This is a genomic window from Rhodococcus sp. P4_C10, assembly GCF_056402135.1.
On the sequence record NZ_JBFUHZ010000049.1, the window covers coordinates 1 to 57,671 of the forward strand.

Consider the following 57,671-nt stretch of genomic DNA (forward strand, 5'->3'; position numbering starts at 1 on the left):
CGCGCACACCGCGGTGCTGGCCGGCGCCGTGGTCGCGGCGGGGGCGGTGTCCGCGCGGGCGGCCGGTCGGCTCGGCTGGCTGGGGGAGACCGCGGTGACGGCCGCCGCCACCTGGACCGCGCTGGGCGGGACCTCGCTGACCCGGGTGGGCGCCGACATGGCGACCCGGCTCGAGGACGGCGACCTCGGCGCCGCCCGCCTGCTGGTGCCGTCGCTGTGCGGGCGCGACCCCGACTCCCTCGACGCGGCCGGGGTCACCCGGGCAACGGTCGAGTCCGTGGCGGAGAACACCTCCGACGCCACCGTCGGCCCGCTCTGGTGGGCGGCCGTCGCGGGCGTTCCCGGCGTGCTCGGGTACCGCGCCGTCAACACCCTCGACGCGATGATCGGGTACCGCTCGCCGCGCTACCTGCGGTTCGGCTGGGCCGCGGCCCGGCTCGACGACGTGGTGAACCTGCCGCCGGCCCGGGTCACCGGGGTGCTGGCGGTGCTGGCCGCGCCGGTGGTCGGCGGGGCGCCGTCGGACGCGGTGCGGGCCTGGCGACGCGACGCGCGCTCACACCCGAGCCCCAACGCCGGCGTCGCGGAGGCGTCGATGGCCGGGGCCCTGGGGGTGCGCCTCGGCGGGCGCACCGAATACCCGCACGGCGTCGAGCAGCGCCCGACGCTCGGCGACGGACCGGCCCCGGCGATCGCCGACGTGCGCCGGGTCGCGCGGCTGTCCGCGGCGGTGCAACTGGGCGCCGCCCTCGGCTCAGCGGCTCTTGCCGTAGCGGTCGGCGAGCTTCGCTTCCGTCGCGGTCAGCGTCGTCGGCTCGGCGGGCTGTGACCGGCCGAACCGACGGCGCGGCAGCACGAAGTCGTCGGGGGCCGCGGCGTCGTCGGTGACCGTCGCCGCGGGGGCGGCCGGTGCGTCGGTTGCCTCGGGAACAGTGGGAACGGCAGGTGCCTCGGCGGGCTCGCCGGTCCCGGCGGCCGATCGCGCCTTGGACCGTCGGCGTTCCTTGATCTCGGCGCGCGCGAAGTAGAGCAGGCCGAGCGGGGCCATGATGCCGAACGCCAGCCACTGCAGCCCGTACGAGAGGTACGGCCCGGCGTCGAGCTGCGGCAGCGGGATCGGGTTCAGCGAGCCGGGCTGGTCGCCGGCCAGCTGGAGGTACAGGTCCGCCGGGGCCAGGCCCAGCGTCGCACCGATCTGCGGCGCGTCGATGAAGTAGACCTGACGCAGGCCGTCCTCGACGAGCGGGTCCTTGCCGGGCACGGTGCCCTCGGACTGGCGGGTGCGGGCGGTGATGGTGACCGGTCCGGTCGGGGCGGGCTCGATCTGCGGCGCGCGGGTGCCCTCGATCGGTCGCTCGTAGCCGCGGTTGACCAGCACGACGCGGCCGTCGGTCAGCTCGAAGGCGGTGAGCACCTCGTAGGCCGGGGCCGCCTCGACCGACCGCAGCCGGATCAGCACGTCGGTGTCGGGCACGTACCTGCCGCTCGCGGTGACCTGACGCCACTCGTCGTCGTCGGCGAGGGGGCCGGCCGTCGGCAGGATCGACTCGACGGGCACCGGGTCCGCGGACACCGACTGCTCGATCAGCTGGTTGCGGTGCTCGGTGCTGGTGTTCTTCCCCAGCTGCCACGGCGCGAGCACGGTGAAGCACATGTAGGCGAAGCCGGCGACGATCACTGCCAGTACCAACCAGCCCGGACGCAGCAGAAACTTCAACCTTTGCACGTCTCCACGGTAGCCGTTGACGGCCGCGGCCCGACCGGCCGGTGTCGCGGTCAGGGCTGGGCGCGCACCCAGTCCAGCAGGCCGGGCAGGGCGGCCTCGATCTGTTCACGCACCAGTTCGAAGCCCGTGAAGTCGCCGTAGTACGGGTCGGGCACGGAGTCGCCGTCCGCGTCCGGGTCGAAGCTGCGCAGCAGACGACGGCGCTCGGTGGGCACGCCGAGCTGGGCCAGCGCGCGGTCGTGTCCGGTGTCCAGCGCGACCACCAGGTCGGCGCCCAGGTGGTCCGCGCCGAGGTGCGCGGCGCTGTGTCCCGTCGGGTAGCCGTGGCCGACCAGCACCCGGTTGGTGCGCTCGTCGGCCTCCTTGCCGACGTGCCAGTCCTCGGTGCCGGCGCTCGTCACCCGGACCCGTGCGTCGAGGCCCTCCGCGGCGAGGCGGCCGAGCAGGATCTTCTCGGCCATCGGTGACCGGCAGATGTTTCCGGTACAGACGAAGGTGATGTGCAGCCGGGCGGAGTCAGGGCGTGACATCGAGAATCCTTCCGAGTTGCGCGACGGTGGCCGCGCTCCAGCGGGCGTCGGCGGCCTCCTCGGCGGAACCGTATCCCCAGCCCACGAAGACGGTGGGGATGCCCCAGTGCGCGGCGCCGTGCACGTCGTGCTCGCGGTCGCCGACCATCACCACCCCGGCCGTCCCGCCGKCGGCGGCGGCCGTGGGAGCGAGGCCGAGCCCGCGCAGCGCGTGCTCGATCACGTCGACCTTGGCGCGCCGGGTGCCGTCGGCGCTGGCCCCGGCGATCACCTCGAAGTGGTGCGCGAGCCCGAAGTGCTCGAGGATCCGGCGGGCGAACCGCTCCGACTTCGAGGTGGCGACGGCCAGGCGCGTGCCGTCTCGACCGGCCGCGTCGAGCAGGTCCCCGATGCCGTCGAACACCGCGTTCTCGGCCCAGCCGATCTCGTCGTACCGGGCGAAGTACGCGGCCAGGGCGGTCGCCACGGCCGGCTCGTCCAGGCCGAGGGTGCGCAGCGTGTCCGCCATCGGCGGGCCGACGATCAGTTCCTCCAGGTCGCCGTCGGGTGCCTCGGCGCCGACCACGGCCAGCGCGTGCCGGAAGCCGGCGACGATGCCGGGTGCGGAGTCGGTCAGGGTGCCGTCGAGGTCGAACAGGGTCACCGCGGCGGTGGAAGGGCTGGTGCTCACCCCTCCATCCTGCCCGGCAGCCGGACGCGGCCGGCCGCCGCCATAAGCTCACCTCGTGCACACCCGCCCCGCCGACCTGACCGACCTGCGCCATCACGGCGACGTCGACGCCGAGCCCGGACTGCTCGACTTCGCCGTGAACGTCCGCGGCGACGGCCCGCCGCAGTGGCTGCGCGACCGACTGGCGGCGGCCCTGACGACCCTCGGCCGGTACCCGTCCGCCGCCGATGACGACGCGGCCCGGGACCAGGTCGCGGCCCGGCACGGCCGCCGTCGCGAGGAGGTGCTGCTGCTCTCCGGCGGCGCCGAGGGCTTCGCGATGCTGCCGCGGCTGACGCCCTCGCTGGCGGCGGTGCTGCACCCCTCGTTCACCGAGCCGGAGTGGGCGCTGCGCCAGGCCGGGGTGCCGACGACGCAGGTGCGGCTCACCCCGCCGTACCGGCTGGCCGACGCCGCGGTCCCGGCGGACGCCGACCTGGTGGTCCTGGGCAACCCCACCAACCCGACCTCGGTGCTGCACCCGGCCACGGACGTGCTGGCGCTGCGCCGGCCCGGCCGGATCCTGGTGGTGGACGAGGCGTTCGGCGACGCGGTGCCCGGCGAATCGGAGTCGCTGGCGGGAATGTCGCTGCCGGACGTGCTGGTGCTGCGCAGCCTCACCAAGACCTTCGCGCTGGCCGGGCTGCGCTGCGGCTACCTCCTCGGCCCGCCGGAGTTGCTGGCTCGGCTGCAGGTCGGACGCGCGCACTGGCCGCTGGGCAGCCTGCAGGTCGAGGCGATCCGGGCCTGCTGCGAGCCCGCGGCGGTGGCGTGGGCGCAGCGCGAGGCCGACGTGATCGACGCCGAACGCGCCGAGATGGTGGCGCTGCTCGCGGGGGCGGGCATCTCGGTGCACGAACCGGCCCGCGGGCCGTTCCTGCTGCTGCACGTCCCGGACGGCGAGCGGGTCCGGCAGGGTCTGCGGGAGCGGGGCGTCGCGGTCCGGCGCGGCGAGACCTTCCCCGGGCTGGGCCCGGACCACCTGCGCGTCGCGGTCCGCGCGGCCCCGCAGGCGCGGCGGCTGGTGGCGGCGCTCGCGGAGGTACTGGGATGACGGTGTTTCTCGAGAGGAACGGGGTTCTGGCATGAGTGTGCTTCTGTCCGAGGTGATCTCGGTGCTCGAGGCGGCCTACCCGCCGGCGCTGGCGGAGTCCTGGGACTCGGTGGGCCTGGTGTGCGGGGACCCCGCCGACGAGGTGACGCGGGTGCTGATCGCGGTCGACGCGACCGCGGCGGTGGTGGACGAGGCGATCGCCGGGGGCGCGCAGCTGCTGCTGGTGCACCACCCGCTGCTGCTGCGCGGGGTGGACACCGTCGGCGCGCACACCCCCAAGGGGGCGCTGCTGCACCGGCTGATCCGGTCCGGCTGCGCGCTGTACACCGCGCACACCAACGCGGACCGGGCCGACCCCGGCGTCTCCGACGCGCTGGCCGCGGCGCTCGGCCTGACGGTGACGGGCCCGCTGCAGCCGGCGCCGTCCGAGCGGCTGGACAAGTGGGTGGTGATGGTGCCCGCGGCCGACACCGAGGCGGTGTGCGACGCGCTGTTCGTGGCCGGCGCCGGCGAGATCGGGGAGTACCGGAACTGCAGCTGGACCGTCGCCGGGACCGGGCAGTTCCTGCCGTCCGCTGCCGCCAACCCCACGCTCGGCGAGGCCGGCCGCCTCGAACACGTCGCGGAGGACCGCGTCGAGGTGGTGGCCCGGCGGTCGCTGCGCGGCCGGGTGCTGGCGGCGTTGCGGGCCGCCCACCCCTACGAGGAGCCGGCATTCGACGTGTTCGAGCTCGCCGACCTGGGGTCCTCGCTGGGCATCGGGCGGGTGGGCGAGCTGCCCGAGCCCGAGACGCTGCGCGAGTTCGCCGAGCGGGTGCACCGGGCGTTGCCCGTCACCGAGTGGGGGGTGCGGGCGGCCGGCGACCCCGACGCCCCGATCCGCACCGTCGCGGTCTGCGGCGGCTCCGGAGACTCGATGCTCGGCGCCGCCAGGTCGCTCGGGGTCGACGCCTACGTCACCGCGGACCTGCGTCACCACCCCGCCGACGAACACCTGCGCGGGGGCGGCCCGGCGCTGGTGGACGTGGCGCACTGGGCGAGCGAACAGCCCTGGTGCGCGCAGGCCGCCGCGGTGCTCGACGCCCGGTTCGCGGGCACGCCGGAGTGGTCGGCGGCGGTGTCCACCACGCGCACCGACCCGTGGACGGTCGGCTGCCACTGACCGGTCCGACGCGGCGGTACTGGGCACCGGTCGGCGGGCGGTACGGTTAGCGACACCCCCCCGTACATCCGCACCACAGCAGGAGCCCGCACGCGTGAACGTCGAACCCCGGATTCAGGCAAAGTTGCTCGCCCTCGCCGCATTGGACACCGAGCTGACGCGGGTCGCGCACCGGCGCAAGACGCTGCCCGAGGCAGAAGAGGTGCAGCGCCTCGAGTCCGACCGCGTGCAGCGCAGGGACGCCGCGGTTGCGGTGCAGATCGTCCTCGACGACCTGGACCGGGACATCAAGAAGCTCGAGGGCGAGGTCGACGCGGTCCGTCAGCGCGGCGACCGTGACCGCACCATGCTGCAGAGCGGCACCATCGCCGCCAAACAGCTCTCGGAACTGCAGCACGAGCTCGGCAGCCTCGAACGCCGTCAGGGCGTCCTCGAGGACGAGCTGCTCGAGGTGATGGAGCGTCGCGAGGCGACCCAGGCCGACTACGAGCACGCCGGCGGACAGCTCAGCCAGATCGAGGACGCGATGATCGACGCGACCCGCCGCCGCGACGACGCGCTCGCGGACCTCGACAGCGTCGAACAGCGCCACCTGGGGGAGCGGGCCGCCCTGGTCAACGAGTTCCCCGAGGAGCTGCTGGCGGTGTACGAGCGCCAGCGCGGCACCGGCGGCGTCGGCGCCGCACTGCTGCAGGCCCGCCGCTGCGGCGCGTGCCGCATCGAGATCGACCGCGGCGAGATCGCCCGGATCGCCGCCACGGACCCGCAGGTCGTCGTCCGTTGCCCCGAGTGCAGCGCGATCATGGTGCGCACCAAGGAATCCGGTCTGTGAGTTCGGCTGGACAAGGGGCTCGCTCCGCGGGCTCCGCTCCGGACCGCGTCGTCGTCGAGGCCGACGGCGGCTCGCGCGGCAACCCGGGCACGGCCGGCTACGGCGCCGTGGTGTTCGACGGTGACAGCCGCCGGGTGCTCGCCGAACGCAACGAGGCCATCGGCTTCGCGACCAACAACGTCGCCGAGTACCGGGGCCTGATCGCCGGACTCACCGCGGCCGCCGAGGTCGGCGCGCGCAAGGTGGACGTCCGGATGGACTCCAAGCTGGTGGTCGAGCAGATGTCCGGGCGCTGGAAGGTCAAGCACCCGGACATGATTCCGCTCGCGCGGCGGGCCGGCGAGCTGGCCGAGCAGTTCGACTCCGTCCGGTACACCTGGATCCCACGGGCGGAGAACTCGCACGCCGACCGGCTCGCGAACGAGGCGATGGACGGCAACGCCGGCCAGTCCCCGGCGCCCGCGACCCAGGTCGTCTCGGCGCCGGCGGGCGGGGCGGCGGCCACCAAGGCCCCGACCGCACCGGGCTGGACCGGCGCCATCGGCAAGCCGACCCGGCTGCTGCTGCTGCGGCACGGGCAGACCCCGCTGTCGGTGGAGCGGCGCTACTCCGGCCGCGGCAACCCGGCGCTGTCCGAGGTCGGACAGGCGCAGGCGGACGCCGCCGCCGCCCGCCTCGCCGCCCGCGGCGGCATCACGGCCGTGGTGTCGTCCCCGCTGGGTCGCACCCGGCAGACCGCGGAGGCCGTGGCCGCCGCACTCTCCCTGCCCGTGCAGGTGCACGACGGGCTGATCGAGGCCGACTTCGGCGAGTGGGAGGGACTGACCTTCTCGGAGGCGTCGAAGCGGGACCCGGAACTGCACCGGGCCTGGCTGGGCGACACCTCGGTCCACCCGCCCGGCGGGGAGAGCTTCGAGGAGGTCCGCACCCGGGTCACCGCGGCGCGCGACGACCTGCTCGCCGAGTACCCCGGGGCGAACGTGCTGGTCGTCTCGCACGTCACCCCGATCAAGACGCTGCTGCAGCTGGCGCTGGACGTCGGGCCGTCGCTGCTCTACCGGCTGCACCTGGACCTCGCGTCGCTGTCCGTCGCCGAGTTCTACCCCGACGGCGGCGCCTCGGTGCGCCTCGTCAACGACACCTCGCACCTCTAGCCGGCCGCCACCGGTGCGGGCCCTCGGGCCGTCGGACCCGCACCGGTGCCTCGCAGGTTTTTAGCTGAGGTAACATTGCCCGCGTGAACTCACTGCTGACCAGTCGACGGTACGTCGACAACTGTCTGCAGCAGAGCGCTGTCTGTCCGCGCTGACGCCTGGCCCTGCCCCGATCCCTGGTTGACGAACACGTCCCGGGACTGCTGTTGCGGCCGCGAGTTGCATTCACCCTCCGCACGCTCTTCCTGCGCGCCCCTGACCGCCGTGCCCCTGTGGCCGGTTGGTACGGCGCTGCGCATCCTTGACGAAAGGCCCGTCGAATGTCGGCCCCCACCCGCGCCCCCGGTGCCCAGCCAGCCGCCGCCCGCCCCCGCCGCCTGCCCAGCTGGGCCACCGCCTTCGGCCCGCAGATCGTCGCCGGCCTGCTCGCCGGCGTCCTGATCGGCCTGCTGGCCCGCTCGATGCCCAAGGCCGACGACGGCAGCGCGAACTGGCTGACCGGCACGGTCACCACGATCGGCTCCAGCTACGTCGCACTGCTGACGGTCGCGGTGATCCCGCTGATCTTCACCGCCATCGTCAGCTCCATCGCCAACCTGCGTCAGGTCGCGAACGCCGCCCGCCTCGCCGTGCAGACGCTGCTGTGGTTCGCGATCACCGCGCTGATCGCGGTGATCATCGGGATCGCGGTCGGGTTGATCACCCACCCGGGCTCGAACACCACGGTCAACCCCGACGACGCCGCTGTGCCGAAGGGCTCCGGTTCGTGGTGGGCCTTCCTCACCGGGCTGGTCCCGCAGAACTTCCTCGCCCTCGGCGCGAAGACGACGGCGACCGGCGGACAGGTCGCCGCGGACGGTTCGATCAGCGGCGTCACCGCGACCACCTCGCTCAGCTTCAACGTGCTGCAGCTGCTGGTCATCGCCGTCGCGGTCGGTGTGGCCGCGCTGAAGGTCGGGGAGAAGGCGGAGCCGTTCCTCGAGCTCAACGCCTCGTTGCTCGCCATCGTGCAGAAGGTGCTGTGGTGGATCATCCGCCTCGCCCCGATCGGCACGGCGGCGCTGATCGCCAAGGCCGTCGCCACGTACGGCTGGGATGCGATCGGTCAGCTCGGCGTGTTCACGGTCGCCATCTACATCGGCCTGGCTCTGGTGTTCTTCGTCGTGTACCCGGTTCTCATTCGCGTGCACGGGCTCTCGGTCCGCCGCTTCTTCTCCGGCGTGTGGCCCGCCACCCAGCTGGGCTTCGTGTCGCGTTCGTCGATCGGCACCCTGCCGCTGACGGAGCGCGTCACCGAACGCAACCTGGGCGTGCCGCGTGAGTACGCGTCCTTCGCGGTGCCGCTCGGCGCGACCACCAAGATGGACGGCTGCGCCGCGATCTACCCGGCCATCGCCGCGATCTTCGTGGCCCAGTTCTACGGCATCGACCTGAGCCTGACGGACTACCTGCTGATCGTCGTGGTCTCGGTGATCGGTTCGGCCGCCACCGCGGGCACCACCGGTGCCACCGTGATGCTCACGCTGACCCTGTCCACCCTGGGTCTGCCGCTCGCGGGTGTCGGGTTGTTGCTGGCCGTCGAGCCGATCGTCGACATGGGCCGCACCGCGCTCAACGTCACCGGGCAGGCGCTGGTCCCGACCATCGTCGCCAAGCGGGAGGGGATCCTCGACGAGGAGCTCTACAACGCGCCCCGCAACGGCGACCCGTTCGCCGACGAGGACCTGCTCGAGCAGCGGGCCGCGGCGGAGGTCACGGCCGAGAACGACGGCACGGACGCAGCCGGTGAGAATGCCGACGGCAAGAACGCCGACGGCAAGGACGCGGCGGAGAAGGTGCCCGCCCTCGTCTGACCCGACGCGCACGCCCACGCGGGGCCGGACCGGTTACCTCGGTCCGGCCCCGCGTCGCGTCCGGGGGCAGCCACCACGTCGACCGTCCCGGTGGGTGTCCGGATGTGGTCGGTCGGCGCCTCGGTCAGAGCAGTTTGCGCAGTGTCCGCAGGTTCCGGTTGGTGGTGGTCGACTTGTACTTCGCCTTGCCGGTGAGCTTCCCGAACGGGCTGTCCAGTGTCCGGCCGCGTTCGACGTGCCAGTAGAGCACCCCGTCGCCCATCTGGATGCCCTCGTCGGCGGTGTCGAGGCCGTCGGCCGAGGCGAGCAGGTCCCGCAGCGACGCGGGGTCGGAGGACAGCAGGACGTAGGGGTGCCAGCCCTCGCGGTCGGCCTCGAACGGGAAGTCCTCGACGATCCGGGCGAGGGTCGGCTGATCCAGCAGCACGATCCACGCCTCGTAGCCGAACCGGTTGCGCAGGCCGGTCTCGATCTCTGCCTTCAGCGCCGCCAGATCGGTTCGCTCGCTGTCGAACAGGACGTTCCCGGACGCCAGCACCGTCTTGACGTTCGTCAGCCCCAGTGCCTCGACCGCGGCCTTCAGGTCGGCCATCTTGATGTTGATGCCGCCGACGTTGACGCCCCGGAGCAACGCTATGAATCGTGCCATGGGCCGACAGTAGCGCCGTCGCCGGAATGGCACAAGTGTTCGAATGTGCAGAGGGGTGCCGAGAACCCAGTAGTCTGTACCGGCGGACGAGTTGGCCGGGCGACCGCGGCGAGGGGAACCGTGCGCATCTGCGCGCAGGCCCACCGCCGAGGAAAGTCCGGACTCCACAGAGCAGGGCGGTTGCTAACGGCAACCCGGGGTGACCCGCGGGACAGTGCCACAGAGAACAGACCGCCGGCGCGCAAGCGTCGGTAAGGGTGAAACGGTGCGGTAAGAGCGCACCAGCACCCCAGGTGACTGGGGTGGCTAGGTAAACCCCGCCCGGAGCAAGGTCAAAGGCCGCACCCCTCGGGGTGCGGCTGCGCAGGTGTTCGAGGGCTGCTCGCCCGAGCCTGCGGGTGGACCGCTCGAGGTACCCGGCAACGGTGTGCCCAGATGGATGGTCGTCGCCCGACGCCTCGGCGTCGGGAACAGGATCCGGCTTACAGGCCGACTCGTCCGCCCCATTCTTCGGCCCTACTTCAGGGCGCCGCTTTCTCGGCAGGATCGGCCCCGAAATCCGGGGCAGATCCTGCCGAACCCTGTGCGATGGGAGGCGGCGGAGGCGTCGCCCGTTCGCGTACCACCAGGGTCTGGGTGGCCACGCCGATCGGCCCGCGGACGTCGTACAGGCGCGACAGCGTGGTGCCCGCTCCGCCGCCGTCGGCCTGGGTTTCCGACATCAGACCGATCCACTCGCCCTCGGGTTGGCGGTGCAGGTGCAGGCTGAGGTCGGCGTTTGCAAAGAGGTAACGGTCGAGCGGCAGAACCCAGCTCAGCCCGTTGCCGAAGTCGGCGGCGGCCGCCGCACGCATGGCGGGCGAGGTGGGCTGGTCCTGCACCAGCGGGACAGTCAGGCGGAACCAGGCGGCGGCCGGACCCGGGCTTGCCGGTCCGCCCTGTGCCACGAGGATCTCCATCGCGGACTCGTAGAACGAGGTCCCGCCGGGCATGCCGGGAATTCGAAGCCGCTCCCGGCAGTCGGCGGGTGGAGGCAGCAACTCGGCTGGCGACCAGCCGGGCAACCCCGGAGGCAGCGTCAGTGGTTTGCCCCGCACGAGGAGTGCGTGTGCACGAGCCACCAGTGCATCGTCCGCATAAAGGTCGATGGTCATCCGCGTGGTGGAGCGTCCCGGCCAGGTCTCCTGGCGCACCGTCAGCGGGGCCACCGGCACTGGCTTGACCAGTTCGATGCTCAGGCGGGCGAGTCGCCAGCCGGGTTCGGGCAGGGCGGCCTCGGCCAGGTGCGCGAACAGGGCACTGGGCGCGCCGCCGTGCTGCGCCCGCGCATCCCACGGGCCGCGCGCGAGCACGCTGGGCAGCCAGGCCTCGTTCTGGTGAGAGAACACGGCGAGGGGCGGGGCGCTCTCGGCATCCGGGGGTGTACGGGTCACGGCGTTCCTTGTCGAGAAATCTGCACGGCATCGAAGGTGGCTACTTGCGCGCGACCAGCCCCGTGTTCTCTCGTCGTGCCCGACGCTGGCGCCATCCGATTCTGAACCTAGTCAAGGTAACCGCCCGCTGCCGGCGTTTGCGTCAGGCGGACGGCCGGACCCACCTCGGGCCCGCAGCCGACTTCAGCTGCGGGCCCGAGATGGCCGTGGGGTGATTGCTGTTATGAAGACAGGGCCGCGACGCCCGCCACGCCCGCGACGAGTGCGACGACTGCGGACAGCAGGGTTGCGCCTGCCGCTATCTGGCCGAGCTGTTCTCCTGAGGAACCCATGATCTACTCCTTGTCGGCCGTGAAGCGTTGCTTCGCTGTGGCGCCGCCTTCGGTCGCCTGCCGCATTTGTATCCCACCGAGGGATGCATCTCGATCATTAATCACCTTGCGGCGCAATGTATTACATGAACGACATGGATCCGCGGCCGGCCGTAACATGAGATAACGGGCAGGTAACATTTGCGGCCCGGGTTTCCCGATCGCCCCGGCGGTGCGCTCACCCGGCGGGCGACCGCGCTGGTCGGCGCAAGTTCTTAGCAACTTCTTAGAGCGCACTCCGGCCTCGGGAGTGGGAGTCCTGCGTACGGTGGTCAGCGCAGCGCTCGGCTGGTCGAGGGCCCCGGCGGGACAACGGCATCGGCATGTTCGACGAGGCACGCCGGGCTCCGGGTCCGACCTGGGCAACTGCACCACGAGGGGGGAGTGCAGCAGGTGTTCGCTACCTGGGGGAGGCTGGCCTACCGGCTGCGGTTCGCCGTGATCGCGGTGATGGTTGCGCTGTTGCTCGGCCTCGCGGCGTACGGCCTCGGAGTCGAGAAGCACCTGAGCCAAAGCGGATTGGTCGACCCGGGCTCGGAGTCCGTGGCCGCCGCGGAGTTGGCCGACGGCACCTTCGGACGCGACACCAAGGCCGACGTGGTGATCCTCTACACCGCGCCCGACGGCAAGACGGTCGACGATCCGGCGTTCGCCGCCACGATCACCCAGAGCCTCGAGGACCTTGCCGCGAACAACCCCGACGAGATTCTCCGGGTCAACGGCAGCTACTGGTCCACCAGGCTCGCCCTGATGGCCGACCCGAGCAAGCAACACGCCATCGCCGGCGTGGCCGTCAAGGGCGACAACGACACCGAGGTCGCAGCCAACTTCAAGAAGGTCCGGGACCAGTTCGCGATACCCGGCGTCGATGCCCAGCTCACCGGGCTGCAGCCGGTGACCGGCACGATCAGCGACACGATGGCCGACGACCTGCACCGGATGGAGATCCTGGCCATCCCGGCCGTCGGGGTGCTGCTGTTCTTCATCTTCGGCGGCGTCGTGGCCGCCGCCCTGCCGCTGATCGTCGGCGGCCTGACGATCGTCGCCGCCAACGGCGTGGTCAAGGCGCTGGCCCAGTTCACCGAGGTCAACGGGTTCGTCCTGTCCGTGGTCTCGCTGATCGGTCTGGGCCTGGCGATCGACTACGGCCTGTTCATGGTGAGTCGGTTCAGGGAGGAGATCGCGGAGGGCTACGGCACCGCCGATGCCGTGCGACGGACCGTCACGACCGCCGGCAGGACCGTGGTCTTCTCCGCGACGATGATCGTCGCCAGCCTCGGTGGCCTGCTCATCTTCCCGCAGGGCTTCCTCAAGTCCATGGCGTACGGCGCGATCGCCGCGGTCGTCCTGGCCGCACTCGTCTCGATCACCGTGCTGCCGGCGATCCTGGGGATCCTCGGCCGCCGGGTGGACGCGCTCGGCCTGAAGGCGATGCGTAAGACCAGGACTGCCGACGAGATCGAGAACGACATCTGGGGTCGGCTGACGCAGTGGGTGATGAAGCATCCGGTCAAGGTCGTGGTGCCGATCGTGGTCGGGCTGCTGCTGCTCACCCTTCCGATCGCGGGCATCAAGCTGGGCGGGATCAACGAGACCTACCTGCCCCCGGACAATCCCACCCGAGTCGCCCAGGAGCAGTTCGACGACCTGTTCCCGAGTTTCCGCTCCGAGCCGATCAAGCTGGTGGTCGACGGGGCCCAGGGTGCGGAGATCGCCCGGATCGTCAAGGAGGCGAGCGCGGCGCCGGGGCTGGTCGAGAAGTTCACGATCGACAACCCGACCAAGGACGGGGTGACGGTCTTCAAGGCCGGCCTGGTGGACCGCAACGACTCCGATGCGACGATCGGCTACCTGCGGGCGATGGACGTCCCCGACGGAGTCACCGTGCTGGTCGGTGGCACCCCCGCGATCGAGCACGACTCGATCGCGGCGCTGCTCGACAATCTGCCGCTGATGGTGACGATGGTGGTGCTGCTGACCACGCTGCTGATGTTCCTGGCGTTCGGGTCGCTGGTGCTGCCGATCAAGGCCGTGCTGATGACCGCCCTCGGCCTCGGCGCCACCCTCGGCATCCTGACGTGGATCTTCATCGACGGCAACGGTGCCAGTTTCATGAACTTCTCTCCCGGCCCGATCATGTCGCCGGTGCTGGTGCTGATCATGGCGATCGTCTACGGCCTGTCCACCGACTACGAGGTGTTCCTGCTGTCCCGGGTGGTCGAGGCGCGGGCTCAGGGAGCGAGCACCGCCGAGTCGGTGCGGGTGGGCACCGCGCACACCGGCCGGATCATCACCGCGGCCGCGTTGATCCTGATCGTGGTCACCGGCGTGTTCGCGTTCTCCGAACTGGTGATGATGAAGTACATCGCGTACGGCATGATCGCGGCGCTGATCATCGACGCCACCCTGATCCGGATGTTCCTGGTCCCGGCGACCATGAAGCTGCTCGGCGACGACTGCTGGTGGGCGCCGGCGTGGATGAAGCGCTTCCAGGAGAAGCTCGGCCTGGGCGAGCCGATCCTCGACGACGAGCGGATGCCGGCGGACATCCCGGATCTTGCGGCCGTGGACCGCTCGACACCCGCGGCGGAGGTCGGCGAGGACACCGAGATCCTGCGGCAAATCCCTGGTGGCGAAGCGATTACGATGCCGATTGCCACCGGGGCAGGGCCGACCGCAGGCGGTCGGCCGAGGCCGGGTCGCCCGGCCGATCCGCTGACCGAGCCGATGCCCCGGCTGGCCACGCCGACAAATCCGGTCGGCCCGCGCCCGGGTGGGTGACGCGGCTCACAGGACTGTTCATGTCGGCGTTACCCCGTGTCGGCGTCGGCCTGCCTACCGTTGGGTTGTGACCTTCCGGTGGGCAGACCGGACCGACCGGCCACCCCCGGACCAGCATCAGCCCGTGGGAGGTACCTGTGGAACTTCTCTTCGTCCTGGCCCCGGTCGTCGCCGTGCTGGGAGTGCTCGGTGTCTACGGCACGGTGTGCGCCACGTTTCTGCTCGAGCTTCGTCGGCTCGGCCCGGAGGGCACGGACGGCGACACCGACTCAGGCGGTACAGGTTAGGTCGACGAACGCAGCGATTCGCATGTGTCCGGTGCGGCCCGACAGTAGGCATGTCCGAACGGGCGACACAGGGGTCGGTCTCATTCGGCGGGCGCGGAGCTGACCTGGTCGCCCCACACGGCCCGCGACCCGGATTCCCCGATCCGGTAGACCTGCACCATCGTCGAGGCCCCCACGATCACCGCGACTGCCACGACCACGGCCGTCAGTACCCGGCTCGGCGCGACGGAGCGTTGCTCGCGCATGTGCACCGCCGTGATTACGAGGGCCACCGCCAGCAGTGCGACCGAGAAGTAGATCATGGTGTCACCGAGTTCGGTGTGTCGATGCACCGCCGAGGTCCGGTCGACGTGCCGCTCGAGCCACTCGCCGGCTTCGGTCGTCAGGGGGGTCAGTGCGGTGATTCCGGCCGCGAGGACCAGGGTCGGCCAGACCAGCCGCCGCCGCGCCGCGGGCCAGGTGCTGCACAGGATCACCAGCAGGGCCGTCAACGGCGCGAGCACCACGATGGAGTGAACAAGCAGGACGTGCGCGGGCAGTCCGTTGAGGGTAGACACCGGGTGGTCCTCCAATGGTCGAGACGATCCTTGTCCTCAGTATCGGCAGTCGGGGTTGAGTACACGCTGAGAATTCGTGGAGCGGATCCGGCCGGTCCCGGACACGACAATGCCCCCACCCGAAGTGGGGTGGGGGCATTGTCGCGTCCAGGCCGGGTTCGGTCAGACCGGGTTGATCACGAACGTCGTCGCCCAGTGGGTGGCGGCCTCGGGTCCGAGATGGGGGACGAGTGCGTCGAACAGGATGTAGGACATGGGGGACATGCTGGCGTTTCTCCGTTTCATACTGTGGTGATGCGGTCCGACGTCGATCCACGAAGATCGTTGTCCCGGGCGCGATCTTGAATCGCCACGCGAGCGTTGGCCGCGCGTAAGAATCTCATGCTTGTGAGTCGTCAACAAGCGGTCTCCCAGAAATGTCTTTCGCGGACCGATACACGTGACCTGAGAGGCTCCGGGCGGGCACACTGAGAGCCATGAGCGACGACGAGAACCTCTGGTACTACTGCGTGTCCGACGGCTCCGTTCGCCAGGGCAAGGACGCCCGCGGACTCGATCGGATGGGGCCCTATCCGGACCGTGAGACCGCGGCCCGTGCGCTCGAGATCGCCGCGCAGCGGAACAAGGCCGCCGACGACGCCGACGACGACTGGAACAAGTAACCGCCGTCGTCACCACCGGCGCACCGCTCGTGGCGCGCCGGGATTCGGACGTGGCCCGGGGCTAGGCTCGGCACTTGTGATGACGCGCATTTCCGCCCGGGGCATCGACTTCGGGGCGATCAGGACCGACTTCGCGGTGTCGGCCGACTTTCCCGCGGGGGCGCTGGCGGAGGCCGAGGCCGCCGTCGACCGCCACGCGGCCGGACGCGTCGACCGGACCGACCTGCCGCTGGTCACCATCGACCCGCCCACCTCGATGGACCTCGACCAGGCGCTGCACCTCGAGCGCACCGAAACCGGCTTCGTGCTGCACTACGCGATCGCCGACGTCGCGGCGGTGGTGGTCCCCGGCGGGCGCCTCGACGAGGAGACCCGGCGCCGCGGCCAGACCTTCTACCTGCCCGACGGCTCGGTGCCCCTGCACCCGCGGGTGCTCTCGGAGGCCGCGGCGAGCCTGCTGCCGGACCAGGCGCGCCCCGCCGCCCTGTGGCGGATCGAACTGGACCAGCGGGCCGAACCGGTCTCGTTCGGCGTCACCCGTGCGCTGGTGCGGTCGGTGGCACGTTTCGACTACGCCGGCGTGCAGGCCGATTCGGAGTCCGGGTCCCTGCACCCGTCGATCGCCGCACTGCCCGAGTTCGGGAAGCTGCGCCTGGCGTCGGCGCTCGACCGTGGCGCGATCGAGCTCAAGCTGCCCGAGCAGGAGGTGGTGGCCGACGGTGACGGCTGGCGGCTCGACCTCCAGCCCCGGACCGAGGCCGACGACTGGAACGCCGAGGTGTCGCTGCTGACCGGGATGTGTGCGGCCCGACTGATGATCGACGGCGGGGTCGGGCTGGTGCGAACCCTCCCGAAACCCGCGTCGGACGCCGTGCGTGCGTTGCGCCGGACCGCCCGCGCCCTGGGAATCGAATGGCCGCAGGACGTTTCGGTCGGTGAATTGCTGGCAGGCCTGGAGCCGAGCACCCCCGACACGTTGGTGATGATGAGCGACGCCACCGCCCTGCTGCGGGGTGCCGGCTACGCGGCCTTCGACGGCACGCTGCCGGAACTGCTCGAGCACTCCGGCATCGGCGCGCCCTACGCCCACGTCACCGCGCCGCTGCGCCGCCTCTCCGACCGGTTCAGCACCGAGGTCTGCCTGGCGTTGACCGCGGGAACGGCGGTGCCGCAGTGGGTTCGCGAGGCGTTGCCGGCACTGCCCGACCTGATGAAGGGGTCGGACTCGCTGGCAGCCAAGGTGGACCGCGCGTGCGTGGACCTGACCGAGGCCACGCTGCTGTCCGGTCGCGAGGGCGAGCGCTTCGATGCCGTGGTCCTGCGCGCCTCGGAGAGCAAGCGGGACGCCGAGATCTTCGTGCCCGAGCCGGCGGTGATCGCCAAGTGCGCGGGCACCCCACCGGAGGGCGTGCCGGTGTCGGTTCGCCTGGTGCAGGCCGACATCGACACCCGCGCAGTGAAGTTCGAGTTCTACCTCAGAGCTTCCGAGCCCGCGACCTGAGGTCCCGCAGGCGGCCGTGGGCGTCGCGGCGGGCCTGGTCCGCACACGCCGACTCGGCCGCGACCAGCACGCCGTAGGTGAAGGTGTCCTCGCCCGCGGCGCGGGCCCTGTCCGCCGCCGTCAGCAGCTGCCGACCCGCGACCACCGCGTCCTGGTGCTCACCCAGCGTGGTCTGCAGCTTCTTCGCGGCCTTGGCGAGCGCGGACCGTCGACGCCCCGAACCGGCCGCGGCCTCGGCCGCGTAGCGCAGGGCCTTGGCTCGTTTGCGAGCCGTGTGCAGCAACTCCGGCGGGGCGTCGTCCCCGGCCCCGCCCGGACCCCGGAGCCCGGCCTTCCGTCCGGTCTTGCGGACCTCGCGTACGGCCCCGTGCAGCGACTCCTCGACCGAGAGGTCGCCCGGGGGTCGTGGGTGGGCGAGCAGGCCGTCGAGGTCGGCGAGCAGGCGTCGGTACCGGTCGCCGTCGAGGGTGGCGACCGCGTCGCGGTGCGCCGCCGCGTACCCGGCGGCGTGGGAGGTCACCAACCGGTAGCGCACCGGACCGCGGACCAGCGCCGGCGGCTGGGCGTCGAGCAGCGCCAGGAACCGGGCAGCCAGTACCTCCTCGTCCCGAGCCTGTCCGAGAACGGTCCCCAGCCAACGCAACTCGGACCGGATCGGCTTCACCGACTCTCGGCCGAACCCGTCGCGGAAGGTGCCGAGCAGGCTGCGGAGCTGCCGGGTGCACACCCTCATCTGGTGGACGGCGTCCTCGTCGTCCCGGCGGACCGTGTCGGCGAGGGAGTCCAGCCGCTCGCGGTGCCCGCGCACCGCGGCGATCACCCGCTCGGCGTCTGCCTTGTCCCGTTTGCTCCCCATGCCGTCAGGTCTACCGCACCCGCCCGGTCCCGTCGAGGCGGTGCGGCGCCGGCGTCAGCGGAACCCGTCGGTGGCCTCGACCAGGTGGTGGGTGATGCCGGGTTCGCTCGCCGCGTGACCGGCGTCGTCGACGATCACCAGCCGCGACGACGGCCACGCCCGGTGCAGCGCCCACGCGCTGGTCGCCGGGCACACCACGTCGTAGCGGCCCTGCACCAGGACGGCCGGAATCGACGCGACCGCGGCGATGTCGCGCAGCAGTTGGTTCTCGTCGAGGAACCCGTGGTGGCGGAAGTAGTGGTTCTCGATCCGGGCGAACGCCAAGGCGAAGCGCGGCTCCGCGTTCCGCTCGACGTGTTCGGGCGTGGGCAGCAGCGTGCTGGTGGCGCCCTCCCACGACGACCAGGCGACCGCTGCGGCCAGCGCCACCTCGGAGTCGTCCGAGTGCAGCAGCCGGTGGTAGGCCTCGACGAGGTCGCCGTCGCGTTCCGACTCCGGGACCGGCGCCAGGAACTGCTCCCAGAGGTCGGGGTAGAGCGCGCTGGCGCCGCCGTTGTAGTACCAGTCGATCTCGCTGCGCCGCAACAGGAAGATGCCGCGCAGGACCATCTCGGTGACCCGGTCGGGGTGGGTCTGCGCGTAGGCCAGTGCCAGTGTCGAACCCCACGATCCGCCGAAGACCTGCCAGCGCTGCACCCCGAGATGGGTGCGCAGCAACTCGATGTCCGCGACCAGGTGTGCGGTGGTGTTCACCGAGAGGTCGGCGCCGTCGGCGACGTGCGGGATCGAACGCCCGCAGCCGCGCTGGTCGAAGAGCACGATCCGGTACGCGGCCGGGTCGAAGAAGCGGCGGTGGTCCGCGGTGGTGCCGCCGCCGGGCCCGCCGTGCAGGAACACCACCGGCTTGCCGTCGGGGTTCCCACTGGCCTCCCAGTGGATCCGCTGGCCGTCGCCGACGTCGAGCAGACCGGACTGGTGCGGTTCCAGCTCCGGGTACAGCGTGCGCACGCCGGTCAGAACCCGATCAGGCCCGACGCCAGGTCCGGAATCTCGAGCGCCTCGATCGCGCCCTGGCGCACCTCGGGGCAGTACTGCTGGGTGATCGCGTCCACCCGCGCCTTGTGCGCGATCAGGTCGATCATGTTGATGCCGTTCTGGGCGGCCCACGACCCGACGACGGTGTTCAGGCCACCCTTGCCGATGGTCGGGGTGTAGGTGCGCCAGCTCTGCAGCTGCGCCTGCATGTCCGAGCACAGCTTGGCCGCCTGGTCGGCGGTCACGCCCCCGGTCGCGGCGTCGGCGCCGGGTGCCGGGGCGGGGGCGACGGTGCTCGAGGGCAGCGCGTGGTCGCCGGCGCTGGGAGTGGTCGGGGTGTTCTCGGTCGCGCAGCCCGCGGTGAGGGCGAGGGCGGCGAGGGCTCCGGCGGCCACGACTGTGAAACGGCGGTAGGACATGTAGGCAGCCTGTCTGTCGAAGGACGTGTCTGGCGAAGGACGAGTCGGTCGGGTGGAGCGGCCCTGTCGGAAGACGTTCCCCTGGCGGGTGAGCACAACCGAGTGTGCCACCCGGCCGGGGAACGGGGTGCGAGCGTGAGGGGTCAGAAGCTGTGTTCCTGGGCGGGGAAGGTCCCGGCGGCGACCTCGGCGGCGTATGCCGCTGCGGCGCCACGCAACTCGTCGCCGACGGACGCGAACTTCTTGACGAACTTCGCGGTGTGGCCGCTGGTGTAGCCGGCCATGTCCTGCCACACGAGCACCTGGGCGTCGCACTCGACGCCGGCTCCGATGCCGATCGTCGGGATCGTCAGCTTGCCGGTGACCTGAGCGGCGACCTCGGCCGGGACCATCTCCATGACGACGGAGAAGGCGCCCGCCTCCTGGACCGCGATGGCGTCGGCGATCAACTGCTCGGCGCCGTCGCCACGACCCTGGACGCGGAAGCCGCCCAGGCTGTTCACGGACTGCGGGGTGAACCCGACGTGGGCCATCACGGGGATGCCGGCCGCGGTGATCGCCGCGATCTGGTCGACCATCCGCTCGCCGCCCTCGAGCTTCACGGCGTGCGCGAGGCCCTCCTTCATGAACCGGGTGGCGGTGGCCAGGGCCTGCGCGGGGGAGGACTCGTAGCTGCCGAACGGCAGGTCCGCCACCACCAGGGCGTGCGGGGCGCCGCGCACCACGCCGCGGACCAGCGGGATCAGTTCGTCGATGGTGATCGGGACGGTGGTGTCGTAGCCGTAGACCACGTTCGCGGCGGAGTCGCCGACCAGGAGTACCGGGATGCCGGCCTCCTCGAAGATCCGCGCGGTGGAGTAGTCGTACGCGGTGAGCATGGCCCAGCGCTGACCCTCGGCCTTCATGGTCTGCAGGTGGTGGGTGCGGATCTTGGTTCGCTTCGGCGCCGATGCGGCGGTCGCGGATCCGTAGACAGAGTTCTCGGACATCAGCGTCCCTTTCGTGCCTCGAGGCCCAGTGCGGGTCCCCGGGTTGTGGGTGATGACACGTTCAGTCTGCCATCGAGGGCCGCGTCGGCGAACGGCCCGGCCGCGTGCAATCGGTCACATCGGGTTGTCGGGACATTCGGCAGGATCGGCCCCGGAATGCGGGGCGGATCCTGCCGAGAACGCGTCGACCAGCGGGTTCCGGCGGCCGTGGCACCATCGAGCCATGCCGCCTCGCCGTACCGTCCCCGTTTTCCTGGCCGCGGCCGCACTCGTGGCCACCCTGGCCGCCGGCTGCAGCGTGCCCGTCGACGGCGCGGCGACCGCCGCGGTAGGCGAGTCCGCGTCGGCTCAGGACGGGTCGTTCCGCCCGGGCGCCGGGGTGGTGCCGGCCGGGCTGGAGAAGTTCTACACGCAGGACCCGCAGTGGGGGTCGTGCGACGACTTCGTCACCGACGGTGCGCCGTTGGCGAGCCGGGTCGAGTGCACCCGGATCACCGTCCCGGTGAACTACGACGATCCCGCCGGGGCGGCCCCGGCTTCGACGTGGTCGGCTTCGACCCCCGCGGCATCGGCGCGTCCACCCCGCAGGTGCAGTGCCTGACCCCGGCCGAGGCGGACGCCGAGCGCGCCGAGTCGCAGGTGGACATGAGTCCCGCCGGCATCGCCGCGATCGAGGACACCAACCGCGACTACGCGGACAAGTGCGCCCAGCGGTCCGGCACCAACCTGCTCGCCCACGTCGGCACCCGCGAGGTGGTCCGGGACATGGACGTGATCCGGTCCGTGCTCGGCGACGAGAAGCTCAGCTACCTCGGCTTCTCGTACGGCACCCGGCTCGGGACGACCTACGCGGAGACCTTCCCGGGCAACGTCCGGGCCATGGTCCTCGACGGCGCGATCGACCCGGCGCAGGACCCGGTCGACTCGACGGTGCTCCAGGCCGCCGGGTTCCAGCAGGCGTTCGACGCGTTCGCCGCGGACTGCGTCGCCACCTCGCCGGACTGCCCGCTCGGCGCCGACCCGGCCCAGTCGGTCGCGCGGTTCCGGGCACTGGTCGACCCGCTCGTCGACCGGCCCGCGCAGACCACCGACCCGCGCGGGCTGAGCTACCCCGACGCGATCACCGGAGTACAGCAGGCGCTGTACTCGCCGAACCTCTGGGGCTCGCTGCGCTCGGGCCTGTCCGCGCTGGGCGAAGGCCGCGGCGACACCCTGCTGCTGCTCGCCGACCTCTACGAGGGCAGGCAGGACGACGGCAGCTACAGCAACATCAACGACGCCTTCAACGCGGTCCGCTGCGTCGACGACCCGCCGGTGACCGACCGAGCGCAGAACGGCGCCGCGGACACCGCGTTCCGTCGGGCGGCCCCGTTCCTCGACGACGGCCGCGGCGCCGGCAGCGCCCCGCTCGACATCTGCGCGTTCTGGCCGGTGCCGCACACCGCGACCCCGCACCCGGTCGACGCCAAGGACCTGCCGCTGGTCGTGGTGGTCTCGACCACCGAGGACCCGGCCACGCCGTACCAGGCCGGGGTGGAGCTGGCCAAGCAGGTCGGTGGCGCGCTGATCACCTTCCGGGGCACCCAACACACCGTTGCGATGAGCGGTGTTTCGTGCGTCGACGACGCCGTCGTGGCGTACCTGACCGGGCTCGATGCACCCGCGTCGGACCTAACGTGTTCGTAACCGATTTCACGATGTAACACAGATTTAACGGGCCTTGCCTACTCTCGCGGACATGGATCGCCAGAAGGAATTCGTGCTTCGTACCCTCGAAGAACGCGACATCCGTTTCGTTCGACTGTGGTTCACCGACGTGCTCGGCTACCTCAAGTCGGTGGCGATCGCCCCCGCCGAACTCGAGGGCGCCTTCAGCGAGGGCATCGGTTTCGACGGTTCCGCCATCGAGGGCTTCTCCCGGGTGTCGGAGGCGGACACCGTCGCGATGCCGGACCCGTCGACGTTCCAGGTGCTGCCGTGGGCGCACAAGGACGGGGCCCAGCACTCGGCGCGGATGTTCTGCGACATCGCGAACCCCGACGGCTCCCCGAACTGGGCGGACTCGCGGCACGTGCTGCGCCGTCAGCTGAGCAAGGCCAGCGACGTCGGCTTCAGCTGCTACGTGCACCCCGAGATCGAGTTCTTCCTGCTCGAGAACGGGCCGATCGACGGCACCACGCCGATCCCGGCGGACAACGGCGGCTACTTCGACCAGGCCGTGCACGACTCGGCGCCGAACTTCCGCCGCCATGCCATCGACGCACTCGAGTCGATGGGCATCTCGGTGGAGTTCAGCCACCACGAGACCGCGCCCGGCCAGCAGGAGATCGACCTGCGCTACGCCGACGCGCTGTCGATGGCGGACAACGTGATGACCTTCCGGTACGTGGTCAAGGAGGTCGCGCGGGCGGAGAACGTGCGCGCGACGTTCATGCCGAAGCCCTTCACCGAGCACGCCGGCTCCGCCATGCACACCCACATGAGCCTGTTCGAGGGCGAGAACAACGCCTTCCACAACCCCGACGACCCGATGCAGCTCTCGGACACCGGCAAGGCGTTCATCGCCGGCATCCTCGAGCACGCCAACGAGATCAGCGCCGTCACCAACCAGTGGGTGAACTCCTACAAGCGGCTGATCCACGGCGGCGAGGCGCCGACCGCGGCGTCCTGGGGTCCGTCGAACCGGTCCGCGCTGGTGCGGGTGCCGATGTACACCCCGAACAAGGCGTCGTCGCGACGCGTCGAGATCCGCAGCCCAGACTCGGCCTGCAACCCGTACCTCACCTTCGCGGTGCTGCTGGCCGCCGGCCTGCGCGGCATCGAGAAGGGGTACGAGCTGCCGCCCGAGGCCGAGGACGACGTCTGGTCGCTGACGTCCGCGGAACGCCGGGCCATGGGTTACAAGGAGCTGCCGGGCAGCCTCGACGAGGCGCTGCGGGAGATGGAGCGCTCCGAGCTGGTCGCCGAGGCCCTCGGTGAGCACGTCTTCGACTTCTTCCTGCGGAACAAGCGCCGGGAGTGGGCGGAGTACCGGACCCAGGTGACGCCGTTCGAACTCAAGACCTACCTGGGCCTGTAGACGGATGGTCAAGCCTCCTACCGCACGGTCCGCGATTCCCGGCCCGGGCCGGCTCGGGCTGGTCGAACCGACGGCGCCGACGGACCTCGCCACCCTCGGCTGGGTGAACCTCGACAGCGTCGAGCTGCTGTGGGCGCTCTCGCGGGCCGCCAACGCAGACCTGGCGCTGCGGTCGCTGGTCCGGATGCACGAGGGTCTCGGTGCCGGCTGGGCGGAACTCGACGCCGGGCTCCGCACCGACACCGGCCTGCGCGGACGCCTGTTCGGGGTGATCGGTGCGTCCAGCGCCTTCGGTGACCACCTGGCGGCCAACCCGGACGGCTGGCAGCTGCTGCGCGGGGACCTCGATCTGCCCTCGCACGCGGACCTGACGGACGAGCTGCTCGCGGCGGTCGGTGCGACGCCGGACGGGAGCGCCTCGGAACTCAACCTCGTCTACCGGTCGACCATCATCGGTCCGGATGCCGTTGCGGCGCTGCGGAAGACGTACCGCGACCAGTTGATGGTGCTGGCCGCCGTCGACCTGGCGGCGACCGTGGAGAACGAGCGGGTGCTGCCGTACCAGACGGTGGGCCGGCAGCTCTCCGACATGGCGGACGCCGCGCTGACCGCGGCGCTCGCGGTCGCCGTCGCCACCATCTACCCGGACGGACCCTGCACCGCCCGGCTCGCGGTGATCGCGATGGGCAAGTGCGGTGCGCGGGAACTGAACTACGTCAGCGACGTGGACGTGGTGTTCGTGGCGGAGCCGTCCGACGCGTCCACCAGCCGGCTCGCCGGCGAGCTGATGCGGGTCGGGTCCTCGGCCTTCTTCGAGGTGGACGCCGCGCTGCGGCCGGAGGGCAAGCGCGGCGAGCTGGTGCGCACCCTCGACTCGCACGTCGCCTACTACCAGCGCTGGGCCAAGACCTGGGAGTTCCAGGCACTGCTCAAGGCCCGTCCGGCGACCGGCGACCTGGCGCTGGGGCAGCGGTACGTCGACGCGCTCAGCCCGATGGTGTGGGGCGCGTCCGAGCGCGACGACTTCGTCACCGACCTGCAGGCGATGCGTCGCCGGGTGGAGTCGATGGTGCCCCCGGAACTGCGCGAGCGGGAGATCAAGCTCGGTCGTGGCAGCCTGCGCGACGTCGAGTTCGCCGTCCAGCTGCTGCAGTTGGTGCACGGCCGCGCCGACGAGTCGCTGCACGTCAAGAGCACCGTGGAGGCGCTGACCGCGCTCGCGGCCGGCGGCTACGTGGGCCGCGACGACGCCGCGAACCTCACCGCCTCCTACGAGTTCCTGCGGCTGATCGAGCACCGGCTGCAGCTGCAGCGGCTCAAGCGCACGCACACCCTGCCGCCGGCGGACGACGAGGAGGCGCTGCGCTGGCTGGCCCGTGCGGCGCACATGCGTCCCGACGGTCGCACCGACGCGCTCGGGGTGCTGGCCGCGGAGGTCAAGCGCAATTCGCACCGGATCCGCCGGTTGCACGCCAAGCTGTTCTACCGTCCGCTGCTGGAATCGGTTGCGCGCCTGGACAAGGACGCGATCCGGCTGAGCCCGGACGCGGCGATCCGGCAGCTGGCGGCGCTGGGCTACACCGCCCCGGAGAATGCGCTCGGACACCTCAAGGCGTTGACGGTCGGGGCCTCCCGCAAGGGTCGCATCCAGGCGTTGCTGCTGCCGACCCTGCTCGAATGGCTCAGTGACACACCGGATCCCGACGGCGGTCTGCTGGCCTACCGGCGACTGTCCGAGGCGATGACGGATCAGGACTGGTACCTGCGGGTGCTGCGCGACGAGGGCGCGGTGGCGCAGCGGCTGATGATCGTGCTGGGCTCCTCGGCCTACATCCCGGACCTGCTGATCAAGGCCCCGGACGTGCTGCGGCAGTTCGCGGACGGCCCGAACGGTCCGCGTCTGCTCGACAGCGACCCGGACGAGGTGGCCCGGGGAATCCTGTCCTCGTCCGCCCGTTACGACGACCCGGGGCGGGCCGTGGCCGCGGCCCGGTCGCTGCGCCGGCACGAGCTGGCACGGGTGGCCTCCGCCGACGTGCTGGGGATGCTCGACGTGCCGCAGGTGTGCCGGGCGCTGTCCTCGGTGTGGTCCGCGGTGTTCGGCGCGGCGCTGGCCGCGGTGGTCCGGGCCAGCGAGGCCGAGCGCGGCGCCCCGGCTCCGGCGTCGTTCGCGGTGATCGGGATGGGCCGGCTCGGCGGCGGCGAACTCGGCTACGGCTCCGACGCCGACGTGCTGTTCGTCTGCGATCCGAACCCCGGCGAGGACGAGATGCTCGCGGTCAAGTGGGCCAACGGCATCGCCGACCGGGTGCGCAAGCTGCTCGGCGCACCCAGCACCGACCCGCCGCTCGAGGTGGACACCGGGCTCCGGCCGGAGGGCCGCAACGGCCCGATGGTGCGGACCCTCGCCTCGTACGAGGCGTACTACCGGCAGTGGGCGCAGGCCTGGGAGATTCAGGCGCTGCTGCGCGCGCACACGGTCGCCGGCGACGCCGACCTGGGGCTGCGGTTCCTGCGGATGATCGACGCGACCCGGTACCCCGAGGGCGGCGTCTCGGAGACCGCGGTCCGGGAGATCCGCCGGATCAAGGCCCGGGTGGACTCGGAGCGACTGCCCCGCGGCGCCGACCCGGCCACCCACACCAAGCTCGGCCGCGGCGGTCTGGCCGACGTCGAGTGGACCGTCCAGCTGATCCAGCTCCGGCACGCCCACGACGTGCCGTCGCTGCACAACACCTCGACCCTCGAGACGTTGGACGCGATCGGTGCCGCCGAGTTGATGAGCGAGTCCGACGTGGAGTTGCTCCGCGAGGCCTGGCTGACCGCCACCAAGGCGCGCAACGCGCTCGTGCTGGTGCGCGGAAAGCCGTCCGATCAGCTGCCGGGCCACGGCCGGCTGCTGTCCGCGGTCGCGCAGGTGGCCGGCTGGGACGGCGACGACGCGGGGGAGTTCCTCGACAACTACCTGCGCGTCACGCGTCGGGCGAAGGCCGTGGTGGAGCGCACCTTCGGCGCCTGACCTGCGTAAACGGTGCTGCCGCGGTCCCGGGGTCGACGACCTCCGGGGCCGCGGCGCGTTTCGTCGAACACCAGAAACAGGTATGCCCCCGGGTAGTTCGACCGTGCCGGGTAACTGCACCCACCAGGCAATCTGTCATTCATCACAGCGGCCCCCGCAGAAGCGTTGGCCGAACCGGATGAATGGAGAACGGTTTCGTGGCAAATCACAAGTCTGCGCGGGGTAGTCGGTTGGCCGGATCGGTCCGAGGTGTTCTGGTCGCCGGAGCGGTCGCCGCGGGAGCGGTGGTCCTGACCGCCACCCCCGCCCTGGCGCAGCCGATCAACATCCCCGGTATCGGCGCCATCGAGATTCCGGGCCAGCTGCCCGCCGCGCCGCAGTCGCCCTCGGCGCCGTCCGTGGCCCCCGCGCCGCTCGCGTCCTCGCACGGCACCCAGGCGTTGCGGGCAGCCGAGTCCAAGCTCGGGTCCCCGTATGTGTGGGGCGCGACCGGACCGAACTCGTTCGACTGCTCGGGGCTGGTCCAGTGGGCGTACAAGCAGGTGGGCATCTCGGTTCCGCGGACCACCTACGACCAGGCGAACGCCGGGTCCCCGGTGTCCAAGAATGCCCTGCAGCCCGGTGACGTCGTGCTCTTCAACGGCGCGGAGCACGTCGGGATCTACCAGGGCAACGGCCGGGTGGTGCACGCCCCCACCGAGGGCCAGCCGGTCAAGAGCACGCCGGTGGACGCGATGCCGTTCTACTCGGCGCGCCGGTTCTGAGACCTGCTCAGTTCGAGATCGCGAGCTGAGGTGTTGTCCCACCTCGGCAGCGCGCAGAGGAACCCGGTGTTCACCGGTGCCGGTTCGTTCTGGGCTGCAGGCAGATTGGACAGGTGGACCCGCTCGGACGCGGGCCGCACGATCGCGCCGGAGGCCACCGGCCCGCACGGCCGCCGCGACGGCACCGACCCGCCGGTCGAACTGCGGTCGCGACCGGCCACGCGGCAGCGGGACTCGACCCGCCGATCAGCGCTCCTCAGGGGGGAGCCAGGACTTCCCGATGATGCCGGCCGCCGATGATGTCACCGATCCCGTGCCAAACCTCAACAGGAGGTCGAGGACGTTCCCCGGGCTGCCCAGGCTGCCGATCCTGCTGCTCGAGAACGCCGGGTCCGCGTCCAGATCCACGATTTCGTCAAACGGGGCGATGAGGTCAGTCCGTCCGTCGGCGTCATCGCACCAGACCACGACCATGTAGCTGCCGTTCGGCATCCGCGGCGTGGAATATTGGCCATCGCCCGGATTTGTCCGGAGGTAAATGAGGCCGCCGGTATCCGACTCTGCTCCGGGGACCATGTTCGGGACGATGTTCGTCACGCCGACTCCACAGCTGGCCAGGGTCGGCGAGCCCACTCCCGAGACCTTGACGGTGATCACGTTGTCGTTGGTCGTCACGGCGGCGGTGCCGGTGACGGCGGCCGAACCGATGGCGGGGGTCGCGAGCACCGCCAGGGCGGCCAGGCCGGCGACGGCGCCCATACGGGCGATGCTCTTACTGAATCTCAACACGTGTGCCCATTTCTTCGATGACGGTGTTCGTTCGGGACGGTGCGCGTACGCGCAGGCCATCAGCCACAACCGGGTGACCCGGAACCAAAGTTGTTGTGGTGGTGATACCAGCCCGCGGCCTTCGTGGTGCGGAACTTCCATGAAAGGCGCTGGGGGATCAGGGTTCTGATCAGCGGGTCCTCGTCGCGGGGGTCTACCCGGGACCTGAGCCTGCGACGACCCGGACACGTCGAAGCGAATGTTCCCGCCGAACAACTTTGTGCGACAGCCGAGTTGACCATCGGCACGGGGCTGGCGACACGGGTCTGGTTTCGGGCACGAGAGTGATCACACCGCACCCCGCTGCGGTTGTCCCCGGTGAGAACTACCGGGATCCGGCGGGTCGGTACCCGGTGGTCTTCACTGATTCGTCGCGTTTGTCCGGGCGTCGGCGGATAACATCTGCCGCTATGGGCAGTGCCACCCGGATTCGCGGTGAGGTTCGGCGCGACGCTGTGATCGTCGGCAGGGCGCGTCACCTCGCCGATCTCGCCGCGTGTGCTCGCCGAGCGCGCGCCGGCGAGGGCCAGGTGGTGGTGCTCGAGGGGGAGTCCGGCTTCGGAAAGACCGCGCTTGTGCATGCGTTTCTCGCCGGCGAGTCCGGCTGGATCACCGCGGCCGCGGTGGCAGACGACGGCGAGTGTGCGGTCACCTACGGGGTGATCGAGCAGATCGCCGACGAACTCGCGCACGCGGGCGCCGCCGACGCCGCCGATGTCGACGTGCGGGACATCGGGATTCGCCAGGTCGCGGCGTCCGTGGTCGCCGCTCTGGACGCGGCCGGCGGCCCGGTGTGCATCGTCGTCGACGACGCGCAGTGGGTGGACGATGACTCGGCCGGCGTGCTCATGCTGATGGCGCACGCCGTTCGGCACCGCGCCGTGCTGCTGGTGATCTCTGCACGACGCGACGCATCCCCGCTGCTCAACCGGGTGCGCCGCCTTGCGTCCGGTCCGGGTCGCGGGGCCGTCGTACAGGTCGGCGCGCTGTCGCCCCACGAGGTGCGGGAACTGGTGGAGGTCTCGCTCGACACGGACTACTCGCTGCGCTCGGCGACCACGTTGGCGGCATACACCCAGGGCTGTCCGCTGGACATCCATGCCGCTGTCAAGGCGTGTGGTGGAGATCCGGCACGCGCACACGATCAGCTGATGCGATACGTACCCGACTTGGTCGAATCGCTGAGGGCGGTCTTGTCGCAGGTCACGGACTCCTGCCGTCGGGGAGTCGAGGTGATGGCGGTGCTCGACGCGCCGACGTCGGTCGCCGATCTCGACGCCGTGGCGGTGCGGCTCGGTGGCCTCGTCGACGTGCCCGCCGCGATGGAAGTCCACCTGCTGGAGATCGAGAACGCGCGGGGCGCGCTGACCGTGCGGCCCCTGCACGCCAGAGTGCGCGACGCGGTACTGGCATCGATGGACCGCGATGCGATCCGGAGGGTGCACGCGTCGATCGCCGACGTCGCGATCGGTCCCCGAGCGCTGTTGCACCGGGCCGCCGCACGCGCCGGCGGGAGCGAAGAGCTGGCTGCTCACCTGGAGGAACAGGCGTCGGGCGCGCGTGCGCACGGAGACCTCGACCGTGCGGTCGAGTACGGGCTGTGGGCCGTACGGCTGACCACGGATCCCGGTGCGTATCCACGTCGGCTGGTGGCCTGCGCCGCGAGTTCCGTTGCCGGACGGCACCTGCGGGTGTTCGACGAGCTGGTGGAGGGCCTCGAGTCGTTGGCTCCGGCCCCCGACCGTGACCTGCTGCTCGCGTTTTCACAGCTCAGGCGTGGTGACAACGCCGCCGCGCGCGAGCGTGCCGCGTCAGCGTTGTCGACGGACCTGCGTGGGGAGCCGGCCTCGACCGCGCTCCGGATCGTCGTCACCTGCGGGCTGGCGTCCGCGCTGGCCGTGGTGGGCGAGATGGGCGAGGTGGCGACCCTCTGCGACGTCCTCGAACGTGACCTCTCGGTGCTCGCCGTGATGCGATCCGCGGACCGCGCCGACGACGGCATTCCCGTCGACCTGCTCGGTCGGGAGGTCGAGCTGTCGGCGCTGCGCAGCGCCGTCGCGCACTACACCGAGGGCATCGCCGTCCATCGGTCGCCGGTGGCGGAACTGCTCGGTGCACTCGCACCGGGGCGCTACGACCGCCGGCACGCGATCGCGCTGGTGACGCGGGGGACGTTGCTGCACAAGGACGGTCAGTTGCACCGGGCGGCGGAGGACCTGACGTCGGGTCTGAGCCTGATCGCCGACGACTCGTCGTGGATCGCGCAGCAGGGCCGCATCGAGCTCGCGATGGTCCAGTTCCGGCTCGGATCGTGGGATGACGCACAGGCCAGCGCCGCCGACGCACTCGACTTCGCACTCGACCTGGGCGACCCGTGGTCGACCGCGGCGGCGTACGCGGTCGCCGCGTTGGTGCCCGTCGGTCGCGGAGACCTCGCGGTCGCCGAGCGCCGGCTCGGGCTCGCGCACGCGGCGTTGTCCCAGTCCGGGACGCTGGTGGCCTATCGCGTGATCGCCCTGGTCGAGATGATGCTCGCCCTCGCCCGCCGCCGACCCGAGCGTGCGCTGACTGCGATGCAGGCGTACCGCGTCCACGCGGATCTCGGCGACCGGGTGGGCAACTGGGATGCCGCCGAGGCCGTGGCGCTCTTGGAGTTGGGGCGCATCGGCGAGGCCGTCGCGGCACTCGACAGGTTCGAGCGCACCGACGCCGAGTACCTGCTGGTCCGCGGTGCGGTGTCGTTCATGGCGGGCGACCGTGACCAGGCCGCGCGCCAGTTGCGCGGCGCGTTGGCGGCGCTGGACGACGACTCGTCGGTGATCGTCAGGGGCGTGACCTGGCACCGGGTCGGGATGTTGCTGGCGGTGGACGGCGAACCGGAGGCCGGCCGGGCGCTGATCCGCCGGGCCCGGGACCTGTACGACCGCCTTGCGGCGGCGACGTGGCTCGCCGAATGCGAGGCGGATCTGCAGGCCCTCGGCGCTGCCCCGAGTACGCCGTCGACCTCGCAGAATGCCTCGTCCGAGACGCCGCTGACCGTGCGGGAGCACCAGATCGCGCTGCTGGTCGGCGACGGCCTGACCAACCGAGAAGTCGCGGAGAGGCTGACCCTGTCGATCCGGACCGTGGACTTCCACCTGCGCAACGTGCTGCACAAATTGGGCTTCGGGTCTCGGCGACGGTTGCGGGCCTGGGTCGCCGCGACGGCGACGTCGACGACGGTGCCGGGCGTGGACCACGACAGCACCTCGGGCGAGCCGCACCGCTCACGCTTCCGCGCACTGGTGTTGGGCGTCGGCGGCGCGAACAAATCTCGTGACGAGAAGTAGCTGCGCACAGCTTTTGAAAATAGTTGTAACGCAGCAGAATTCGTGACTGATCGGTAGCGCGTTCGAGTTTTCTCCCGAAGTGTCGGTCGCAGTGGACTTTTCGATTCCGCTGACAGGACCACCTTCGCTGTGGTGATCATGTTCGCGTCCCCGCCCCCCAGAATCGCTGGAGCGTTGTCGCGCGGGAACTCAAGTCCTACTGAAGAGGAGATCTCTGTGAGGATTGATTCGAATCGGCGAAACATGCACTCGGACACCAGGTCCAGATGGAGACGCCGAGCCCTGGTCACGCCACTTTTCGCGCTGGCGACGATGGCAGGACTGGTGGGGACCTCGGGGGCCGTGCCGGTGGGTGTGCCGGTGCTGCCCGGCGGGGAGATCGTGGGGGCCGGGGACAACACCTACGGGGCGGTGACCCCGCCCGCAGTCCCGGCGGGGCAGACGTTCACCGCGGTGGACACGAGCGGACTGTTCTCGATCGCGCTGACCTCGGACGGGCAGGTCCAGGGGTTCGGCCTGCCCCAACTCGGGATGTTCGCGTTCCCGCCGCTGCCGGCGGGCCAGAAGTACACCGCGATATCGGCGGGCGGTGCATACACCCTGCTCCTCACCTCGGCGGGCCAGATCCTCAGCACGGGTAGCAACGACTGGGGGCAGCGGGTCGCCCCGTCGCTCCCGGCGGGGCAGACGTACAAGGCCATCTCCGCGGGCTTCCGCCATTCGCTCGCGCTGACCTCGGCCGGTCAGGTCGTCGCGTTCGGCAACAACGACAGCGGCCAGGCCGACGTGCCGCCGCCGCCGCCGGGACAGACCTACACGGCGGTCGCGGCGGGCAACTGGCATTCGCTGGCGCTGACCTCGGGCGGTCAGGTGGTTGCCTGGGGTTCGCTGCCGCAGGATCAGCCGGTCCCGGAGGCCCCCGCGGGCCAGACGTACACGGCGATCGACACGGACTCGTTCCACTCGCTCGCCCTGACCTCCGGTGGCCAGGTCGTCGGTTGGGGGTCGAGTAGTACCGGACAGGGGACGTTCCCGGCAGGTCAGACGTACACGGCGATCTCCGCGGGCAGCTTCCATTCGGCGGCGTTGACCGCGACCGGGCAGGTCGTGGCCGTGGGTGAGAACACGAAGGGTCAGCTGGACATCCCGGCTCCGCCGGAGGGTCGCAAGTACACGGCGATCGCCGCCGGCGGCAGCAACACGCTGGCGATTCACGGCCCGGACGCGCCGCCGGACCCCGGAACGGGATCGCTGGACTCGCTGGGTTCGCTGACCGACCTGTTCGGCTCGTTGGGCTGACGGTAGCGACCAGTTTGCGGGCCGGCCGCGGCGACCCTTCGACGCACCAGTCGTCGGAGGGGCCGCGACCGGTTCGCGCTTCGAATCGGGGCCGGCGGCCCTCAGCTCGTCGGGTCCAACGTCACCTTCACCGACACCTGTCCCGCGTCGTTGCGGGTACTGACGGCATGCCCCGGGCGATCGACCCCCGCCCGGGTGACGGTGACCCGGTCACCGGCGCCGAGAAAGTTGCGCCACCAGTTCTTCTTGTCGGGCAGGGCGACCCCGACGACGAGTTCGTTCCCCTTCTGGGTGGGTGTCACCGGCAGGCTGAAGGTCTTGCCGGACCGGCGTCCGGTGTAGGTGATCACGACCATCGATCGGCCGAGGACCTTCGCGAGCGCCGGGATCTTCATGGCCGCGACGACCACCTTGTTCGTTGCGGCAGAAACCTTCTGGAACGTATTCAATCGACTCTCCTTTTGCGGGCGCCGCCCGCGGACCGGGGCAGCAAGTTGCCGCGGGCACCGAGTCTCGCGACAAAATTGGACAGGTTGAGATGTCGAGATGAGTATCGGTCATTTCCCGAATTGTCGAGACGGACTTCGCATCACGGCTTACCTCTCCGTCGGCGACTCCGTGCCGGATCTCCGTGTCGGCTGCACCCGACTCGGGTCGCCCTGGCTGAGCTGCCTCGCCGCGGACTGGTGCCGACGCATGCATCTCCCACTACTTGTTATTGGTTGTCATTTCCATTTAGTGTCTGCGGTGCGGGTCGGGAAGCATTCCGGCACCGCTCCATCAGCACCACCATGTGGAAAGGCCAACAATGGAGTTCGATCAGTTCATCAGCCTGCTCAGCGCCCTGGGAGACTTCGGCGCACTGCTCAGCGGCGCGGGAGACGTCATGAGCGGGTCGGCGTCGCTCGCGGGCAGCGCCGGCGGCGCGCAAGCCTGACGGTCGGCTGGACAGGAGAAGGGGCGCACCCGCAGTCGGCGGGTGCGGCGACTGCGGCATCAGTCGACGGCGGTGACGAAACCCTTGTCCACCAACCACTGTCGGGCCACGTCGGCCGGCTCCTGGCCCTCCACGTCGACGCGCCGGTTCAGCTCGGTGATCTCCTCGTCGGTCAGCTCCGCGGAGATCGGCGCCATCACCTCCGCGACCTGCGGGTGCTCCTGGGCGAAGCCCTCACGCATGATCAGCGCCGGGTTGTACTTCGGGAAGAACGAGCGGTCGTCGTCGAGCAGCACCAGATCCAGCGCGATGATGCGCCCGTCGGTGGTGAACACCTCGCCGAACTTGCACTGGGTGCCGTCCGCGGTGGCCTGATAGATGATGCCCGTCTGCAGGATCTGCTTCTGCGCCTTGGCCGGATCGAAGTCGTACGCCGCGGCCATGCCGGGATAGCCGTCCTGGCGGACGTTGAACTCGGTCTCGACGCAGGTGGTCGCCGCGGCCGGGTCGCGCTTGACCAGATCGGCGTACTCGGACAGCGTCCGCACCCCGGTGGCCTCGGCGGTGGCCCGGCTGGTGGCCAGGGCGTAGGTGTTGTTCATCGGTGCGGGGTCGGTCCACACCAGGCCGTTGCGGGCGAGGTCCTCGTCGCGCACCGCCTCGAACTGCGCGGTGGGGTCGGGGATCGGGTGCTCGTGGCCCAGGTAGTTGATCCAACCGGTGCCGGTGTACTCGTAGGTGACGTCGATCTGGCCGTGGACCTGCGCGTCGCGGGTGCTGTTGGAGCCCTGGATGTTGGTGAGGTCGCGGATGTCCGCGCCCGCCGCGGACAGCGCGAACTCGATCATGTATCCGAGGATGATCTGCTCGGTGAAGTCCTTGGAGCCCACCGTGATCGGCACGCCCTCCAACTCCTCGACCGGGGTGATGGAGCCGGGCCCCACCTTCAGCGGCAGCGCACTGCCGGACTCGAGCCCGCACGAGGCGAGCGCGGCGGCGGTTGCCGCGACCGTCAGATACGTCGCGGTCTTTCGTAACAGGGTGCTCCGCAGGCGGGCCATGTCAGCGCAGCCCCTTCGGGCCGAGGTAGACCTCGGCCAGGGCCCCGAGCCAGTCGACGAGCAGCGCCAGCGAGACCGCGAGGACGGCGCCGACGACCAGGGTCACGTTGTCGCGCAGCTTGTACCCCGTGTCGATGAGGATGCCGAGCCCGCCGGCGCTGACCAGGAAGCACAGCGTCGCGGTGCCGACCGCCAGCACCAGCGAGGTGCGCAGGCCGGCCAGGATGTACGGCACGGCCATCGGGAACTCGACGCGGCGGAGCACCGTGCGCGCGGACATGCCCTGGCCGCGCCCGGCGTCGATCAGCGCGGGATCGACCTGCTGGTAGCCGAGGATCGTGTTGCGCAGCACCGGAAGTAGGGAGTAGAAGGCGATCGGCAGCACCCCGATCCAGAATCCGGTGGTCCGGGTCGCGAGGTAGAACAGCACCAGCAGGCCGATGGCCGGGGCCGCGGCACCGATGTTCGCGATGCCGACGAACACCGGCGCCAGCCGGGTCCAGCCCGGCCGGGTGAGCAGCGTGCCCAGGGGCACCGCCAGCACCAGCACGATCACCACCACGGCCACGGTGATCAGCACGTGCTGCCAGGTCAGGGTCGCCAGATTGGCCACGCTGATGCTGGCCTGCTGGGTGGCGGTCAGGTCGCGACTGAACGCCCACACCAGCACGCCACCGGCCAGGAGGAACACCAGTACCGGCTGGGCGAGCAGGCGCATCCGTTCGGCCCGGCGCTCGGCGGCATGGTCGACGACGGCCGCATCGGTGGCGGCGATGCTCGCACCGTCGGCCGCCTCAGGCGCAGGGCCCAGCGGGAAGGTGTCGGTGCTCACGGGGCCGGCTCCTCGGGAGCCCGGTGCGCCCCACCAGGCTCGTCGACGTCTGTCGGGTCCGGGCCGGACGCGTCGTCGTGGTCGTCCGCGTGCTCGTCCCGCAGCTGTCGCAGCGTGTCGACCAGGGTGTCGATGGTGATGAGGCCCGCGTACTCGCCGTGCATGCCCGTCACCACCGTGGACGCGCTGGACTCGGCGAGCAGGGCTTCGAGGGCATCCTGCAGCGTGGACTGCACCGAGACGATCTCGCCGACCGGATCGCCCACGTCGCGAAGCGAATTCACGGTCGCCAGGTGCGCGGGGGAGACCCAGCGGACGGGGCGGTCGCGGGCGTCGAGGATCAGGCCCCACTGACGCTTGCGGGCGAGCAGGGCCCGGCGCATCTCGTCGACGGAACCGTCCTCGTGGGCGGTCGGGCAGTGGATCAGCCGCACGTCCCGGACCCGGCTGAGCGTCAGCTGCTTGAGGGAGGCGTCGGCCCCGACGAACCCGGCGACCATCTCGTTGGCGGGGTTCGCCAGGATCGCCTCCGGGGTGTCGTACTGCATGATGTGAGACTGGCTGCCCAGCACCGCAATCCGGTCGCCGAGCTTGACTGCCTCGTTGAAGTCGTGGGTGACGAAGACGATGGTCTTGCCGAGCTCGGACTGCAGCCGCATCAACTCGTCCTGCAACAGGCCCCGGGTGATCGGGTCCACGGCGCCGAACGGCTCGTCCATCAGCAGCACCGGCGGGTCCGCCGCCAGCGCGCGGGCAACCCCGACGCGCTGCTGCTGGCCGCCGGAGAGTTGGCGCGGGAAGCGATCCCGGTAGGTGTCGGGGTCGAGGCCGACGAGGTCGAGCATCTCGTCGGTCCGTTCGGCGATGTGCTTGCGGTCCCACCCCATCAGCCCGGGCACGGTCGCGACGTTCTTGGCGACCGTCAGGTGCGGGAACAGGCCCGCCTGCTGGATGGAGTAGCCGATGCCGCGGCGCAGTTGGTCGGGGTCGATCGACAGCGCGTCCTGGCCGCCGATGGTGATCCGTCCCGACGATGGTTCGATCAGCCGGTTGATCATCCGCATGGTGGTGGTCTTCCCACATCCGGAGGGCCCGACGAACACCACCGTCTCGCCGGCGGGGATGGTCATCGAGACGTGGTCGACCGCGGCCTCGGCCTGGCCGGGGTAGCGCTTGACCACGTCGTCGAGGACGATCTCGACCCCGTGCGTGCTGCTGTGCTGCGCGGCGGTGTCGTCGCGCGATGCGGTGTCGGTCAACGGATCCCCCTCGAGGTGGTGAGTCGGCCGAGCAGGACGTAGAGCGCGTCCAGGATCAGGGCCAGGATGACGATGAGCACGGTCCCGGTCAGGGCCTGGGGCACCGCGGTCGGGCTGCCCACCCGGGAGAGGCCGGAGAAGATCAGGTTGCCCAGGCCGGGACCCTTGGCGTAGGCGGCGATGGCGAGGATGCCCATCAGCATCTGGGTACTGACCCGCATGCCCGCGAGGATGGCGGGCCACGCGAGCGGCAACTCGATCCGGCCGAGCACGCGGAGCCGGTTCATGCCGACGCCCCGGGCGGCGTCGGTGACGGCGGGGTCGACGGAGGCCAGGCCAATGATCGTGTTCCGGATGATCGGCAGCAGTCCGTAGAGGACCAGCGCGGTGACGGTCGGACGCACGCCGAGGCCGAGGATCGGGATGAGCAGGCCCAGCAGGGCGAACGAGGGCACAGTGAGGATGGTGCTCGCCAGGCCGGTGGCGACGGCGGAACCGATTGGGCTGCGGTACACCAGGATTCCGATGCCGACGGCGATGATCGTCGCGATCACGACTGACTGCACCACCGCACTGACGTGGAGGTACGAGTCGGTGAGCAGCTGGCTGCGGCGCGCGGACATGAAGTCCCACCAGGCCTGGAAGTCCACCCCCGGCACCCCGTTCCGTTCCGGCGAAGTTGTTCCCGGTGCCGGCAGGCGCCTCGCGGAAAATGCGATCTCCGAGCCGCCGGCAGGTTTGCGTTCTGCCCCCACCATGCTCCGACGCCGTATCCGGCGCAATCAACTCGCCAATCCTGGCGTGTCGGATCCGGAGTTTCGCCGGGGCGATGAGCGGGCGCTTCTCGGCTCGGTGCGGCGCGGGGCTCAACCGGACGTCGGCGGAGTCAGGGGGCCGTCGACGACTTCGGCGGCGATGTCGTGGAGCGGTCGACCATGGGTGCGGGCGTAGCGGCGGAGCGCGTCGAATGCCACCGCCGGGGTGCATCCGGCGCGTTCGGCGAGCATTCCCTTGGCCTGTTCGATGACGATCCGGCTCCTCAGCGCGTGCTGCAGTTGAGCAGCTTCCGTCTGTGCGCCCCGCACGGTGCGCTCGTGCAGCAGGCCGATGGTGGCGATGTTCGCGAGCGCACGGCTCATGTCGACGTCCTCCGCGGAGAGGGTGTCGGCGGCGGTGCAGAACATGTTCAGCGACCCGAGCGCCTGGCTTCTCAGCTGCAACGGAACGGCATGGACAGCCCCGAAGCCGACCTCCCCGGACAGGTGCTGAAACCGTGGCCAGCGTGCCCGGGCAGCGTCCCGGTCGAGGTTGACGACGGGGCGTCCCATGGTGAAACAGTCGTAGCAGGGACCACAGGCGTCCGCCACCTCCAACTGTTCGAGGGTGTGTGCCGACTCGGTGGTGGACGCCTCCGAGGCCAGGTGTCCGCGCTCATCTGTCAGCAGGATGCCGGCAGCGTCAATCGCAACCAACTCCACGGTCCGCTCGGTGAGGGTGCGCAGAAAGCCGACGGTGTTGAAGCCGGGTACCACGGTGTCCGCCAATTCCGCGAACACCTGGACAAGTCGATGTTGGGTACTCATGGTTTTCGGATCTCTCTGGCCGCGTGTCGCGGTCGCCGGTTCCAGGCTAGCCGCGCCAGTCGTTGTTGGCACGGAGCGCCTCGGTCGGTTGCCGCGCGTCGAGTCCCCTGACAAAATGGGTGAGCGGCCACCATGTGGCCCGCGACGTCAAAGGCGTCGTTCACCACCCCGGACCCGGTGGCGCGGTCGGCATGTACGTGCGGGGAGACTCCACCGCTGCTCGGATGTGGACACTCGCCGGACAGGTCGGCATCATCGTGCGTCGACGGCCTGTCCCTCGGACGTGCCGCCTACCGAGCCAATGCGCCCGTGCATTCATCGCGGGCCGGCTACCCCACCGCGACAGCCAGGTCGCGACGAGGACATGACCAGATTGCACTCCGATGGACGAGCAAGCGGCGCCGACGGCACCCGGATCCGGGACTTCTTCCACAGAAGTTGCTTCCCTGGAGCCATTTCCGCTGTCGTCGGCGCAGTACGAGGTCTGGCTCGCGCAGCAACTTGCCCCGCACCTTCCCCGCTGCATCGCCCAGTTCGTGGAGTTCCACGGAGACCTCGATCTCGACCTGTTCCGGTGGGCGGCCGTCACCGCCGGGCGCGAGGTTCAGTGGGCCTTCCTCCGACTGATCGAGGTCGACGGGGAGCCCAGGCAAGTTGTTGACCCGTCGTTGGACAACTCGTTGGGGTTCATTGATTTTCGTAGCGAGAGCGATCCGATGGCAGCCGCTGTTGCATGGATGCGCGAGGACTGGTCGAGTCCGGTGGATCCGATGCACGACCTTCTGGTGGTGTCGTCGATATTGCGGGTCGGCGACGCACAGTACCTGTGGTACGGCCGTGCCCACCACGTCGCGTTGGACGGGTATGCCGCGATGACGATGGTCAACCGGATCGCGGCCCTGTACTCGGCTGCGGCGGCGGGCAGGGATCCGGAACCCAGCAGGGCTGCCGATCTGCGGACACTGTACGAACTTGATTGCCGGTACCGGGCCTCCGGCCGGTACGAGGCGGACCGTGCGTTCTGGGGCGAGCGGCTCGCGGAACTGTCGGAGGCCGCGACTCTGGCCGACCGGCACGCCACTGCGGCGGCCCGCGACATGCTGGTGACCACGTCACTCGCAGAGGACACGGTCGCTCGGCTGGAGGACTCCGAGGGTCGGGCGAGCGGAACGTCCGCCGCGGTGATCATCGCGGCGTTCGCCTGCTACCTCTCGCGGATGACGGGTCGGCAGGACGTCCGCGTGGATGTCCCGGTGTCCGGGCGGACCACTGCGGTGCTGCGCCGTTCGGGTGGCATGTTGGTCAACGTCGCGCCGCTCCGGATTCGGGTCCGTCCCGGCGACACCGTGGGTGATCTGGTCGAACGGGTAGGTCTGGAACTGATGGGCGCGTTGCGGCACCAGCGCGGCGATCTCGCGGAGATGGCGCGCGGGGCGAGCGTCGGTGCCGAGGCTCACCAGACAGCCGGGCCGATGGTCAACGTGATGCTCTTTCGCCAGGAGCTCAGATTCGGTTCGGTGACCGGCGAATTTCATGTGCTCACCTCCGGTCCGGTCGAGGACCTGCTGATCAACGTCTACCAGAGCGGTACACCCGCAAAGACGTTCGTCGAGTTTCGCGGAAATCCGCGCCGGTACCGCATCGACGAGTTGAAGCTCCATCACGAGCGGTTCGTCGGTCTGATCGAGGAGTTCGTGGCGTCCGGACCGGAGTCACCGACAGCGACGATCCACCGTGACAGCGCCAGGGAAGGGGAGCGCCGGCTGGAGGCAACGCGGGACCTGGACTACTGGCGACGCACGCTGGAAGGATTGCCGGTACTGCTCGGGCTGCCGACGGATCGGCCGCGGCCGAAACAGCGCCGTTCGGAGTCCGGAAGCCTGCGGTGCGCAATCGGTGCGGAACTGCATCGAAAGCTGCGGCAGTGCGCTCGCGAGCACGACTCGACAATGTTCACGACGATGCACGCGGGGCTGGCGGCCCTGCTGGCCCGGGTGAGTGGCTCCGGCGACATCGCGGTGGGTGCGCCGATCACCCGACGGGGCGAGGCAGCGCTGGGCGACGGGGCGGGCGCGTTCGTCGATGCCGTGGTGTTGCGGACCCGCGTGGATCCGGGACTCCCGTTTGCGGACCTGCTGGACCGGGTGAAGCAGTGTCAACTCGACGCATTCGCGCACACGAGGGTGTCGTTCGACCGGGTGGTCGAGGCGCTCGCCCCGGACCGCTCGACGGCCTGCCCGCCGCTCGTCCAGGTGGTCCTTGGTCCCGATCGTACCGAGCGGACCGCGGTCGCCGGCGTATCTGTCACGGCAGCCGACACCTGCTGTCCCGAGCACTGCGATCTGGAGATGACCGTAGGCGAGAGCTTCACCGACTCCGGTCGACCGTCGGGACTGTCGGTCGACATCACATTCGCCACCGATCTGTTCGACTCGGCGACAGTGCAGGCATTCGCGGATCGGCTGGTGCGCATTCTCGAGCATGCGGCAGCAGATCCGTCGGCCCCGGTCGGCGACATCGATGTGCTTGCACTCGGGGAGCGCGAGCAGTTGGCGCCGGCGACCGGGTTGGCGGCGTTGCCCGCGACGACGTTGCCGGGGCTGTTGGCGGCGTCGGTGGTCATGGACCCGAACGCGGTCGCGGCGGTGTACGGCGACAGGAGTTGGACGTACGGCGAGCTCGACAGCTGGTCGAACCGATTGGCACGCTGGCTGATCGGTCATGACGTGGGGCCGGAGAAGTGTGTGGCGGTGGGACTGCCGCGTTCGCTCGAGTCGGTCCTGGCGGTGTGGGCCGTCACCAAGACCGGTGCGGCCTTCGTTCCGCTGGATCCGGGGTATCCGTCGGCTCGGCTCGAGCACATGCTTGCCGATTCGGGCGCCGTCCTGGGGCTGACGAGCGAGGATGCGTCGAGCGAGCTGCCCCGGACCGTGCCGTGGCTGGCGCTCGACGACGAAGCGGTCGAGGCGGAGGTGGCGGGTTCTCCCGCGACGGCGGTGACCGACGGGGATCGGACCTCGGCACTGGCACCTGACCATCCGGCCTATGTGATCTACACATCCGGGTCGACGGGGGCTCCGAAGGGCGTGGTGGTGCCGCATCGGGGGTTGGCGGACCTGGCGGCCGAACAGCGCGACCGATTCGCGACGGGGCCCGGTGCGCGGGTGCTGTACTTCGCATCCCCGAGTTTCGACGCGTCGGTGTTCGAGCTGGTGTGGGCGTTCGCGTCGGGTGGGCGGCTGGTGATCACGCCACCGGCGGTGTACGGCGGTGGCGACCTGGCGGTGCTGCTCGACAGTGCCCGCGTCACCCATGCGGTTCTGACTCCGTCGGCACTGGCGTCGGTCGACCCCGCGGGCCACGGTTCGTTGCGGTGTCTCGTCGTTGCGGGTGAGGCGTGCTCTCGGGAGTTGGTGGCGCGGTGGGCGCCGGGGCGGACGATGTTCGACGCATACGGCCCGACGGAGTCGACAATCATGGCGAATCTCGGAGTGGTCAGGTCGGCGGGGGAGCCGGTGACGATCGGCGGCCCGATCCGAGGTTTCGAGGAGTTGGTGCTCGACACGCGGCTGCGGCCGGTGCCGGTCGGTGTGGCGGGGGAGTTGTACCTGGCCGGTGCGGGTCTGGCGCGTGGGTACCGAAATCAGGCCGGTCAGACCGCCGCTCGATTCGTCGCCGATCCGTTCGGCACACCGGGACAACGCCTGTACCGCACCGGGGACGTGGTGAGGTGGCGGCACGATCGGGACACGGGCCTGGAGCTCGAGTACGTGGGCCGGACCGACTTCCAGGTCAAGATTCGTGGCTTCAGGATCGAGCCCGGCGAGGTCGATGCGGCTCTGACGGCCCACCCGTTCGTGAGATTCGCCGCGACACTCAGTCGTGCCGGACCGACGGGCGACCCGGTCCTGGTGTCCTACGTGCTCCCCGCCGGTGAGCACCTCCCCGACCCTGCCGAGCTGATGGCCCGGGTTCGTGCGGCGGTGCCGGAATACATGGTGCCGGCGGCAATCACGATGCTCGACCACCTTCCGCTGACGCTGGTCGGCAAGCTGGATCGTGCCGCACTGCCCGCACCGGACTTCGGGACGTCGGGCGCGGAGTCCCGGCCGCCGCGAACGCCGACCGAGGAGGCGCTCGCAGTCGCCTTCACCGAGGTGCTCGGGTTCGATCACCTCGGTGGCGATGCCGACTTCTTCGATCTCGGCGGAAACTCCCTTGTCGCGACCAAGGTGGTGGCGCGGATCAACTCAGCGCTGGATCGGAGCATCGATGTCCGGGACCTGTTCGAGGCGCCCACCGTGTCCGCGCTTGCGGCCCGGATCGACGGCAGTGACGCACGATCGTCGGCCCGACCGGCACTGGTTTCAGGTAGCCGGCCCAAGAGTGTTCCGATATCCCTTGCGCAGCAGCGTATGTGGATCGTCAACCAACTGGATACGTCGTCGCCTGCCTACAACATTCCCATCGCACTCCGGTTGTCGGGCGACTTGGACATCGATGCCCTGCGGTTGGGGCTTGCCGACGTCGTGGACCGGCATGCCACGCTTCGGACCGTCTACCCCGAGTCCGCGGACGGTCCCCGCCAGGTGGTGGTACCGACTGCACAAGTGCATCCTGACCTCACGCCGGTGTCCGTGTCCGGCGAGGTGGCGCTGCGTGCGCACCTCGCGCGGTGCGCCGCCGCCGGGTTCGATGTCACCGACGAGATGCCCATGCGGACAACACTGTGTCGGATCGGACCGGATCGGCATGTGCTGGTGATCGTGGTGCACCACATCGCGGCGGACGGCTCGTCGATGGCGCCGCTCGCCCGGGACCTGGCGGTCGCATACACCGCCCGCCTGCGCGGGCGGGCACCGGACTGGCCACCACCGGCAGTGCACTACGCCGACTACACCCTGTGGCAGCGTCGCATGCTCGGCAGCGAGTCCGACCCCGATTCGCTGGTCGCACGCGAGTTGGTCTACTGGCGGCGGGCGCTGTCGGGGATGCCGATGTCCGACGAGTTGCCGACGGACCGACCGCGCCCGGTGCGGCGGTCGGGGCAGGGGAAGGAAGTGCATTTCGAGATCGGTGCGCGCTTGCACTACCGGCTGCGAGACCTTGCGCGCGAACATCGTTCAACCATGTTCATGGTCATGCATGCGGCGCTGGCCGTGCTGCTCAGCAGGTTGAGTGGGAGCGCAGACATTGCGGTAGGTACGCCGACGGCGGGGCGCGGCGAGGCTGCACTCGACGACGTGGTGGGAATGTTCGTCAACACCGTCGTGCTGCGGACGCAGGTGAAGTCCGGGTGTTCGTTCGCCGACCTGCTCGGTCAGGTACGGGAGGGTGATCTCGGTGCCTTCGCTCACGCACAGATACCGTTCGAGCGGGTGGTGGAGGACATCGATCCCGCGCGGTCGACGGCGTATTCAACGCTCTTCCAAGTGATGCTGGAGTTCCGGAACACTGAGTTGCCAAGCCTGGCACTGCCGAGGCTGACGGTCGAGCCTGTCGATGTCGATCTCGAGGTTGCCCGTTACGACCTGCATCTGAGCCTCGCCGAGGAGTTCGGCACCGGCGATGGCGCTCCCCTCGGGATGTCGGCGTCTTTTGGCTTCGCTGCCGACATTTTCGACTCGGACACGGTGCAACGCTTCGCGGACCGATTCGTCCGCATTCTCGAGGAAGTCGTCGCCTCGCCTTCGACCAGAGTCGGCGACATCGCCTGGCTTTCCCCGGCGGAACTCCGCGAGTTGGCGTCGGTGTCGGGTGGGTCGAGTGTGTCGGGGAGGGTGTTGCCGGAGTTGTTGTCTGCGTCGGCGGTGCGGGATCCGGCGGCTGTCGCGGTGGTGGGTGGGGGTCGGCGGTGGACGTACGGGGAGCTCGACGAGCAGTCGAATCGGTGGGCGCGAGTGCTGATCGGTCGGGGCGTGGGTCCCGAATCGGCGGTGGCGGTGGTGTTGGCGCGGTCGTTCGAGTCGGTGTTGGCGGTGTGGGCGGTGGCGAAGTCGGGGGCGGCGTTCCTGCCGGTGGATCCGCTGTATCCGTCCGCTCGGGTGGCGCACATGCTGACGGATTCGGCTGTGGCGGTGGGTGTCACGGTAGCTCAGTGGCGGGATCGGTTGCCGGGGTCGGTGGACTGGGTGGTGCTGGACGATCTGGTGCTCGAGGTGGGGTTGGCCGGTGTGGCGGCATCGCCGGTCGTCGGCGAGGAAAGGACGTCCGCCCTGGTGATCGATCATCCGGCGTATGTGATTTACACGTCGGGGTCGACGGGTGTGCCGAAGGGTGTGGTGGTGACGCATCGAGGGTTGGCGAATCTGGTGGCTGAGCAGGTTTCTCGGTTCGGGTTGGGTTCGGATGCGCGGGTGTTGCATGGTGCGTCGCCGAGTTTCGATGCGGCGGTGCTGGAACAACTGTGGGCGTTCGGCTCCGGTGGGCGGCTGGTGGTGGTGCCGTCGACGGGGTTCGGTGGTGGCGAGTTGGTGCAGATCCTGGTGCGGGAGAGGGTGACTCATGCCGCGCTGACGCCGACGCTGTTGGGGACGATGGATCCGGCCGGACTCGACGATCTCCGTACCGTCGTGGTCGGTGGTGAGCGGTGTCCGCCGGAGCTGGTGGCGCGGTGGGCGCCCGGCCGGCGGATGTTCAACACCTACGGTCCGGCCGAGACGACAATCCAGTCGAATGTGAGTGCCCGCATGATGGTTGCGGAGCGGGTGACGATCGGCGGTCCGATCCGTGGCTTCGAGGAGCGTGTGCTCGACAGCAGGTTGCGGCCGGTACCCGTCGGTGTGGTGGGGGAGCTGTGTCTGGCGGGTCCGGCGTTGGCGCGTGGTTATCGAAACCGGTCGGGACTGACGGCGGCGCGGTTCGTTGCGGATCCGTTCACGCGGTCGGGTCGGCGGATGTATCGGACGGGGGATCTGGTTCGGTGGTTGCGGCGTCCGGACGGGCGTCTGACGCTCGACTACGTCGGTCGTTCGGATCTGCAGGTGAAGGTTCGTGGTTTCCGGATCGAGTTGGGTGAGGTCGAGTCGGCGCTGTCGGCTTGTGCGGGGGTGGCGCGGGCGGTTGCGACCGTGCTCGAGGACGACGGCGCAGGCTGTCGGTTGATCGGATACGCGGTGCCTGAACCGGGCGTGGAGTTGGACGCGGCCGCGATTCTCGCTTTCGCAGGCGAACGGTTGGCCCCGCACATGGTTCCTGCAGTGGTGATGTTCCTCGATACCGTGCCACTCACGCCAAACGGCAAGCTGGACCGCGCGGCGTTGCCCGTGCCGGACTTCGCTGCGGGAAGGACTGACTTCCGGGCACCGAGAACCGAGATCGAGAAGGTGCTCACGGGACTGTTCGAGGAGGTGCTCGGCGTCGACGAGGTGGGCGTGGAGGATTCGTTCTTCGCCCTCGGCGGCGACAGCATCATGTCGATCCAGCTGGCGGCCCGGGCGAAGTCGGCGGGAGTGGTGTTCTCTCCGCGGGACGTCTTCGAACGCAGGTCGGTGGCGAGGCTGGCGGAGGTTGCCGTCCTCGGGCACGATGGCTCGACGCAGGTGCTCGAGGAGCTTGCCGGCGGCGGTGTCGGGGAGATCCCGTTGACGCCGGTTCTGCGGTGGCTGCTGGAACGCGGAAAGTCCGGGTTCGGCCGTTTCTCCCAGGCCGTCATTCTGAATCTGCCGGCAGGCATCGGCGCGGACGGCCTGATGAACACAGTGCAAGCGGTGCTCGACCACCATGACATGTTGCGCGCACGGTTGCACTCGGGTGCCGACGGGGTGTGGGCGTGGGAGGCGTTGCCGCGCCGTGCAATTCCTGCCGACAGGCTGATTCGTCGGGTGCCCTTCGACGCGCGGGCGGGACCCGCGGTGTTCCACGAGCTGGCGGCGTCGGAGTTGGACGCTGCGGCGGATCGGCTCGACCCGGCGGCAGGGATCGTGATGCAGGTGGTCTGGTTCGATCCGGTGGACGAGGCGGAGCGGGGCCGAGTCCTGGTGGTGGTCCATCATTCGGCGGTCGACGGGGTGTCGTGGCGGGTTCTGGTGCCGGAGCTGGCGGACGCCTGGTCGCGGATCGTGGCTGGGGTACAGCCGGAACTTGCGCCGGTGGGAACGTCGATGCGCAGATGGGCGTACGGGCTGGCCGAGGCGGCTCACCTGCCGGAGAGGACTGCGGAACTCGATCTGTGGCGGGCGATGGCTGCCGGGGACGAGCCGGTGATCGGATCCCGGCCCCTCGACCCTGCGATCGACGTGGTTGCCACCACCCGGACCGTGGAGGTCGACGTACCGCCAGACGTGACCGAGGCTCTGCTGACCACAGTCCCGGAGGCGTTTCACGGCGGGGTGGGCGACGGGTTGCTGGCGGCGTTGGCGATCGCGGTGACGAAGTGGAGGGCGGAGCATGGAGCTGTTGCTGTCGATTTGCTTCCCGACGACCCGGTGATCACGCTCGAGGGGCACGGACGAGAGGAGAGCGTGGTCGCCGGCTCGGATCTGACCCGCACGGTCGGTTGGTTCTCTACGAGTTTTCCTCTGCGCCTGGATCTCTCGGGCATCGATCTCGACGACGCGTGCGCCGGTGGGCCGGCGGCCGGGGCGGTGGTCAAGTCCGTCAAGGAACAGCTCCTCGCCGTCCCGGACCACGGTATCGGCTACGGAATGCTGCGCTATCTCAACGAGGACACCGGATCGGTGCTGCGGGACCTACCGGCGCCGCAGATCGCGTTCAACTACCTCGGCAGGGTGAACGGCGGGATTGCCGACGGCGGGCGTGGGGCCGGTTGGGTCCCGGTCGACGATGTCGGTGACCTGACCGGTGCGCAGAATCCGGACATGCCGGTGCCGACGGTGCTCGACATCAACGCCTTCACTCTCGACGACGGAGGTCGGCCGATGCTGCGGGCGATCTGGTCCTTCCCCAGCGCGGTACTCACCGCCCGTGAGGTGAGTGTGCCGGCACAGTTGTGGCGCGACGCGCTGGTTGCGCTGGTTGCGTATGTTGCGACACCGGGGACGGGTGGACGGACCCCGTCGGATCTTGACTTGGTCACGCTCGGGCAGGCGGAGATCGAGCGGCTCGAGGACCGGTATCCGAACATGACGGACGTGTGGCCGCTCTCGCCACTGCAGGAGGGGTTGCTGTTCCACGCGTCGGTGTCCGAGGAGTCGGCGGACGCCTACGTGGTGCAGCTGGTCCTCGAGTTGCGTGGGGACGTCGATCCGGCGCGCCTGCGCCGCGCCGGGCAGGCGTTGCTGGATCGGCATCCGAACCTGCGGACCGCGTTTGTCCCCGACACCGCCGCGGGGCCGGTACAGGTGGTCCTGGACCGCGTCGAGGCGCAGTGGTCGGAGGTCGATCTCTCCCGGCAGGACGAACGCACGCGCCGGGTCGAGCTGGGCCGGATGCTGCCCGCGGACCGGGCGACCCGGTTCGACCCGGCCAAGGCTCCGCTGCTCCGCTGGACGCTGGTCACCACCGGACCCGAGCGCTACCGGCTGGTGCTGACCAATCATCACCTGCTACTCGACGGTTGGTCGACGCCGCTGCTCTTGCGCGAACTGTTGCTGCTCTATCGCGCTGACGCAGAGGCGGCGGTGTTGGCGAGGGTGTACCCGCACCGGGACTACCTGGCATGGATAGACCGGCAGGACGCCGACCGGTCACTCGGCGAGTGGGCTCGCGCATTCGCCGGCGCCGACGAGCCGACGTTGGTGGCGCCGGCCGATCCCGGCCGCGAGTACTCCGAATCGCGGGACGTGCGTGGCGGCTTGACCGAGGAACAGACCGCGGCCCTCTCCTCACTCGCGCGCTCCCGCGGAATCACCCTCAACACCGTGATCCAAGCGGCGTGGGCGATCGTGTTGGGCGAGTTGACGTCTCGGGAGGACGTGACGTTCGGTACCACGGTCTCCGGGCGTCCCCCGCAGGTAACGGGCGTCGAGTCGATGATCGGACTGTTCGTCAACACTCTGCCCGTCCGGGTCCGGCTCGACACCGCGGAGAGCCTGGGGCAACTGCTCGACCGGACCCAGGCGGCGCAGGCCGCGCTGCTCGATCACCACCACGTGCGTCTGGCAGACATCCAGCGGGTGGCGGGGCCGGGGGCGGTGTTCGACACCATGGCGGTGTTCGAGTCCTACCCGGTCGACCGGGGCGGGCTCACCGCGGAGACCGACGTCGCCGGCATGCGGGTGGTCGACGTGAGCGGGACCGACGCCTCGCACTACCCGATAGGCCTGGTTGCGGACGTGGACACGCGACTGCACCTGCGAATCACGTACCGGCCCGAACTCTTCGACCACGACACGATGGAGGCGACCCTGCAGCGGGTCCTGCGCGTGATTGACGCCGTGGTCGCCGACCCGGACGTGCCGCTGGCCCGGCTGGATCTGCTCTCCCCGGAGGAGCTCCGCGAGTTGGTGCCGGTGTCGGGTGGGCCGGCCGTTTCGGGGCGGGTGTTGCCGGAGTTGTTGGCGGCGTCGGCGGCGCGGGATCCGAGTGCGGTCGCGGTGGTGTGCGGGGGTCGGGGTTGGACCTACGGGGAGCTCGACGAGCGGTCGAGTCGGTTGGCGCGGTTGTTGATCGGTCGGGGAGTCGGTCCGGAATCGTGTGTGGCGGTGGCGGTGGGGCGGTCGTTCGAGTCGGTGTTGGCGGTGTGGGCGGTGGCGAAGTCGGGGGCGGCGTTCGTGCCGGTGGATCCGTTGTATCCGGCGGCTCGTGTCGGGCACATGTTGTCGGATTCGGCGGTAGTGGTGGGTGTCACGCTGTCGCTGTGGCGGGACCGGTTGCCGGGGTCGGTGGGGTGGCTCGCGCTGGACGATCCGACGGTCCGTGCAGAGCTGGTGCGGGAATCGGCACTACCGGTGAGTGACACCGAGCGGACGGCGAGCCTCGACGTCGATCATCCGGCGTATGTGATCTACACGTCGGGGTCGACGGGGGTGCCGAAGGGTGTGGTGGTCACGCATCGGGGGTTGGCGAATCTGGTGGCGGAGCAGGGTGTTCGGTTCGGGTTGGGTCCGGATGCGCGGGTGTTGCATGTTGCGTCGCCGAGTTTCGACGCCGCGGTGCTGGAACAATTGTGGGCGTTCGGGTCCGGTGGGCGGTTGGTAGTGGTGCCGCCGGCGGTGTTCGGCGGTGCAGAGTTGGCGGGGATCCTGCAGCGGGAGAGGGTCACTTATGCCGCACTGACACCCGCAGCACTGGGAACCGTTGACCCGGAGGGGCTCGACGATCTCCGGACCGTGGTGGTCGGTGGTGAGCGGTGTCCGCCGGAGCTGGTGAGGCGGTGGGCGCCGGGCCGGCGGATGTTCAACACCTACGGTCCGGCCGAGACGACAATCCAGTCGAACGCCAGTGCCCGCATGATGGTGGCGGACGGGGTGACGATCGGCGGTCCGATCCGTGGGATCGAGGAGTGTGTGCTCGACGGCCGGTTGCGGCCGGTGCCGGTCGGGGTGGTGGGGGAGTTGTATCTGGCAGGCCCAGCCCTGGCACGTGGCTATCAAAACCGGACGGGCTTGACGGCGTCGCGGTTCGTCGCGGATCCGTTTGCGTGTTCGGGACGGCGGATGTATCGGACCGGTGACCTCGTGCGGTGGCAGCGGCTACCGGACCGCAGCCTGACACTCGACTACGTCGGTCGCTCCGACCTGCAGGTGAAGGTTCGTGGGTTCCGGGTCGAGTTGGGTGAGGTCGAGTCGGCGCTGCTTGCCTGCCCTGGGGTGGTGCGGGCGGCGGCCGCGGTCCGTGGCGATGGTGCCGGGGGCGATCGGTTGGTCGGGTATGTGGTGCCCGAGGTCGGTGTGGATCTCGACGTCCGTGAGGTTCTCGCGTTCATGGGGCAGCGGCTGGCGTCGTACCTGGTACCTGCGGCGGTGGTGGTGCTCGAGGCGCTGCCGGTGACGGTGAACGGCAAGCTCGACCGTGCCGCGTTGCCGGCACCGGACTTCGCTGTCGGCAGGGCAGGATTCCGGGCGCCGAGAGAGGGCAGTGAATCCACCGTGGCCGCTGCATTCGCGGCCGAACTCGGTGTGGCGAGGGTCGGTGCGGACGACAACTTCTTCGCCCTCGGCGGCAACTCATTGAGGGCCACCGGGTTGGCCGCGCGGCTGCGGGAATCGATCTCCGCGCAGGTACCGGTCGAGTGGATCTTCACGCATTCGACGCCCGCGTCGTTGGCACACCGGATCGAGACGCGCGAGGCCGAGACCGTCGAGAACGACGGCGTCGGTTCCGCGGTCGCGGTGCTACTTCCGCTGCGTGCCACCGGCAGTCGGAACCCTCTGTTCTGCGTGCATCCCGCCATCGGGCTCGCCTGGTGTTTCAGCGGTTTGGTGCAGTACGTCGACAACGACCGACCGATCTACGGAATCAATTCACCCGCGCTGACCGATCCCGATGTCCGTTTCGGCTCGCTCGAGGAGCTTGCACACCGTTACGTCCGGGAGATCCGGTCGGTGCAGCCACACGGGCCCTATCACCTGCTCGGGTACTCGCTCGGGGGCCAGATCGCCCACGCGATGGCGGTCCAGCTTCGTCGTGATGGTGACGACGTGTCCACCCTTGCGATGATGGACAGCCGCCTTCCGTCCGGGGCCGAGCCCGACGGTGAGATGCCCACGGTCGCAAAGCTGGTCGCCGAGTTCGGCGCGGTGGGGTTGGTCGGCGCGGGGGATCCGGCCATGACGACGGAGCAGGCCGCACGACTGCTGGGTGCGAAGGGTGGACTTTTTGCGTCACTGACTCCGGCCCACCTCGACACCCTCTACCGGGAGTACCGAGATCTCGTCCATCGTGCGCACGCCCACCGGCCGTCGACCCTGGAGGGTGCCGAGGTCGTGTACTTCAGTGCGGCGACAGGTTCCATCGACGATCACGATCACGGGCTCGACCCCCGGACCGGCGCAGCGAGCTGGAAGGACTACATCATCGGTGAAATACACGAGTACCGAATCCCTACCAGTCACGAGCAAATGACGACCCCGCAAGGCCTTTCGGTCGTGGGGCCGCTCCTCAACCGGCACTTGAATCTGGTCGACCGCGAGCGTGTGGCACCCGAGTAGAGCAAGGAGGAGAAATGACCGCGTTTCAACTCGAGAAGCTATTTGGCAGGGGCGCGGTCGTGGGCTCCGAGCACCGGTACTCGGAGCTGCTGCGCGGTTGGGCTTGCGGCTACCTGATTCAACCGCATCCAGATCTCGGCAGATCGGGTCCGGTCTGCCCGTTCACCCATCCGTCGATCTCGCGAGGACTGTTCTGGGTCGGATTCATCGATGGCTGCGACGTCGGTCTTCCGCAGATGACGGAGGCGGTCGACGAGATATTCAGTGCTTTTCCCGCGTTGCCACCGACTGACGGCGACGATGCGCTCCTGAAGGCAGTGCTCCTCGTGTTCCCCGACGTCTTGGACTACTCACTGATCGAGGAGGCGCAACGCGAAGGCAAGTCCAAGTTCGTCCAGGAAGGACTCATGCTCGGCCAGTTCTATCCGGGATGCACCACGCCCGGGCTACGGAACAAGGCGTTCCCGGCACTGGACGCACCGCTCCCCATTCTTGCGGTGCGCAACATGGTCGGCTCCGATTTTCCGTTCCTGGCGCAGCGGAGCGAGTGGGTCGACGCCTACCTGAAGAAGTTTGCGCACCAGATCCCAGGTCCGGTCAGGAGTCGCATCACCGAGAAGGTGGTCGGGGAATTCGCCGTGGACAGGAGTCCGGACCGGTAGACAGGACGATTCGGGTGTGGTGGGGCACGGATCTGGACACGTACGGGCATCTGCGGCCCGACGCAGACGAGTCCACCCGCTCTGCGATCGGTGCTGTGATCGCTGAACGAATGGACTCGTCTGGGGCTACTGCGTACTGACTGCGTACCGGGGCGGGTTCTGAATCGCTCCGATGCTGGTCAGCGGCCTAGCTGGCTCACACGTCGTAGTAGAGCTCGAACTCGTACGGGTGCGGGCGCAGGTTGACCGGGGCGATCTCCTGCTCGCGCTTGATCGAGATCCAGGTCTCGATCAGGTCGGTGGTGAACACGCCACCCTCGGTGAGGTACTCGTGGTCCTGCTCGAGGCGGTCGATGACCGTCGACAGGTTGGTGGGGGCCTGCGGGATGTTGCGGGCCTCCTCCGGCGGGAGCTCGTAGAGGTCCTTGTCGACCGGCGCCATCGGCTCGATCTTGTTCTTGATGCCGTCCAGGCCGGCCATCATCTGCGCGGCGAAGTTCAGGTACGGGTTGCCCGAGGAGTCCGGTGCGCGGAACTCGATGCGCTTGGCCTTCGGGTTGTTGCCGGTGATCGGGATACGCACGGCCGCGGAGCGGTTGCGCTGGCTGTACACCAGGTTGATGGGGGCCTCGTAGCCCGGCACCAGGCGGTGGTACGAGTTGACCGTCGGGTTGGTGAACGCCAGCAGCGACGGCGCGTGGTGCAGGATGCCGCCGATGTAGTGGCGCGCCATGTCGGACAGGCCCGCGTAGCCGGACTCGTCGTGGAAGAGCGGCTTGCCGTCCTTCCACAGCGACTGGTGCACGTGCATGCCCGAGCCGTTGTCACCGAAGAGCGGCTTCGGCATGAAGGTCGCGGACTTGCCGTGCTGCCAGGCGGTGTTCTTGACGATGTACTTGAACAGCTGCAGGTCGTCGGCCGCGGCGAGCAGCGTGCCGAACTTGTAGTTGATCTCCTGCTGGCCGCCGGTGCCGACCTCGTGGTGGCCGCGCTCGAGCTCGAAGCCCGCGTTCTGCAGGTTGGTCGAGATCGCGTCGCGCAGGTCGACGTAGTGGTCGTACGGGGCGACGGGGAAGTAGCCGCCCTTGGCGCGGACCTTGTAGCCGAGGTTCGGGCTGCCGTCGGGGTTGCGGTCGGCGCCGGTGTTCCAGGCGCCGGAGACGGAGTCCAGCTCGTAGAACGCGTGGTTCATGCCCGAGTCGTAGCGGACCGAGTCGAAGATGTAGAACTCGGCCTCGGCGCCGAAGAACGCGGTGTCGGCGATGCCGGTGCTGGCCAGGTACTCCTCGGCCTTGCGGGCGACGTTACGCGGGTCGCGGCTGTAGGCCTCCCGGGTGAACGGGTCGTGCACGAAGAAGTCGATGTTCAGCGTCTTCGCGGCGCGGAACTGGTCGACCCGCGCGGTGCTGACGTCGGGCAGCAGCATCATGTCCGACTCGTGGATCGACTGGAATCCACGCACCGAGGAGCCGTCGAACGCCAGGCCGTCCTCGAAGACGTCCTTGTTGAACGCGCTGGCCGGGATGGAGAAGTGCTGCTGAACGCCCGGCAGATCGGTGAAGCGAATGTCGACGTACTCGATGTTCTCGTCGGCAATGAACTTGATGACCTCTTCGGCCGTGCTGAACGCCACGCTTGTGCTCCTTCAGTTGGGTCCCAGCCAGTGTTGATTGCGGCGGGTTTGCGTCGAGGGTGACGGTAGGGAACCGGTGTTGCCCAACAATCAAGGTTATGTTTCGCCAGTGTTACACGTCGCGTATTACGACGCAGGTCACATCCGCGAGGGCGTGTCGGTGAGCTCGGCGGATCCCGCCTATCCTTGAGGTCATGTCACGCATGACCGGATCCTGGCTCTCTGGCCCCTCTGCGGCCCTCCCCAAGGGTGCGGACGGCACCGAGGACCGCTACCGCGGCGAACGGCTCGGCCTGCCCGAGTCCGGTCCCGGGTCCCTGGTGAGCACGTCCCGACGGCTCGGGGCGTTCATGGTGGACTGGCTCATGGGCGGCGGCGTCGCGCTGCTGATCCTCGGCGGCGACCTGTACTCCGGCATGCTGGGCACCGTCATCCTGGGGGTGTGGTTCGTCGTCGGCGTCGTGACGGTGACGCTGTTCTCCTTCACCCCCGGCCAGTTCGTGGTCGGCCTGCAGGTGGCCCGGGTGGACGCGGCGGTGCCCGTCGGCATCGTGCGGGCCCTGGCCCGGCAGGTTCTGCTGGTGTTCGTGGTGCCCGCGCTGATCACCGACACCGACGGCCGCGGCATGCACGACCGCGCCACCGGTACCGCGCTCGTGCGCTCCCGGTAGTCGCACGGCGTCAGACCCGGAACGAACGAAGGGCACCTGCGCGGACGGAGCGAATCTGTCCGGGCAGGTGCCCTTCGTCTGTGCGGCGAGCCGGGAACGGGCTCGGCTCACCGGCGGCTCAGCGTCGACGCATGGTGCGCTGGACGCTCTTCATCTTGGCGCCTGCGGGCATCGGACCCTTCGGCATCGCGGGACCGCTGCGCTTGCCCAGTGCCGAGAGGCGCGACTCGATGGTGTCCATCCGCTTGGTGTCGATGTTCTTGGGCAGCTTGGACAGGTACTTCTGCAGCTGCGAGAGGGGGACCTGGCCCTCGTCGTTGCCGATGACGATCTCGTAGATCGGGGTGTCGCCGACGAGTCGCGCGGTCTTCTTCTTCTCCTGCGCGAGCAGGGTCTTCACCCGCTGCGGCGCACCCTCGCCGACCAGGATGACGCCGGGACGCCCGAGAACCCGGTGCACCGCGTCGAGCTGGGTGGTGCCCGCGATCGCATTGCTGACCCGCCAGGAGCCCTGCAGGTTGTCCAGCGCCCACGCCGCCGCGCCCGCCTGGCCGTCCGCCTTGCGGTAGACGCTCTTCTGCACCCGCCGGCCGAAGATCACGAACGCGAGCAGCGCGCCGAGCATGATGCCGATCGGCAGCAGGAACCACTGGACGTTGAAGATCAGTCCGACCAGGAAGAACGCCACGGCCAGCCCGATCACCGAGCCGATCATCAGCGGCAGGAGGAGCTTGTCCTCCTTGCGCTGCATCTGGAACGCCTGCCAGAGCTGGCTCCTGCGCTCCTTCGATGCCTGCTTACGGACCGCTTTCGCGGCCGCCTTCGCCTCTTTGGTGGGTTTGCCCTTGCCGTTCGCCATAGCTCACAGGATACGTCCCTGGCGAGGCGTCGAGCGCACCCGTCCGGTGGTCGAGCCCCGGTGGCCTGCCCGCGGTGGTGCGGTCAGGCTCGAGCCGCGAGGCGCTCCATCAGGGAACTGGCCTCCTGCGAGGCGCTGCCGCCCTCCGCGAGGTGGGCCTGGCCCTCGGGCAGCGCGCGCCCGTGGTGCGCCATCGCCTGCGCGTAGAGGCGGCCGGCCCGGTACGAGGAACGGACCAACGGCCCCGCCATCACGCCGGCGAAGCCGAGCTCGGTGGCGAACTCGGAGTGGTCGACGAACTCCTCCGGCTTGACCCAGCGCTCGACGGGATGGTGCCGCGGCGACGGGCGCAGGTACTGGGTGATGGTGATGATGTCGCAGCCGGCCTCGTGCAGGTCCACCATCGCCTGCTGGACCTCTTCGGGGGTCTCGCCCATGCCGAGGATCAGGTTGGACTTGGTGACCAGGCCGAAGTCGCGGGCGGCGGTGAGCACACCGAGCGAACGCTCGTACCGGAACGCCGGCCGGATCCGCTTGAAGATCCGCGGCACCGTCTCGAGGTTGTGCGCGAGCACCTCGGGGCGCGACTCGAAGACCTCGGCGAGCAGGTCCGGCTTGCCGTTGAAGTCGGGGACCAGGTTCTCCACGCCGGTGCCCGGGTTGAGCTCGTGGATCTGGCGGACGGTCTCCGCGTAGAGCCACGCGCCGCCGTCGGGCAGGTCGTCGCGGGCGACGCCGGTGATGGTCGAGTACCGCAGACCCATCGACTGCACCGACTCGGCCACCCGGCGCGGCTCGTCCCGGTCGAGGTCGGTGGGCTTGCCGGTGTCGATCTGGCAGAAGTCGCAGCGACGGGTGCACTGCTCGCCGCCGATGAGGAAGGTGGCCTCGCGGTCTTCCCAGCATTCGTAGATGTTGGGGCAGCCGGCCTCTTCGCAGACGGTGTGCAGGCCCTCGCTCTTGACCAGCGACTTGAGCTCGGTGTACTCCGGGCCCATCTTCGCGCGGGTCTTGATCCAGTTGGGCTTGCGCTCAATGGGGGTCTCCGCGTTTCGGATCTCGATACGGAGCAGTTTGCGTCCTTCTGGGGCCACAGTCACGGGACCGATGGTACGCCCGCCGATTCCGTCGCAGCCGACCGGGAGAGCCCCGTTCAGCCGAAGCGGTGGGTGGTGAACTCCGGCGTCGTGACGGGCCGCGCGGTGCCGGCCTGCGCGGGCCGCGCGGCCGCCGCCGCGGCGTCGAAGGTGACCCGCTCGATGTCGTGCTCGGCGACGGGGAGGGTGCCGTCCAGTGCGGCGGCGACGGCGGCGGTGACGGCCGGGGTGACCGACTCCACTGTGACCTCGCGGCCCAGTTCCCGGGTCAGCGAGGTGACGCCGGCGTCGGTGATCCCGCACGGGATGATCTCGTCGAAGGCGTCGAGCACGGCGTTGCAGTTGAGCGCGAAGCCGTGCAGGGCGACGCCGCGCTGCACCCGGACCCCGATCGCGGCGATCTTGCGCTCGGGCAGCCAGGTGCCGTCGGTGAGGGCGGCCGGCAGCCACACCCCGGAGCGGCCATCGACGCGGCCGCAGTCGACGCCGAGGTCACCGCACACCGAGATCAGTGCCTGCTCGAGGCGTCGCACGTAGTTCACCACGTCCACCGGCTCGGCCAGCTTGACGATCGGGTAGCCGACCAGCTGGCCGGGACCGTGCCAGGTGAGCTTTCCGCCGCGGTCGACGTCGATCACCGGGGTGCCGTCGGTGGGCCGGTCCTCCGGCGCGGTCCGGCGTCCCGCGGTGTACACGGACGGGTGCTCGAGCAGGAGCATGGTGTCGCGCCCGCGGTCCTGGGCGCGCTCGTCGGCCAGCTCCCGCTGCATCTCCCACGCGGCCAGGTAGTCCACGCTGCCGAGGTTCCGGACCTCGAGGGGTTCTGCGCTGAATCGGGCGGAGATCGTGCGACTGCTCATCGACCACACGTTACGCCCGCGGGCGGGCCCGCCGCGTACCCGGTCGAGGTCGCCTGCGGCGGAGATCCTCAGGAGCGCTCCGGTGCCACGGCGGCCGCGAGCGCCTCGCCGATGGTGGTGTGGCGGAAGGCGTAACCGGCGTCCTCGAGGACCGTCGGCAGCACGCGTTGGCCGGTCAGGACGGCCTCGTCGGCGAACTCCCCGACCAGGGCCGAGACGGCGAACCCGGGCACCACCCAGGGGGTCGGCCGGTGCAGCGCGCGGCCGAGTGCGGCGGTGAAGGAGGC

General features: G+C 70.0%; 41 protein-coding genes, 1 other RNA gene and 1 pseudogene (1 of these 43 running past the window's edge). 21 read left to right on the plus strand and 22 right to left on the minus strand.

Annotated elements, in window-relative coordinates; translation table 11 throughout:
* Positions 1–829 (plus strand): cobalamin biosynthesis protein (locus AC1DWC_RS22845; protein ID WP_477911711.1); only part of this gene is annotated, 829 nt, incomplete at its 5' end.
* Here AC1DWC_RS22845 and AC1DWC_RS22850 read toward each other — a convergent pair.
* Genes AC1DWC_RS22850 through AC1DWC_RS22860 form a run of 3 tightly spaced genes read right to left on the minus strand, consistent with a single transcriptional unit; the run spans position 755 to position 2,926 of the window.
* On the minus strand, positions 755–1,726 hold the full coding sequence (locus tag AC1DWC_RS22850; protein WP_477911713.1) for an SURF1 family cytochrome oxidase biogenesis protein: 972 nt from the start codon (positions 1,724–1,726) through the stop codon (positions 755–757). The two genes, AC1DWC_RS22845 and AC1DWC_RS22850, sit on opposite strands and share 75 nt — an antisense overlap.
* Positions 1,727–1,776: 50 nt before the next feature.
* The gene (locus AC1DWC_RS22855) at positions 1,777–2,256 is read right to left on the minus strand and encodes a low molecular weight protein-tyrosine-phosphatase (RefSeq protein WP_477911715.1); all 480 of its coding nucleotides are present in this window, start codon (positions 2,254–2,256) and stop codon (positions 1,777–1,779) included.
* Positions 2,243–2,926, minus strand: coding sequence for an HAD hydrolase-like protein (locus AC1DWC_RS22860; protein ID WP_477911717.1), 684 nt, complete (start codon positions 2,924–2,926; stop codon positions 2,243–2,245). The genes AC1DWC_RS22855 and AC1DWC_RS22860 overlap by 14 nt, the downstream gene beginning before the upstream one ends.
* A gap of 55 nt (positions 2,927–2,981) precedes the next feature.
* Between AC1DWC_RS22860 and cobC the strand changes: the two genes are divergently transcribed.
* From cobC to AC1DWC_RS22885, 5 genes are all read left to right on the plus strand, one after another.
* Positions 2,982–4,019, plus strand: a complete 1,038-nt coding sequence (cobC, locus tag AC1DWC_RS22865) for an Rv2231c family pyridoxal phosphate-dependent protein CobC (RefSeq protein WP_477911719.1) — start codon at positions 2,982–2,984, stop codon at positions 4,017–4,019.
* A 31-nt stretch (positions 4,020–4,050) separates the two neighbouring features.
* The gene (locus AC1DWC_RS22870) at positions 4,051–5,181 is read left to right on the plus strand and encodes a Nif3-like dinuclear metal center hexameric protein (RefSeq protein WP_477911721.1); all 1,131 of its coding nucleotides are present in this window, start codon (positions 4,051–4,053) and stop codon (positions 5,179–5,181) included.
* A 94-nt stretch (positions 5,182–5,275) separates the two neighbouring features.
* Positions 5,276–6,013: a zinc ribbon domain-containing protein gene (locus AC1DWC_RS22875; RefSeq protein ID WP_477911723.1), complete on the plus strand. Its 738-nt coding sequence runs from the start codon at positions 5,276–5,278 to the stop codon at positions 6,011–6,013.
* The gene (locus tag AC1DWC_RS22880) at positions 6,010–7,167 is read left to right on the plus strand and encodes a bifunctional RNase H/acid phosphatase (protein WP_477911725.1); all 1,158 of its coding nucleotides are present in this window, start codon (positions 6,010–6,012) and stop codon (positions 7,165–7,167) included. The genes AC1DWC_RS22875 and AC1DWC_RS22880 overlap by 4 nt, the downstream gene beginning before the upstream one ends.
* A gap of 320 nt (positions 7,168–7,487) precedes the next feature.
* Positions 7,488–9,020 (plus strand): dicarboxylate/amino acid:cation symporter, encoded by a 1,533-nt coding sequence (locus tag AC1DWC_RS22885; protein ID WP_477911727.1) that lies wholly within the window; start codon positions 7,488–7,490, stop codon positions 9,018–9,020.
* A gap of 124 nt (positions 9,021–9,144) precedes the next feature.
* On the opposite strand, the gene AC1DWC_RS22890 is transcribed toward AC1DWC_RS22885, so the two are convergent.
* Positions 9,145–9,669, minus strand: coding sequence for a DUF1697 domain-containing protein (locus AC1DWC_RS22890; protein ID WP_477911729.1), 525 nt, complete (start codon positions 9,667–9,669; stop codon positions 9,145–9,147).
* A gap of 87 nt (positions 9,670–9,756) precedes the next feature.
* Between AC1DWC_RS22890 and rnpB the strand changes: the two genes are divergently transcribed.
* An RNA gene (gene rnpB / locus AC1DWC_RS22895) (RNase P RNA component class A) lies at positions 9,757–10,170 on the plus strand.
* 20 nt (positions 10,171–10,190) lie between these two features.
* On the opposite strand, the gene AC1DWC_RS22900 is transcribed toward rnpB, so the two are convergent.
* Positions 10,191–11,102 (minus strand): thioesterase family protein, encoded by a 912-nt coding sequence (locus AC1DWC_RS22900; RefSeq protein WP_477911731.1) that lies wholly within the window; start codon positions 11,100–11,102, stop codon positions 10,191–10,193.
* Between the two features lie 764 nt (positions 11,103–11,866).
* Between AC1DWC_RS22900 and AC1DWC_RS22905 the strand changes: the two genes are divergently transcribed.
* Together AC1DWC_RS22905 and AC1DWC_RS22910 are read left to right on the plus strand one after the other, a co-directional pair.
* Positions 11,867–14,254 (plus strand): MMPL family transporter, encoded by a 2,388-nt coding sequence (locus AC1DWC_RS22905; protein WP_477911733.1) that lies wholly within the window; start codon positions 11,867–11,869, stop codon positions 14,252–14,254.
* A gap of 137 nt (positions 14,255–14,391) precedes the next feature.
* A complete protein-coding gene (locus AC1DWC_RS22910; protein ID WP_477911735.1) occupies positions 14,392–14,541 on the plus strand; it encodes a hypothetical protein in 150 nt (49 codons plus the stop codon).
* Between the two features lie 80 nt (positions 14,542–14,621).
* Here AC1DWC_RS22910 and AC1DWC_RS22915 read toward each other — a convergent pair whose 3' ends face one another.
* Positions 14,622–15,098 carry a DUF2231 domain-containing protein gene (locus AC1DWC_RS22915; protein WP_477911737.1) on the minus strand — a complete coding sequence of 159 codons (477 nt, stop codon included), beginning with the start codon at positions 15,096–15,098 and terminating at the stop codon, positions 14,622–14,624.
* Between the two features lie 476 nt (positions 15,099–15,574).
* Between AC1DWC_RS22915 and AC1DWC_RS22920 the strand changes: the two genes are divergently transcribed.
* Together AC1DWC_RS22920 and AC1DWC_RS22925 are read left to right on the plus strand one after the other, a co-directional pair.
* On the plus strand, positions 15,575–15,760 hold the full coding sequence (locus tag AC1DWC_RS22920; RefSeq protein ID WP_477842297.1) for a hypothetical protein: 186 nt from the start codon (positions 15,575–15,577) through the stop codon (positions 15,758–15,760).
* A gap of 79 nt (positions 15,761–15,839) precedes the next feature.
* The gene (locus AC1DWC_RS22925; RefSeq protein WP_477911776.1) at positions 15,840–17,261 is read left to right on the plus strand and encodes an RNB domain-containing ribonuclease; all 1,422 of its coding nucleotides are present in this window, start codon (positions 15,840–15,842) and stop codon (positions 17,259–17,261) included.
* Here AC1DWC_RS22925 and AC1DWC_RS22930 read toward each other — a convergent pair.
* The 4 genes from AC1DWC_RS22930 to panB form a co-directional block, all read right to left on the minus strand.
* Positions 17,236–18,117, minus strand: a complete 882-nt coding sequence (locus AC1DWC_RS22930; protein ID WP_477911739.1) for a CHAD domain-containing protein — start codon at positions 18,115–18,117, stop codon at positions 17,236–17,238. The genes AC1DWC_RS22925 and AC1DWC_RS22930 overlap by 26 nt on opposite strands.
* Positions 18,118–18,171: 54 nt before the next feature.
* The gene (gene pip, locus AC1DWC_RS22935; RefSeq protein WP_477911778.1) at positions 18,172–19,134 is read right to left on the minus strand and encodes a prolyl aminopeptidase; all 963 of its coding nucleotides are present in this window, start codon (positions 19,132–19,134) and stop codon (positions 18,172–18,174) included.
* A complete protein-coding gene (locus tag AC1DWC_RS22940; RefSeq protein ID WP_477911741.1) occupies positions 19,131–19,571 on the minus strand; it encodes a hypothetical protein in 441 nt (146 codons plus the stop codon). Before AC1DWC_RS22940 ends, pip begins: the two co-directional genes overlap by 4 nt.
* 143 nt (positions 19,572–19,714) lie before the next feature.
* Positions 19,715–20,560: a 3-methyl-2-oxobutanoate hydroxymethyltransferase gene (panB, locus tag AC1DWC_RS22945; RefSeq protein ID WP_072845790.1), complete on the minus strand. Its 846-nt coding sequence runs from the start codon at positions 20,558–20,560 to the stop codon at positions 19,715–19,717.
* A 223-nt stretch (positions 20,561–20,783) separates the two neighbouring features.
* Here panB and AC1DWC_RS22950 point away from each other — a divergent pair.
* The 4 genes and pseudogenes from AC1DWC_RS22950 (at position 20,784) to AC1DWC_RS22965 (ending at position 27,422) form a co-directional block, all read left to right on the plus strand.
* Positions 20,784–22,246, plus strand: a pseudogene (locus AC1DWC_RS22950) (alpha/beta hydrolase).
* A 52-nt stretch (positions 22,247–22,298) separates the two neighbouring features.
* Complete coding sequence (glnA, locus tag AC1DWC_RS22955) at positions 22,299–23,639, plus strand: type I glutamate--ammonia ligase (protein ID WP_072847289.1); 1,341 nt, start codon at positions 22,299–22,301, stop codon at positions 23,637–23,639.
* A 4-nt stretch (positions 23,640–23,643) separates the two neighbouring features.
* Positions 23,644–26,658, plus strand: a complete 3,015-nt coding sequence (locus AC1DWC_RS22960; RefSeq protein ID WP_477911743.1) for a bifunctional [glutamine synthetase] adenylyltransferase/[glutamine synthetase]-adenylyl-L-tyrosine phosphorylase — start codon at positions 23,644–23,646, stop codon at positions 26,656–26,658.
* Positions 26,659–26,855: 197 nt separating this feature from the next.
* Complete coding sequence (locus tag AC1DWC_RS22965) at positions 26,856–27,422, plus strand: C40 family peptidase (RefSeq protein ID WP_477911745.1); 567 nt, start codon at positions 26,856–26,858, stop codon at positions 27,420–27,422.
* Between the two features lie 246 nt (positions 27,423–27,668).
* Here the strand turns inward: AC1DWC_RS22965 and AC1DWC_RS22970 are convergent, their stop codons facing one another.
* Positions 27,669–28,181: a hypothetical protein gene (locus AC1DWC_RS22970; protein ID WP_477911747.1), complete on the minus strand. Its 513-nt coding sequence runs from the start codon at positions 28,179–28,181 to the stop codon at positions 27,669–27,671.
* A gap of 479 nt (positions 28,182–28,660) precedes the next feature.
* Between AC1DWC_RS22970 and AC1DWC_RS22975 the strand changes: the two genes are divergently transcribed.
* Together AC1DWC_RS22975 and AC1DWC_RS22980 are read left to right on the plus strand one after the other, a co-directional pair.
* Positions 28,661–31,579: a helix-turn-helix transcriptional regulator gene (locus AC1DWC_RS22975; RefSeq protein WP_477911749.1), complete on the plus strand. Its 2,919-nt coding sequence runs from the start codon at positions 28,661–28,663 to the stop codon at positions 31,577–31,579.
* Between the two features lie 312 nt (positions 31,580–31,891).
* Positions 31,892–32,878, plus strand: coding sequence for an RCC1 domain-containing protein (locus tag AC1DWC_RS22980; protein WP_477911751.1), 987 nt, complete (start codon positions 31,892–31,894; stop codon positions 32,876–32,878).
* A 101-nt stretch (positions 32,879–32,979) separates the two neighbouring features.
* Here AC1DWC_RS22980 and AC1DWC_RS22985 read toward each other — a convergent pair whose 3' ends face one another.
* Positions 32,980–33,327: a PNPOx family protein gene (locus AC1DWC_RS22985; protein ID WP_477911753.1), complete on the minus strand. Its 348-nt coding sequence runs from the start codon at positions 33,325–33,327 to the stop codon at positions 32,980–32,982.
* A 359-nt stretch (positions 33,328–33,686) separates the two neighbouring features.
* Here AC1DWC_RS22985 and AC1DWC_RS22990 point away from each other — a divergent pair, with 359 nt between their 5' ends.
* Complete coding sequence (locus AC1DWC_RS22990; RefSeq protein ID WP_255312568.1) at positions 33,687–33,815, plus strand: hypothetical protein; 129 nt, start codon at positions 33,687–33,689, stop codon at positions 33,813–33,815.
* 59 nt (positions 33,816–33,874) lie between these two features.
* Here AC1DWC_RS22990 and AC1DWC_RS22995 read toward each other — a convergent pair whose 3' ends face one another.
* The 5 genes from AC1DWC_RS22995 to AC1DWC_RS23015 form a co-directional block, all read right to left on the minus strand.
* Entirely contained in the window at positions 33,875–34,876 is a 1,002-nt protein-coding gene (locus AC1DWC_RS22995) for a glycine betaine ABC transporter substrate-binding protein (protein ID WP_477911755.1), read from the minus strand.
* A 1-nt stretch (position 34,877) separates the two neighbouring features.
* A complete protein-coding gene (locus tag AC1DWC_RS23000) occupies positions 34,878–35,594 on the minus strand; it encodes an ABC transporter permease (RefSeq protein ID WP_477842343.1) in 717 nt (238 codons plus the stop codon).
* 110 nt (positions 35,595–35,704) lie between these two features.
* Positions 35,705–36,967 (minus strand): ABC transporter ATP-binding protein, encoded by a 1,263-nt coding sequence (locus AC1DWC_RS23005; RefSeq protein ID WP_477911757.1) that lies wholly within the window; start codon positions 36,965–36,967, stop codon positions 35,705–35,707.
* Positions 36,964–37,590 (minus strand): ABC transporter permease, encoded by a 627-nt coding sequence (locus AC1DWC_RS23010; protein ID WP_477911780.1) that lies wholly within the window; start codon positions 37,588–37,590, stop codon positions 36,964–36,966. The genes AC1DWC_RS23005 and AC1DWC_RS23010 overlap by 4 nt, the downstream gene beginning before the upstream one ends.
* A 243-nt stretch (positions 37,591–37,833) precedes the next feature.
* Positions 37,834–38,550: an ANTAR domain-containing protein gene (locus AC1DWC_RS23015; RefSeq protein WP_477911759.1), complete on the minus strand. Its 717-nt coding sequence runs from the start codon at positions 38,548–38,550 to the stop codon at positions 37,834–37,836.
* A 383-nt stretch (positions 38,551–38,933) separates the two neighbouring features.
* Between AC1DWC_RS23015 and AC1DWC_RS23020 the strand changes: the two genes are divergently transcribed.
* Both AC1DWC_RS23020 and AC1DWC_RS23025 read left to right on the plus strand, forming a co-directional pair.
* Positions 38,934–51,602 (plus strand): amino acid adenylation domain-containing protein, encoded by a 12,669-nt coding sequence (locus tag AC1DWC_RS23020; RefSeq protein WP_477911761.1) that lies wholly within the window; start codon positions 38,934–38,936, stop codon positions 51,600–51,602.
* Positions 51,603–51,616: 14 nt separating this feature from the next.
* Positions 51,617–52,264, plus strand: coding sequence for a DUF6875 domain-containing protein (locus AC1DWC_RS23025; protein WP_477911763.1), 648 nt, complete (start codon positions 51,617–51,619; stop codon positions 52,262–52,264).
* 196 nt (positions 52,265–52,460) lie between these two features.
* On the opposite strand, the gene glnA (AC1DWC_RS23030) is transcribed toward AC1DWC_RS23025, so the two are convergent.
* The gene (gene glnA / locus AC1DWC_RS23030) at positions 52,461–53,897 is read right to left on the minus strand and encodes a type I glutamate--ammonia ligase (RefSeq protein WP_477911765.1); all 1,437 of its coding nucleotides are present in this window, start codon (positions 53,895–53,897) and stop codon (positions 52,461–52,463) included.
* Positions 53,898–54,091: 194 nt separating this feature from the next.
* On the opposite strand from glnA (AC1DWC_RS23030), the gene AC1DWC_RS23035 reads away from it, so the two are divergent.
* Entirely contained in the window at positions 54,092–54,568 is a 477-nt protein-coding gene (locus AC1DWC_RS23035) for an RDD family protein (protein WP_072847300.1), read from the plus strand.
* 118 nt (positions 54,569–54,686) lie between these two features.
* On the opposite strand, the gene AC1DWC_RS23040 is transcribed toward AC1DWC_RS23035, so the two are convergent.
* From AC1DWC_RS23040 to AC1DWC_RS23055, 4 genes are all read right to left on the minus strand, one after another.
* Positions 54,687–55,427: a DUF4191 domain-containing protein gene (locus AC1DWC_RS23040; RefSeq protein ID WP_072847301.1), complete on the minus strand. Its 741-nt coding sequence runs from the start codon at positions 55,425–55,427 to the stop codon at positions 54,687–54,689.
* 83 nt (positions 55,428–55,510) lie between these two features.
* Positions 55,511–56,527: a lipoyl synthase gene (gene lipA / locus AC1DWC_RS23045; RefSeq protein WP_477911767.1), complete on the minus strand. Its 1,017-nt coding sequence runs from the start codon at positions 56,525–56,527 to the stop codon at positions 55,511–55,513.
* Positions 56,528–56,580: 53 nt separating this feature from the next.
* Positions 56,581–57,384, minus strand: coding sequence for a lipoyl(octanoyl) transferase LipB (gene lipB, locus AC1DWC_RS23050; RefSeq protein ID WP_477911769.1), 804 nt, complete (start codon positions 57,382–57,384; stop codon positions 56,581–56,583).
* Positions 57,385–57,452: 68 nt separating this feature from the next.
* Positions 57,453–57,671, minus strand: partial view of a TIGR01777 family oxidoreductase gene (locus tag AC1DWC_RS23055; protein WP_477911771.1) — the final stretch only. The gene runs 681 nt beyond the window's last position; the window shows 219 of its 900 coding nt (coding positions 682–900); its start codon lies beyond the right edge, outside the window; its stop codon occupies positions 57,453–57,455.

Coding starts and splice junctions, on each gene's coding strand:
- panB (WP_072845790.1), bottom strand. CDS start 20,560: ATGTCCGAGAACTCTGTCTACGGATCCGCGACCGCCGCATCGGCGCCG.
- glnA (WP_072847289.1), top strand. CDS start 22,299: ATGGATCGCCAGAAGGAATTCGTGCTTCGTACCCTCGAAGAACGCGAC.
- AC1DWC_RS22975 (WP_477911749.1), top strand. CDS start 28,661: ATGGGCAGTGCCACCCGGATTCGCGGTGAGGTTCGGCGCGACGCTGTG.
- lipB (WP_477911769.1), bottom strand. CDS start 57,384: ATGAGCAGTCGCACGATCTCCGCCCGATTCAGCGCAGAACCCCTCGAG.
- AC1DWC_RS22855 (WP_477911715.1), bottom strand. CDS start 2,256: ATGTCACGCCCTGACTCCGCCCGGCTGCACATCACCTTCGTCTGTACC.
- AC1DWC_RS22870 (WP_477911721.1), top strand. CDS start 4,051: ATGAGTGTGCTTCTGTCCGAGGTGATCTCGGTGCTCGAGGCGGCCTAC.
- AC1DWC_RS23015 (WP_477911759.1), bottom strand. CDS start 38,550: ATGAGTACCCAACATCGACTTGTCCAGGTGTTCGCGGAATTGGCGGAC.
- AC1DWC_RS22980 (WP_477911751.1), top strand. CDS start 31,892: ATGGCAGGACTGGTGGGGACCTCGGGGGCCGTGCCGGTGGGTGTGCCG.
- AC1DWC_RS22970 (WP_477911747.1), bottom strand. CDS start 28,181: ATGGGCGCCGTCGCCGGCCTGGCCGCCCTGGCGGTGCTCGCGACCCCC.
- AC1DWC_RS22920 (WP_477842297.1), top strand. CDS start 15,575: ATGAGCGACGACGAGAACCTCTGGTACTACTGCGTGTCCGACGGCTCC.
- AC1DWC_RS22940 (WP_477911741.1), bottom strand. CDS start 19,571: ATGTCCTACCGCCGTTTCACAGTCGTGGCCGCCGGAGCCCTCGCCGCC.
- AC1DWC_RS22960 (WP_477911743.1), top strand. CDS start 23,644: ATGGTCAAGCCTCCTACCGCACGGTCCGCGATTCCCGGCCCGGGCCGG.
- AC1DWC_RS22930 (WP_477911739.1), bottom strand. CDS start 18,117: ATGGGGAGCAAACGGGACAAGGCAGACGCCGAGCGGGTGATCGCCGCG.
- AC1DWC_RS23010 (WP_477911780.1), bottom strand. CDS start 37,590: ATGTCCGCGCGCCGCAGCCAGCTGCTCACCGACTCGTACCTCCACGTC.
- AC1DWC_RS22990 (WP_255312568.1), top strand. CDS start 33,687: ATGGAGTTCGATCAGTTCATCAGCCTGCTCAGCGCCCTGGGAGACTTC.
- AC1DWC_RS22890 (WP_477911729.1), bottom strand. CDS start 9,669: ATGGCACGATTCATAGCGTTGCTCCGGGGCGTCAACGTCGGCGGCATC.
- AC1DWC_RS22995 (WP_477911755.1), bottom strand. CDS start 34,876: ATGGCCCGCCTGCGGAGCACCCTGTTACGAAAGACCGCGACGTATCTG.
- AC1DWC_RS23035 (WP_072847300.1), top strand. CDS start 54,092: ATGTCACGCATGACCGGATCCTGGCTCTCTGGCCCCTCTGCGGCCCTC.
- AC1DWC_RS23040 (WP_072847301.1), bottom strand. CDS start 55,427: ATGGCGAACGGCAAGGGCAAACCCACCAAAGAGGCGAAGGCGGCCGCG.
- AC1DWC_RS22885 (WP_477911727.1), top strand. CDS start 7,488: ATGTCGGCCCCCACCCGCGCCCCCGGTGCCCAGCCAGCCGCCGCCCGC.
- AC1DWC_RS23020 (WP_477911761.1), top strand. CDS start 38,934: ATGGACGAGCAAGCGGCGCCGACGGCACCCGGATCCGGGACTTCTTCC.
- AC1DWC_RS23000 (WP_477842343.1), bottom strand. CDS start 35,594: ATGCGCCTGCTCGCCCAGCCGGTACTGGTGTTCCTCCTGGCCGGTGGC.
- AC1DWC_RS23025 (WP_477911763.1), top strand. CDS start 51,617: ATGACCGCGTTTCAACTCGAGAAGCTATTTGGCAGGGGCGCGGTCGTG.
- AC1DWC_RS22925 (WP_477911776.1), top strand. CDS start 15,840: ATGACGCGCATTTCCGCCCGGGGCATCGACTTCGGGGCGATCAGGACC.